The sequence below is a fragment of the Halococcus salsus genome (genome assembly GCF_009900715.1).
Taxonomy (GTDB): Archaea; Halobacteriota; Halobacteria; order Halobacteriales; family Halococcaceae; genus Halococcus; species Halococcus salsus.
In genome coordinates this window covers 1-57671 of sequence record NZ_JAAAJC010000006.1, presented here as the reverse complement: position 1 = coordinate 57671, position 57671 = coordinate 1, and the positions used below count along the sequence as shown (strand labels likewise).

The 57671-nt window shown below is 56.7% G+C and carries 47 protein-coding genes and 3 pseudogenes (1 of these 50 running past the window's edge); 28 read left to right on the top strand and 22 right to left on the bottom strand.

Annotated features, from left to right (window positions below):
- Window positions 1–35, top strand: the 3' end of a protein-coding gene (gfo6, locus tag GT355_RS13885; protein ID WP_160135175.1) for a D-xylose 1-dehydrogenase Gfo6. Its footprint begins 1030 nt before the window's first position; only the last 35 of its 1065 coding nucleotides appear in the window; the start codon falls outside the window, past its left edge; its stop codon occupies window positions 33–35.
- Window positions 36–102: 67 nt separating this feature from the next.
- Here the strand turns inward: gfo6 and GT355_RS13880 are convergent, their stop codons facing one another.
- Entirely contained in the window at window positions 103–1119 is a 1017-nt protein-coding gene (locus GT355_RS13880; RefSeq protein ID WP_240145822.1) for an alkaline phosphatase family protein, read from the bottom strand.
- 290 nt (window positions 1120–1409) lie between these two features.
- On the opposite strand from GT355_RS13880, the gene GT355_RS18090 reads away from it, so the two are divergent.
- Window positions 1410–1547, top strand: coding sequence for a DUF7503 family protein (locus GT355_RS18090; RefSeq protein WP_192928026.1), 138 nt, complete (start codon window positions 1410–1412; stop codon window positions 1545–1547).
- A 2-nt stretch (window positions 1548–1549) separates the two neighbouring features.
- On the opposite strand, the gene GT355_RS13875 is transcribed toward GT355_RS18090, so the two are convergent.
- Both GT355_RS13875 and GT355_RS13870 read right to left on the bottom strand, forming a co-directional pair.
- Window positions 1550–3670 carry a hypothetical protein gene (locus GT355_RS13875; protein ID WP_160135173.1) on the bottom strand — a complete coding sequence of 707 codons (2121 nt, stop codon included), beginning with the start codon at window positions 3668–3670 and terminating at the stop codon, window positions 1550–1552.
- Window positions 3671–3942: 272 nt separating this feature from the next.
- Window positions 3943–4494, bottom strand: coding sequence for a hypothetical protein (locus GT355_RS13870; protein ID WP_240145821.1), 552 nt, complete (start codon window positions 4492–4494; stop codon window positions 3943–3945).
- A 625-nt stretch (window positions 4495–5119) separates the two neighbouring features.
- Here GT355_RS13870 and GT355_RS13865 point away from each other — a divergent pair.
- A complete protein-coding gene (locus tag GT355_RS13865; RefSeq protein WP_160135172.1) occupies window positions 5120–6889 on the top strand; it encodes a BCCT family transporter in 1770 nt (589 codons plus the stop codon).
- Between the two features lie 15 nt (window positions 6890–6904).
- Here the strand turns inward: GT355_RS13865 and GT355_RS13860 are convergent, their stop codons facing one another.
- Window positions 6905–7363 (bottom strand): universal stress protein, encoded by a 459-nt coding sequence (locus tag GT355_RS13860; protein ID WP_160135171.1) that lies wholly within the window; start codon window positions 7361–7363, stop codon window positions 6905–6907.
- A 156-nt stretch (window positions 7364–7519) separates the two neighbouring features.
- On the opposite strand from GT355_RS13860, the gene GT355_RS13855 reads away from it, so the two are divergent.
- Window positions 7520–7774 (top strand): hypothetical protein, encoded by a 255-nt coding sequence (locus tag GT355_RS13855; RefSeq protein WP_160135170.1) that lies wholly within the window; start codon window positions 7520–7522, stop codon window positions 7772–7774.
- A gap of 258 nt (window positions 7775–8032) precedes the next feature.
- On the opposite strand, the gene GT355_RS13850 is transcribed toward GT355_RS13855, so the two are convergent.
- Window positions 8033–9268 (bottom strand): RNA-guided endonuclease InsQ/TnpB family protein, encoded by a 1236-nt coding sequence (locus GT355_RS13850; RefSeq protein WP_160135169.1) that lies wholly within the window; start codon window positions 9266–9268, stop codon window positions 8033–8035.
- A gap of 1237 nt (window positions 9269–10505) precedes the next feature.
- On the opposite strand from GT355_RS13850, the gene GT355_RS13845 reads away from it, so the two are divergent.
- The 3 genes from GT355_RS13845 (at window position 10506) to radA (ending at window position 13789) form a co-directional block, all read left to right on the top strand.
- Window positions 10506–11615 carry an ATP-binding cassette domain-containing protein gene (locus tag GT355_RS13845; RefSeq protein ID WP_240145820.1) on the top strand — a complete coding sequence of 370 codons (1110 nt, stop codon included), beginning with the start codon at window positions 10506–10508 and terminating at the stop codon, window positions 11613–11615.
- Window positions 11612–12451, top strand: coding sequence for an ABC transporter permease (locus tag GT355_RS13840; RefSeq protein ID WP_160135168.1), 840 nt, complete (start codon window positions 11612–11614; stop codon window positions 12449–12451). The genes GT355_RS13845 and GT355_RS13840 overlap by 4 nt, the downstream gene beginning before the upstream one ends.
- A gap of 303 nt (window positions 12452–12754) precedes the next feature.
- Entirely contained in the window at window positions 12755–13789 is a 1035-nt protein-coding gene (radA, locus tag GT355_RS13835) for a DNA repair and recombination protein RadA (RefSeq protein WP_160135167.1), read from the top strand.
- Between the two features lie 87 nt (window positions 13790–13876).
- On the opposite strand, the gene GT355_RS13830 is transcribed toward radA, so the two are convergent.
- Window positions 13877–14701 (bottom strand): alpha/beta fold hydrolase, encoded by an 825-nt coding sequence (locus GT355_RS13830; RefSeq protein ID WP_205250447.1) that lies wholly within the window; start codon window positions 14699–14701, stop codon window positions 13877–13879.
- A 657-nt stretch (window positions 14702–15358) separates the two neighbouring features.
- Here GT355_RS13830 and GT355_RS13825 point away from each other — a divergent pair.
- From GT355_RS13825 to GT355_RS13800, 6 genes and pseudogenes are all read left to right on the top strand, one after another.
- Window positions 15359–15508: a hypothetical protein gene (locus tag GT355_RS13825; RefSeq protein WP_160135166.1), complete on the top strand. Its 150-nt coding sequence runs from the start codon at window positions 15359–15361 to the stop codon at window positions 15506–15508.
- Window positions 15505–16785 (top strand): MFS transporter, encoded by a 1281-nt coding sequence (locus GT355_RS13820; RefSeq protein ID WP_160135165.1) that lies wholly within the window; start codon window positions 15505–15507, stop codon window positions 16783–16785. The genes GT355_RS13825 and GT355_RS13820 overlap by 4 nt, the downstream gene beginning before the upstream one ends.
- Window positions 16786–17264: 479 nt before the next feature.
- On the top strand, window positions 17265–17801 hold the full coding sequence (locus GT355_RS13815) for a DUF7342 family protein (protein ID WP_160135164.1): 537 nt from the start codon (window positions 17265–17267) through the stop codon (window positions 17799–17801).
- Window positions 17802–18242 (top strand): toxin-antitoxin system TumE family protein, encoded by a 441-nt coding sequence (locus GT355_RS13810; RefSeq protein ID WP_160135163.1) that lies wholly within the window; start codon window positions 17802–17804, stop codon window positions 18240–18242.
- A 906-nt stretch (window positions 18243–19148) separates the two neighbouring features.
- A pseudogene (locus tag GT355_RS13805) lies at window positions 19149–20431 on the top strand (RNA-guided endonuclease InsQ/TnpB family protein).
- A 387-nt stretch (window positions 20432–20818) separates the two neighbouring features.
- A complete protein-coding gene (locus tag GT355_RS13800; RefSeq protein WP_160135161.1) occupies window positions 20819–21259 on the top strand; it encodes a hypothetical protein in 441 nt (146 codons plus the stop codon).
- A gap of 31 nt (window positions 21260–21290) precedes the next feature.
- Here GT355_RS13800 and GT355_RS13795 read toward each other — a convergent pair whose 3' ends face one another.
- From GT355_RS13795 to GT355_RS13775, 5 genes are all read right to left on the bottom strand, one after another.
- Entirely contained in the window at window positions 21291–23375 is a 2085-nt protein-coding gene (locus GT355_RS13795; protein WP_160135160.1) for a dipeptide ABC transporter ATP-binding protein, read from the bottom strand.
- A complete protein-coding gene (locus GT355_RS13790; protein WP_160135159.1) occupies window positions 23372–24280 on the bottom strand; it encodes an ABC transporter permease in 909 nt (302 codons plus the stop codon). Before GT355_RS13790 ends, GT355_RS13795 begins: the two co-directional genes overlap by 4 nt.
- The gene (locus tag GT355_RS13785; protein WP_160135158.1) at window positions 24277–25269 is read right to left on the bottom strand and encodes an ABC transporter permease; all 993 of its coding nucleotides are present in this window, start codon (window positions 25267–25269) and stop codon (window positions 24277–24279) included. Before GT355_RS13785 ends, GT355_RS13790 begins: the two co-directional genes overlap by 4 nt.
- Before the next feature lie 70 nt (window positions 25270–25339).
- Entirely contained in the window at window positions 25340–27259 is a 1920-nt protein-coding gene (locus GT355_RS13780; protein WP_160135157.1) for an ABC transporter substrate-binding protein, read from the bottom strand.
- 132 nt (window positions 27260–27391) lie between these two features.
- On the bottom strand, window positions 27392–28099 hold the full coding sequence (locus GT355_RS13775) for a helix-turn-helix domain-containing protein (protein WP_205250446.1): 708 nt from the start codon (window positions 28097–28099) through the stop codon (window positions 27392–27394).
- Between the two features lie 224 nt (window positions 28100–28323).
- On the opposite strand from GT355_RS13775, the pseudogene GT355_RS18575 reads away from it, so the two are divergent.
- The 6 genes and pseudogenes from GT355_RS18575 to GT355_RS13745 form a co-directional block, all read left to right on the top strand.
- Window positions 28324–28473 (top strand): annotated as a pseudogene (locus tag GT355_RS18575) (cell division control protein Cdc6); the annotation flags it as partial.
- A gap of 99 nt (window positions 28474–28572) precedes the next feature.
- Window positions 28573–29745 carry a pyridoxal-phosphate-dependent aminotransferase family protein gene (locus GT355_RS13765; RefSeq protein ID WP_160135156.1) on the top strand — a complete coding sequence of 391 codons (1173 nt, stop codon included), beginning with the start codon at window positions 28573–28575 and terminating at the stop codon, window positions 29743–29745.
- 195 nt (window positions 29746–29940) lie between these two features.
- Window positions 29941–31410, top strand: a complete 1470-nt coding sequence (locus GT355_RS13760) for an MDR family MFS transporter (RefSeq protein ID WP_160135155.1) — start codon at window positions 29941–29943, stop codon at window positions 31408–31410.
- 493 nt (window positions 31411–31903) lie between these two features.
- A complete protein-coding gene (locus GT355_RS13755; protein ID WP_160135154.1) occupies window positions 31904–32953 on the top strand; it encodes a thiamine pyrophosphate-dependent dehydrogenase E1 component subunit alpha in 1050 nt (349 codons plus the stop codon).
- Entirely contained in the window at window positions 32953–33954 is a 1002-nt protein-coding gene (locus tag GT355_RS13750) for an alpha-ketoacid dehydrogenase subunit beta (protein WP_160135153.1), read from the top strand. The genes GT355_RS13755 and GT355_RS13750 overlap by 1 nt, the downstream gene beginning before the upstream one ends.
- Before the next feature lie 12 nt (window positions 33955–33966).
- Window positions 33967–34971, top strand: coding sequence for an NAD(+)/NADH kinase (locus tag GT355_RS13745; protein WP_160135152.1), 1005 nt, complete (start codon window positions 33967–33969; stop codon window positions 34969–34971).
- 96 nt (window positions 34972–35067) lie between these two features.
- On the opposite strand, the gene GT355_RS13740 is transcribed toward GT355_RS13745, so the two are convergent.
- Window positions 35068–36618 carry a 2-oxo acid dehydrogenase subunit E2 gene (locus GT355_RS13740; protein ID WP_160135151.1) on the bottom strand — a complete coding sequence of 517 codons (1551 nt, stop codon included), beginning with the start codon at window positions 36616–36618 and terminating at the stop codon, window positions 35068–35070.
- Window positions 36619–36784: 166 nt separating this feature from the next.
- On the opposite strand from GT355_RS13740, the gene GT355_RS18570 reads away from it, so the two are divergent.
- Both GT355_RS18570 and GT355_RS13735 read left to right on the top strand, forming a co-directional pair.
- On the top strand, window positions 36785–36943 hold the full coding sequence (locus GT355_RS18570) for a DUF7563 family protein (RefSeq protein WP_420825971.1): 159 nt from the start codon (window positions 36785–36787) through the stop codon (window positions 36941–36943).
- A gap of 405 nt (window positions 36944–37348) precedes the next feature.
- A complete protein-coding gene (locus GT355_RS13735; RefSeq protein ID WP_160135150.1) occupies window positions 37349–38524 on the top strand; it encodes an enolase C-terminal domain-like protein in 1176 nt (391 codons plus the stop codon).
- Window positions 38525–39241: 717 nt separating this feature from the next.
- Here GT355_RS13735 and GT355_RS13730 read toward each other — a convergent pair.
- A complete protein-coding gene (locus tag GT355_RS13730) occupies window positions 39242–39535 on the bottom strand; it encodes a hypothetical protein (RefSeq protein WP_160135149.1) in 294 nt (97 codons plus the stop codon).
- Between the two features lie 58 nt (window positions 39536–39593).
- Between GT355_RS13730 and GT355_RS13725 the strand changes: the two genes are divergently transcribed.
- Window positions 39594–40262 carry a thermonuclease family protein gene (locus tag GT355_RS13725; protein ID WP_240145818.1) on the top strand — a complete coding sequence of 223 codons (669 nt, stop codon included), beginning with the start codon at window positions 39594–39596 and terminating at the stop codon, window positions 40260–40262.
- Between the two features lie 391 nt (window positions 40263–40653).
- Here the strand turns inward: GT355_RS13725 and GT355_RS18285 are convergent, their stop codons facing one another.
- Window positions 40654–40788, bottom strand: a complete 135-nt coding sequence (locus GT355_RS18285) for a hydrogenase maturation nickel metallochaperone HypA (protein ID WP_240145817.1) — start codon at window positions 40786–40788, stop codon at window positions 40654–40656.
- An 891-nt stretch (window positions 40789–41679) separates the two neighbouring features.
- On the opposite strand from GT355_RS18285, the gene GT355_RS13715 reads away from it, so the two are divergent.
- A complete protein-coding gene (locus GT355_RS13715) occupies window positions 41680–42225 on the top strand; it encodes a dihydrofolate reductase family protein (protein ID WP_160135148.1) in 546 nt (181 codons plus the stop codon).
- A 618-nt stretch (window positions 42226–42843) separates the two neighbouring features.
- Here GT355_RS13715 and GT355_RS13710 read toward each other — a convergent pair.
- Together GT355_RS13710 and GT355_RS13705 are read right to left on the bottom strand one after the other, a co-directional pair.
- Window positions 42844–43728 carry an SDR family oxidoreductase gene (locus GT355_RS13710; RefSeq protein ID WP_192928025.1) on the bottom strand — a complete coding sequence of 295 codons (885 nt, stop codon included), beginning with the start codon at window positions 43726–43728 and terminating at the stop codon, window positions 42844–42846.
- A 425-nt stretch (window positions 43729–44153) separates the two neighbouring features.
- Window positions 44154–44510, bottom strand: a complete 357-nt coding sequence (locus tag GT355_RS13705) for a nuclear transport factor 2 family protein (protein WP_160135146.1) — start codon at window positions 44508–44510, stop codon at window positions 44154–44156.
- A gap of 451 nt (window positions 44511–44961) precedes the next feature.
- Between GT355_RS13705 and GT355_RS13700 the strand changes: the two genes are divergently transcribed.
- Window positions 44962–45702, top strand: a complete 741-nt coding sequence (locus GT355_RS13700) for a haloacid dehalogenase type II (protein WP_160135145.1) — start codon at window positions 44962–44964, stop codon at window positions 45700–45702.
- A gap of 28 nt (window positions 45703–45730) precedes the next feature.
- Here the strand turns inward: GT355_RS13700 and GT355_RS13695 are convergent, their stop codons facing one another.
- The 3 genes from GT355_RS13695 to GT355_RS13685 form a co-directional block, all read right to left on the bottom strand.
- Complete coding sequence (locus GT355_RS13695) at window positions 45731–46546, bottom strand: DUF6920 family protein (RefSeq protein ID WP_192928024.1); 816 nt, start codon at window positions 46544–46546, stop codon at window positions 45731–45733.
- A 299-nt stretch (window positions 46547–46845) separates the two neighbouring features.
- A complete protein-coding gene (locus GT355_RS13690) occupies window positions 46846–48231 on the bottom strand; it encodes an FAD-binding oxidoreductase (protein ID WP_160135144.1) in 1386 nt (461 codons plus the stop codon).
- Window positions 48232–48307: 76 nt separating this feature from the next.
- Entirely contained in the window at window positions 48308–49282 is a 975-nt protein-coding gene (locus GT355_RS13685; protein WP_160135143.1) for a bile acid:sodium symporter family protein, read from the bottom strand.
- A 161-nt stretch (window positions 49283–49443) separates the two neighbouring features.
- On the opposite strand from GT355_RS13685, the gene GT355_RS13680 reads away from it, so the two are divergent.
- Both GT355_RS13680 and GT355_RS13675 read left to right on the top strand, forming a co-directional pair.
- On the top strand, window positions 49444–50217 hold the full coding sequence (locus tag GT355_RS13680; protein ID WP_160135142.1) for an SDR family oxidoreductase: 774 nt from the start codon (window positions 49444–49446) through the stop codon (window positions 50215–50217).
- Between the two features lie 497 nt (window positions 50218–50714).
- Entirely contained in the window at window positions 50715–51989 is a 1275-nt protein-coding gene (locus GT355_RS13675) for a glycoside hydrolase family 26 protein (protein WP_160135141.1), read from the top strand.
- Window positions 51990–52885: 896 nt separating this feature from the next.
- Here the strand turns inward: GT355_RS13675 and GT355_RS13670 are convergent.
- The 3 genes from GT355_RS13670 to GT355_RS13660 form a co-directional block, all read right to left on the bottom strand.
- Entirely contained in the window at window positions 52886–54367 is a 1482-nt protein-coding gene (locus tag GT355_RS13670) for a response regulator (RefSeq protein ID WP_160135140.1), read from the bottom strand.
- The gene (locus GT355_RS13665) at window positions 54364–54999 is read right to left on the bottom strand and encodes a hypothetical protein (RefSeq protein ID WP_160135139.1); all 636 of its coding nucleotides are present in this window, start codon (window positions 54997–54999) and stop codon (window positions 54364–54366) included. The genes GT355_RS13670 and GT355_RS13665 overlap by 4 nt, the downstream gene beginning before the upstream one ends.
- Before the next feature lie 556 nt (window positions 55000–55555).
- Window positions 55556–56491: an NAD-dependent epimerase/dehydratase family protein gene (locus GT355_RS13660; RefSeq protein WP_160135138.1), complete on the bottom strand. Its 936-nt coding sequence runs from the start codon at window positions 56489–56491 to the stop codon at window positions 55556–55558.
- 609 nt (window positions 56492–57100) lie between these two features.
- Between GT355_RS13660 and GT355_RS13655 the strand changes: the two genes are divergently transcribed.
- Both GT355_RS13655 and GT355_RS13650 read left to right on the top strand, forming a co-directional pair.
- Window positions 57101–57409: a hypothetical protein gene (locus GT355_RS13655; RefSeq protein ID WP_160135137.1), complete on the top strand. Its 309-nt coding sequence runs from the start codon at window positions 57101–57103 to the stop codon at window positions 57407–57409.
- Window positions 57410–57429: 20 nt separating this feature from the next.
- A pseudogene (locus GT355_RS13650) lies at window positions 57430–57671 on the top strand (ISH3 family transposase); the annotation flags it as partial.

Below are 57671 nucleotides of genomic sequence, written 5' to 3'. Positions count from 1 at the left end.
AATCAGCCGAGACCGGTAACCGAATCGAGTTGTGAATCCCCCACGAGACGGCCAATCGAAGAGTATCACGGCAGGGAACGAGGGTCGTCCCTTCTCACCTTCTCACAGGTAGCCCAAGTTGGAGAGCTGGTTCTCCACGTCTTCGGCCGTCCGAGCGTGGACACCTGCTTCCCCCGAGTAGGCGGACCTGACCGGCGGTTCGGCGATGATACGGTTCGACTCCGTCGCGTTCTCGAGCACGCTCCGAACGTCAAGCACCGACTCGGCACCGTCGAGAAGGTCGTCGCTGGGGGCACCGAGGAAGGCGTTGTGTGTATGGTCGCCGTTCTGGAGCCCGTGGTCGGAGACGCAGAACACTCGGTCTTCGGGCTGGAGCATCCGTTTGACCTCCTCGGTCCAGCGGGCGGCCATCCGATAGGCCCGCTCCTGCCAGCCCGGGTCCGTCTCGGCCGCGACGGGCGCTACATGGCCGACCGTATCGAGGAAGCCCAACCAGACGAACACGAGGTCGTACTCGCGTTGGACCGCGGAACGAACCACGCCCAACTTCCCCGCGGCTTCGGCGGCGAGTCGCTCTTCGAGTCGTGAGAGGGACGCGGTCGGGGTGGACCGTTTGCTCCCGTCACTCGTTTTCTCGGACCGAAGGAACGCCTTGAGCTGTGCTCCTCGGTCGAAGAGGATGTCGAGCTCGTCGTCGGCGGGGACCCGATAGTTCGGGACCGCGATGGGGCGCGCCGTTCGACCGTCGAACACCGTTTCAATCCCCCGGTCGTGGAAGTACCCTGCGGACTTGAAATCGAGTTCGACGCCGCGATTCTGGAGTCGGAGGCCGAAGCCGGTCCGGACATCGCGCGGCACCCATCTCGAAGCGTACTGGCTGATCGTAGAGAGCACCGGATTCCGCCAGTCGACACCCGCCTCGGACTCCACTCGAATGCCGTGTTCTTCCGGTGACCGGCCGGTGATCATCGACGGCCAGACTTCGTAGGTGTGGGGCTCACCCAGATACGGATTGTCGAAGGTCTCTAGATCGGTGTGAGCAGGTCCGAACGAATCCTCCAGGTGATACTCGCCGACCAACTCGTGATCGAGCGCATCCCACCCCAGCACAACTGTCATTCCGTTCATGAGATGGATAGTGTCGTATATCGTATGAGTAAGGGGCTTGCAGACGCCGTCCCTACTCTCCGTCTCTCCCTACACCGCCGCCGTCGAAATTTACAAATTTCACACTTGTAACTCTGCCAATGGTCCTGAGGAGTGCGCTACGACGGAAAATATCCCGCTGTGCCAGGCGATCCACAGGTCTCGAACAGAAATCTCTATGATGTTATGAGAAAAACCAATTCAGTCCATGTCATATCTATTCGAAAATATTCATGTTGCGGGCGCGTCTCCGGTAAAACGCAATGTCCGATACCAACGAACTCCGGACGTACCTACAGAACCACCCGAAAACCCTCGCCGCGCTGTTCGGCCTGATGACCCTCCTGTCACAGGTGGGCAGTGCAGCAGCGGCTAATAGTGGTGCTATCGCCGGCCCATAATTCTATAGATCGTCAGCGTCGATCTGAGAAGTCCACCGTAATTTCCCGTCGATCTTAACGGGATCGTTCGATAGTGAAAGAAAGTCCATGAGTTCCTCCTTCGTGAGATCGTTCTCTCGAATTTCCCCGGTAGAGATGTGATACTCACTATCGTCGATATAGGGTACCACTAACGCTCCTATTCCGGTTCTCGATGTATGATGTGCACTGAACGTCAAATCGAATAGCCCATTGTCGCGTTCGATATGCAGTAGATTCGCGGTCAAACTTTCGGCCTGTGCGATCGAGAGAGTTCCGTCGCCCACGACGAGGTACTCCTCGCCCATGATGCTCTCCTCACGCGCGATGTCGAGCGCTGGCCGGAGCGGAAACCCGCAGTTGAGCAGGCGTGCGAGCGTCCGTCCGATCCTGACTGCTTCACAGTTCAGGACGTCGCTGAGTGTAACGATGCCACCGATAGCCCCGTGTTCGATGAGGGCCATGCCCTGACGGTAGGATTGACACGCGTTGAGCAAGAACGCGTCCACACCCACGGACTCCAACATCGTCGCGTCGAGCTTGCCGTCCGCGCACTCGAATCCCTCCGGGTCGACGTGTCCGATGTAGTGGAGGAAATCGGTCCGGGACGAGAGCACCTCCGTCAGCTCCGTGGTCGTGAGTTCGCGCTCGACGGAGATTTCGAAGGGCAACTCGTCGCGCTCGCCATAGACCTCGTTGATGAAGTCACGCTCCTCGTCCATCGTCGCGTCGTTACAGACGACCGTGATCCCGATATCACCGGCCGTCGGTGTCCGATCGAGCCGATGCCGGTAGGCTTCGATGGACGCCTTGCTCGCGTTTACGGGGATCCCCTCGCCCACCCACATCTGCTCCAGCGAATCATCCAGCTTTGGCTCCACGAACGTGTCCTCGGGCTGGGCGACGGTTTCCGAACTCGCGCTCCGCGTGAAACTATCGCGTCGAGCCGATTCAGCCACGGGCGCTCCATTACCCTCCATGACCCCTGCCGTGGCGGGATTCGGTGCGCTCGTCGTCTCGCCACACCGAACGATGGCGAGGTCGTTGACCGCGAAGGGGAGCATCTCGACGCTGGACGCCGTTGGCTCGACGTGTGTGGTGAGCTTCCACTTTGGGAGATGAGCTTCAAGTGTCTCGAATGGAACGGCGAGATAGGCCTCGAGTTGGTCGACCAAGGAACCCTCATAGAGGGCGGCGAAGTCGAGTTCGAGGTCGCCTTCGAGCGCTCTTCGCTCGTGAACCTCTACAGGATAGAGCCCTTCGGTACGCGTGAGACAGTCGAAGAAGAACACCTGTTTCAGGGTGCGCTCGACGGTCCGTTCGAATCCCAGGGGTCCATCCAGGTCGTACTGGAATCCAGAGTCGGCTCGCAGGAGCGGTTCGTCGCCGGGGACCAGACGGGCACCGAGGTAGTACGCCAGCGGCGCGGCGATGAGTATCATCCGGCGGTCGGCTGGAAGTTCGATGACGACACCCGAATCGGGTGGTTCGAGCCCCGCGAGGTCGAGTTCGTCCCCGAGCTCGACCAGCGGGGGGTGGCCCCGCAGCGTCGGGAACGACCGCTCCGGACTCATCGTCTTGAGGGCCGAACCGAACGTCGAGACCGCCCGCATCAGGTCCTCGGGATCCGACGTCGTCGTCACCGTCGCCGCCGGTTGGTCGTGGTGTGATCGCGCTCCCACCACGACCTCCGTCTCCTCGCCGAACTCGATGCGCATGGTCTCGGCGGTGGCATGCAGCGTGATCGGACTCTCGACCAGGAGATAGAGCTTGATCGGCGCACTCAGATCGACCGTGTACCGCCCGGCAGGCAACTCCTCGAAGGCGAAGTGCTCCGCTTCACACAGCGGCGCTCCCTCCTCGTCGCGGACGTGCACGGAGACGACGCTCGGGAGCGAGATGGCTTCGGTACGGACCGAGACGGCGGTATCGACCGGAAACCGGAAGTCGTCCGTCGTAGCTGGCTCCGGTCGCACCCTCTCCCGTGTCGACAGCATGTAGCGATGCCGTTCGATCGGATCGACTGCCACCAGTCCACCGCTCTGTGGAGCCTCGAAGAACGGCTCCTTCCCAGCCCCCTTGGATCGTCCATCCAACTCGCTCATCCTCTATTCTTTAGGTACGCTCGCCGAAGTAAAAGCGTAGCGGTGGTCAGACCGACACTCGGCTCTCGGAGTCTCCCTTTCGTTCCGTTTTCTCACACACGAGATATTTGTAAGCATACGCGCAAGTACCGCTATCGGCAACCACGAGAACCCATCAGTCGGTTTCTCAGCAGAGACGGACAAACAGCTCTAATACCCGGTTACAGGCGAAAGAAGCGTACTCCCTAACTTATTGGTCCGTGTTCAAGGCGACCGTACCTCTCACCTTGCGTTCACGTCAGACGGTCGATCTTGTCCGTCTGGAGCTGAGCGATCCTGGTTACCGTCTCGGTTCGCTCGTCTTGGGACGGTATCTCCGGGTTAGCACCCGAATCCGTCCCACTGAGCGGCGTATGCGTGAGGCGGAAGACGTGGTTCGCGGTGACCACCTCGATATCGGTAACGGTGTCGGTCCACCAGAGGAAGGCGGTCTCGCCGATCGAGCCATCCGCCGTTGTGACGCTCTCGTTCGCTCGCATCTGGTCCGGAAGGTTGCCCAGCGAACACGTCCCACCGAGTGCGTCGAGCGTCTCGCCCTCACAGGGCCATAAGCGGAGCCTGACGGTCTGCGGGTACGGTTCGTCGGCGTGATAGCTCGCGGTTATCGTCCCGCTCTCGGTGACTACCGGGGAGCCCCCGTCCGAATACGTCCAGGCGTCACCGATCGCGTCGGCCGTGAGCGCTCGTTCCGCCGGTCCGCTCATGCGCCCGGAGAGACAACCCGAGACGCCAGCAGCGACGAACGGGAGGCTCCCGAGCACTCGAAGATAGTTTCGTCTCCGCATCAGTTCTCAGACTCCCCACAACCCACGAGGGCCACGTGTACTACCACTTTCGGCACATATAGTATCCGTAGCGATATGAGCATGTTGGCGTTCGCACAACACCGGCTCGGGATTAGATAATTCCCTTCGGAACCCCCACGCGCCAACAGTCGGCTCTCACTGCTTGCAGTGCCCGCCACCAACCGGCATGAAATGCCGTGATTGGATGCTCAAGAGGGGTTTGAGCACTCAGTTCCGTCGATTTCGGCATTCAACATCTCTTCACCTATCCGATGCTCCGCATGCGGAGTGAAGAACAGAAGACGGAGGTCGGCAGTGGAGGCGACCGGCTCCCAGTCGTGGCAAAAAACGTCGAAACGAACGAATCGGGTTATCGGCGACAATATTTATCATCGTTCGTGTCAATAGCCACCACGGCAAAAACTCACGAACAACCGGCCCCGGTGGGGTGAGGCGGACGAAATCGCTCCGGTGGGACGCCGAAGCGCCCGAAATCGGCGCGGTTTCGATGGTGCCGACCATCACGAAGGCGAGAATCACATGACCAACCGACCCCCAATTGACGCGGCGACACAGCAACGCGAACCCTACCGAATCGACCACGGATCCGAAGCGGGGGGGCAGCATGGCTGACGCCGAGGGCGACACCACGGCGGGCGAGATGTCGGACGGGCTCCAAGTAGAGCTGTTCCACCCCGACTCCGATCGGGAACCGGGGGATACGAACTACCAGGGATACGGCTTTGACGTCCACCCAGTCGTCTTTCCCGTCGCGCTAGTCGTCATCGCGGCGTTCGTGGCGGCGACCCTCCTGCTCGGCAACGAAGCGTCGTCGATCTACACCGCCATTTTCAACGGTATCAACGACTACTTCGGCTGGTTTTACATTCTCGTGGTGAACGTCTTCATCGTCACCGTCGTCTACTTCGCGGTGGGCAAGTACGGCAAGATACGAATCGGCGGTGTCGGGGCCGAAAGGGAGTTCAGCACCTTCTCCTGGATGGCGATGTTGTTCAGCGCCGGCATGGGGATCGGGTTGATGTTCTTCAGCGTGGCCGAACCGGTCACCTACTTCGGGAGCGTGCCGCCCTTTTTCGCCGGCAACGGTATCGAAGCGGGCTCGGCCGCCGCGGCGGGCCCCGCCCTCGCACAGGCGTTCTTCCACTGGGGGCTCCACCCGTGGGCGATCTACGCGCTCGTGGGGCTCGGGCTGGCCTTCTTCTCGTTCAATCGGGGACTCCCGCTCACGTTCCGGTCGATCTTCTGGCCACTGCTCGGCGAACGGATCTACGGCTGGCCGGGCCACATCATCGACCTCGTGTCGGTGTTCGCGACCCTCTTCGGGCTCTCGACCTCGCTCGGCCTCGGGGTCACGCAGGTGAGCAGGGGCTTCAACGTCATCGCGGGTGACCTGTTCGGCGCGAGCTTCCCGACCGGGACGTTCGGCCAGGTGGCCCTCATCATCGGTATCACGCTTATCGCGACCGCGTCGGTTGCGGCGGGGCTTGAGGGAGGCGTCAAGCGCCTGAGCAACATCAACCTCTATCTCATGCTGGCGTTTCTCTCGTTCGTGATCGTCGTCGGCCCCACGCTCTACATCTTCAACGGGTTCACCAACGCGTTCGGTACGTACCTCGTGAGTCTCCCCGGTCTCAGTTTCTTCACGGGCGCGTTCGCGGGGCAACCCGCACGGGACTTCCTCGGCGGATGGACCATCTTCTACTGGGGCTGGTGGATCTCGTGGTCACCGTTCGTGGGGATGTTCATCGCGCGGATCTCGAAGGGACGGACCGTTCGTGAGTTCGTCATGGGGGTACTGTTCCTACCGTCGATCTTCTCGTTCGTCTGGATGTCGACGTTCGGCGGAAGCGCGATAAACGCCCAGATCGCCGGGGCCGGTATCCTCGCGACGCTCAACACGCAGGGACAGTCAATCGCGATGTTCTCGATGCTCTCCCAGTACCCACTGGGGGAGATCTCGACCATCGTCGCCACGCTCCTCGTGATAACCTTCTTCGTCACGTCCTCGGATTCGGGCTCGCTGGTGATCGACCACCTCACTTCCGGCGGGAAACACGACGTGCCGCGGGCCCAGCGCGTCTTCTGGGCGCTCAGCGAGGGCGGCGTCGCGGCGGTGCTGTTGGCCGGCGGGGGGCTCACGGCGTTACAGACTGCCGCCGTCTCGACCGGCCTGCCGTTCGCGTTCATCCTGCTCTTGATGTGCTATACCGTCTATCTCGGTCTCGAGAACGAGTACACGATCCTCGAATCCGAGGCGTTCAAGGAGCAGATCAGTCGGATCGACAGCATGGACGACGTCGAGGTGACCGCTTCCAGCGGGGACGTCGTCACCGGCATCTCGGATGGCGGTGAGGGCACGTCCGACGCCCGATAGGTAGCGGCGACTCCCTCACGACCCGGAGGGACGCGATTCGGCTTCGTTCATTTTCGTGGAGATCACCGGGACGGCCGAGATCCGGACGACCTTCTCGACGACGGTGCCGAGCAGCGCGCCGAACCGGCCCTGGTAGCCCGTCCCCATCACGATGGCGTCGAGGCCCATCTCGTCGGCGTACTCGACGATCTCCTCGTGGACGGTCCCGGTTCTGAGCGCGGTGACACACTTGACGTCCGCCCTGCTCGCCATGGTGCAGACCTCGCTCGTGACCCGCTCGCCGAACTCCCGGTACTCCTCGCGGACCGTCTCCTCGTCGTCCCGGACCGAGAGCGCACGCGGGACGCCCGGGAGGTCCATCACGTAGAGCGTGTGGACCGTCGCCTCGAGCGCGGCCGCGAGCTCGATGCCGTGTGCGGCGGCCTTCCGCGCTTCGTTGCTGCCGTCGGTCGGGATCAGGATCGTCTCGTACATGATCGTTCACACTGGGCTACCTCGCATATCGGCATAAATCTGGTGAGGAGATAGGTCACCCATTTATCTTGGACGTTCGACCGGGGCGATGGACGAGCTACACCGGTAGGCGACCCGTTTCACAATCGTTTATCGACTCGATGGCGTAGGGATAGTATGACGACACTCAAGAGCTCCCCCGGTCCGGCCGCCGACAGCGCGTTCCGGTCGGGGATGATAGCGGCGGCACTGCTCGGACTCGCCGGGATCGGCACACTCCATACGGTCGACGTGATCCCGTTGCACCTGGCTGGCTACGCGATCGTCCTCCTCTTCCCCATGTATCTCGTCGGCGCGGCCTCGGTGCTCAGCGTGTGGCTCGGGTACAACGCGGACGTGACCGACCTCAGACCGGTGTACAAGGACCCGTAGGGCGAGGGGTTGAGGTACGTTCGTGATCCTATCGAAGAAACTGCTCACCATCTAACGATTGCGGTCTCCTGTTGAGTTGGCTTCCGTCGCCAAACGTCGGGATAACCTCTAGCGAGTGCTTTCATCTCCGGGTCAGAGGTGCTCCTCAAACGACGTAGCGACCAGAACGGTTCGTTTCGATACTGGTCGAAACACTGCTTACAAACTTCCACATCATCTCGGCTATTTTCTGAACCCTAATTGGTGAACTACCCCACCCTACTCGCTCACGGCTGACGCCGTTCGCTCCTTGAGGGCGGGGCTTCCTGCTTCCACGACGCGCTTTGCATCCACCGAAGCGGTAGACACAGGGAGCGCAGTCTCCACAGGCGTTCTTTCGGGGTGAACCACCCCTACATCTTTGAGACCGCGTGCGAGTACGTTGTAGGCCGCGTTCTCGTCACGGTCGGCTTCAAAACCACAAGCCGGGCATGAGTGTTCGCGTACCCACAGCGGTTTCTCGGTCTTGATGCCACACCGAGAACACTCTTTGGTCGTTCCTGCCGGGTTCACCGCAACGAAGTGTGTTCCTTCGCGCTCGCACTTGTATTCGAGCATCCGTAGAAAAGTACCCCACGCGGCGGATGCTCGGTTGCGACTGTTTGACTTGAACTGCATCATGCCAGCAACGTTCAAGTCTTCCATTGCCACGAAGTCGTACTCGGTAGCGTAGTAGTTCGAGAGCCGGTGAAGAAAGTCGCGGCGCTTCCGTTTCAGGTCAGCGTGACACTCGGCTACCCGTCGGCGCTGACGTTTGTAGTTCGCCGAACCATGTTCCTTCCGCGATAGTTTTCGTTGCTCACGTTCCAAGCGTTCGCGCTCGTCGGATAGGTCAAGCGAACCAACGGCGAAACCATCGGAGTCGTGGACATACTTGAGTATCCCCACATCAATTCCAACGCACTCGTCGGGGTTCTTGGGTGGTTCGGGCGTCGGTTCGCCGTCGTCCACGACGAGAGATGCGAACCACTCGCCAGTTCGCTCTTTCTTGACATGGATTTCTTTGATCGTCGCGTCGTCGGAGAGTTCGCGGTGGTAGCGGATCGATATCTCGCCGATCTTCGAAAGTCGTAGCACAGCCGTCCGACCACTCGTATTCTTGAGTTCGAAGCCGGATTGACTGTACGTGAACGAACGGTACTCCGACGGCGCTTTCCACTTGAGTTGACCAACCTTCCGTCCCTTCTCTTTCATTTTCGCGAGGCGCGAGAGGTTGTTGTCAAGTCGTTCGGCAACGCGCTGTAGCGCCCGCGAATGGACCTCTTTGAGATCAGTCCACCACTTCTTGAGTTCGGGCAACTCGTCGCGGAGGTCACGCATCAATGTTCGTCCGTCGGCGTGATTGAGACGGTACAGGAAATGGTTGTACGCCTGCCGGTAGATGTTCCGATGCTCGTCCATGCACTCGGACTGAGCATTGGTCGGAAACATCCGATACCGACGAGCGTACCACATTCGCTATCCGCGCTCCTCGATCAACTCATCCAAAGCGTCTTGGACGAACCGGGAGAGGTTCAGGTGATTGTCCTGAATCCACTCCTCTTGGTCGTCGCGGATAGTGATGTTCTTCCGTTGCGTCACAACACAAGATATGTACTATACACACAATTCAGTTACGATATGTGCTGGCCTGTGGGCCGGCAACCGTCGCGGAACAGACGAAAGAACAGATGATGACGGACGCTGTATCCCCTCCCTGCTCGCGCCTTCGGCGCTCGCTGAGGAAGGGGGATTAGCGCCCTGCGTATTCAGCTAACAGAGGTCGTACTCGTGCTCACGAGTTCTATGGGGCTGAGTGTAGACGAGCCGACTATGTCCTGAACGGACAGCGTTGTCCCCACCGCCGGCTCCACACCGTGGTACCCAAAAACAGGGGTTGTACGCCTTCTTCATTCTTGTTCTATCAGAGTGAACGACGAATATCTGCTTCCCAGTCGGCTCCGTGTTCTGTACAAAGCGTCTGTTGGTTTCCCACCCTCTTGAAAGAAATCGACATGAGCTGGGCCCTCGTTAGAACTGGCGGATCAACGACTTCGAGCTGAACACGCTCGTCGACTCTCTTATCAAGTAGTGGTTGAGTGGAACGCCGATCGTCCCGGCCGCCGAGGGTGATTAGAAGACGAGAGGACACTGGCATGTCGTTATCTATTCCATCACTGGAAGCGGCCGTAGCGAACCTGCTAACGAAGCTCGCTGCCTGTAGGAACTGCTATCGACCAAAGACCGAGTTCCCATTTATCTCCGATTCCGAGCGACGAAGAAGAACACAGTTTCGCCGAAGAATGGCTTTCAGCGCGACTAGAAATCGGACGAGTCCGGAAGTAGAGTTGTAGGGCTATCACTTGCACTTGCGGAAGCGTAGTTCCCGACATCATCGGAGCAAGGCCACCTTACCCGGGGTTCACGTTCGAAGTGTAACTCCTCCATGCCACGAGTAAATGCCACGAAGGCCTAAGATACACGGCTCCATTCCTCAATCGATCACTTTCGCTCCGCATATAGCTCTGGTTTATCGTCTAAAAAGACCTACTCGATTCGAGGGATCTGAAGCAATGACTATCAATAAGCATGTCGAGAATCCGTTGGTCGCAATTCGCACTCGGGGTACCAGCAGAACACACTCGGATGGAACCGAAACAGCGCATCGACTCGCGAGCGCTCAACCACGAGTTGGCAATGGAGAATCAAGCACATGAACGAATCCCGATCGCCGAAACAGACTGGCAAGATTACAGAAATCTCGAGCTCAGAAGAGGTGGCTTCGGTGGAAACAGGGCCTCTCAACTCATCGCCATCGGTGACTGAAAATGGCACCCTTCCTTTCGGAAGGACCGACGACTCGACTTTCGCCATCGAGACTAATGATCTCGAAAAATCGTTCGGGGAAACGAACGCCGTGGACGGAGTTGATCTTCGAATACCTCGGGGTTCGGTGTATGGCCTCTTAGGTCCCAACGGTGCCGGGAAGACGACGATAATTCGGATACTCACCACGTTGCTCCGCCCGACCGCCGGTACGGCGACTGTCCTTGGATACGACGTCGTGGAGGACGCAGCCGAAGTCCGTGCAAAAGTAAGTCTCACAGGTCAGTACGCCTCAGTCGATGAGGATCTCAGTGGACGCGAGAACCTCGTTCTCGTGGGACGTCTGCTCGGGTTCTCTTGGCGCGCTGCGAAGGAGCGCGCCGACGAGCTGCTTACTGCCTTCGGTCTCGAGGCGGCTGCTACGCGCCAGGTACGAACGTACTCCGGTGGGATGCGGCGTCGACTCGATGTCGCCGCGAGCCTAATTGTTACGCCCGAGGTACTCTTCTTAGACGAGCCAACGACGGGGCTCGACCCACGAAGCCGAAACCAAGTCTGGGTCATCATCCGAGCCATCGCCGCCGAGGGAACCACTGTTCTTCTCACTACGCAATACCTCGATGAGGCAGATCGGCTTGCTGACCGACTTGCCGTCATCGACAACGGCCAAGTCATCGCAGAAGGAACGAGCCGCGAACTGAAGGCCGCCGTGGGTGCAAGTACTCTCACTGTTCAGCTTCAGGATCCGGAACGTCGAGGGGAGGCCGAAGCCATCCTCCGGGAACACTTCGGAGAGGCGGTCTACCATGGAACTGACCGAGATACTCTTTCCGCGAGCGTTCCACACGACGAGGAGCCAGTAGCGGTGCTGACAGCGCTCTCGGATGCTGACGTGGGCGTCGCAGAGTTGTCGCTTGGACAGGCGAGCCTCGATGAGGTTTTCCTCGCACTCACCGGTCAGCCCGTCGAGGATTCAACCGAGGAGGTGGCCGCATGAGCACTGAAACCGCTCTCTCGAACAATGTCGTTGAGGACGATCTCGACGATGTTCTCTCACAGGTCGAACGGCCATCCCGCCCGGGCCCGATCTCCGCCTCACTCACCCTTGGATGGAGAGCACTCCTGAAAATCAAGCACGTACCGTTTCAACTCCTCGATGTCACGGCATTCCCGTTGATGTTCACGTTGTTGTTTACGTTCCTCTTTGGGGGTGCTCTCGCCGGGTCACCACAGCAGTACATCCAGTTCCTGCTACCGGGGATCCTTGTTCAATCCATCGTCTTCATTACCGTCTATACGGGCGTCGGGCTCAACACGGATATCGACAAAGGCCTCTTCGATCGATTCCAATCGCTCCCAATCTGGCAGCCTGCGCCACTAGTCGGAGCCCTCCTCGGCGACGTGCTTCGCTACTCAATGGCGGCGATCATGGTCGTTGGGCTCGGTGCCGTTCTGGGTTTCCGTCCCAGAGCCGGAATCATAGGAGTCGTTCTGGCGCTCGCACTCGTCCTCGTCTTCGCATTCAGCGTTTCGTGGATCTGGGTTCTCGCGGGGTTGCTGGTCGATACGCCGGAGTCCGTCATGACGGCGAGCTTTTTCGTGCTCTTCCCGCTGACGTTCGTGAGCAATATCTTCGTCGACCCGGCAACTATGCCGTCGTGGCTCCAGACCGTGGTCAGTGTGAATCCCGTCACGCATCTCACCGACGCCTCTCGGGGGCTCATGCATGGGAATGTAGCCTTGATGGATGTGACGTGGGTGCTCATCGCTTCTGCGTTGATCGTCGCCGTGTTCGCACCGCTCTCGCTCTACATGTACCGCAGCGAGCGTTGATACACCTATCCCGCTTATTGCAAACTCAACTTTGTGGCCGGTCCGAACTCATCATCGACAGTAACTATCTCGTCCAACACGGCGGGGACCCGAGTCACGAGCGAAAGTGGACGTAGAAACGGGATATCAAAGTCGCCAACCAATCGGAATGATATCTGCCGATTCCCATGTGGTCAGCGAATGTGATATGGGAACTGAATACAAGCCTCCTATCGCCGGTTTCCACGGACATAGACAGAAGTCGGTTCACATTCACTAAGCTGTTGGCGGCGTCTTATGACCAGCTACATCGTCCTCTTCAGTATGGCAGCAACAGTCAACCTGGAGAACCTACCCGGTGTGGGCCCGGCGACCGCTGACAAGCTCGTCGAATCGGGATACGACTCCTATCAGGGCATCGCAGTCGCTAGTCCGGGAGAGCTCGCTGCAACCGCGGACATCGGTGAGAATAGCGCGGCTGGTATCATCTCTGCTGCACGTGACGTCGCGGATATTGGTGGATTCAAGAGTGGAAGTTTCGTTCTCGACCAGCGAAACGAGATCGGGAAGCTCAGCTGGCAGGTTGATGCTATCGACGACCTTCTCGGTGGCGGTGTCGAAACCCATTCGATAACAGAGGTGTACGGGGAGTTTGGCGTCGGGAAATCTCAAGCCACACATCAGCTCGCGGTCAACGTCCAGCTTCCCTTCGAGTACGGAGGTCTCGAAGGACGGGCGATATTCATCGACAGTGATGATACCTTCCGACCCGAACGTATCGAGGAGATGGTCCGGGGCCTTCCAACCGATATTCTCGCTGCAGCGATGGACCAGCGCGATATCGAAGGCGCTCCGGAGAACGAAGTCGCGATAGATTCGTTTATCGAGTCTGTCCTCGAGCGAATCCACGTCGCGAAAGCATTCAACTCCGACCACCAGATGCTCTTGGCTCAGAAAGCGCAGGAAATCATCGCCAAACACGAGGATTCGGACTGGCCAGTCCGGCTCGTCTGCGTTGATTCACTGACCGCACATTTCCGTGCAGAGTACGTCGGCCGCGGAAAGCTCGCCGAACGCCAACAGAAGCTCAATCGTCATCTCCACGATCTCTCGCGAATCACTGACCTCTACAACGCTGCCGTGTTAGTGACAAATCAAGTCCAGAGTAACCCCGATTCGTACTTCGGTGACCCAACGAAACCCATTGGCGGAAACATACTGGGCCACAAATCGACAGTTCGACTTTATCTCAGGAACTCGAAAGGGACGAAGCGAATCGTCCGGCTCGTCGATGCACCGAATCTCCCGGACGGAGAGGCAGTAATGCGAGTCGAGAACGAAGGTTTAGTCGACGAGTAGTCCTCAATCAATGAGGACGTCATCTCACGATGACCGCTTGCAACGCCACCATTCTCGGTGGTAACGATCTCAGAGGGTTTGAATCCCTCATAGAGATTTGAGGAATGCTAGTAGTATTCCATTGAAGTACTCTGGATTGTCATCGTTAGCGTTGTGGCCAGCGTTCGGAATCACTTCATAGCGACAGTTGGGTTCCCGATCGGCCCATGAAGGTGCATCGCGGGCGATTGTCCCCGTTCGATCGGCATCACCATGTGTCAATAGAAACGGCTTCTCAATCACATACCCCGGCTCTGAATGGAGAGCATCCGCGACTCCCTTCCAAGTTGTTGTGAACTCCTGCTTTGAGAGGTGGCTTGTTGCACGGTAGGCATACTGTTTCGCTCGTTCTGTTTCTGCCGTGCGCGCAGAAATCACTTTTTTGAGGTTCTGATACGGCCAGACCTTGAACAAGTATGGCGAGAGCTTTAGAGCGAGGTACTCCGTTCGTGAGGGGATACTCGTAATATCAGTTGCACCAATAATTCCGAGCGCGTCTACACGTTCCGGATAACGCATGAGGAGTTCTTGAGATACATATCCCCCAAACGATTGTCCGAGTGCTACAACGTTCTGTACGCCAAGTTCGTTGAGTATCGCTACCAAGTCGTCAACAATAAGTGGAACGGTGAAATCTGCTCCAAGGGGCTTGGAGAGGCCATGGCCTCGAATATCCCAACTCACTACTCGATATCCAGCCTGGAGTAATGGCTCAAGCTGCTGATCGAACAGATGATGGTCCATTGTTGCACCGTGGCTCAGCACAACCATGGGTGCATCTGCAGGACCAACTACCCAGTAATGAAGCAGAGACCCTTTCTTGTTAAGGACGAAGGGTTCTCCCCAATCAACGGTTTCCCCTCTCCCCGCCATTCACCGAGAAACGATCCTCACCGGCATATAATCTTTGACAGGTGGTGATTCGGGTATCGCAATTGGCATCCAGATGCGAGGACCACGCTAACCCATCAACGTGATCTGGTACCGCTCAGTAATCTCGAACTCTTCCCACAGGCACCCTCGATCTCGGAACCCTGGCGCTCGGGTGGAACGCGGCACGGTATACAAAAGGCGAATCATCGGAGCCAGTACCTGGGGGGTGGGGGGCGTGGAGGCCCTCACCCACGAGGTCGTAATCGGTTTCCTCGATGGTTTCACCGAGCGAAAAGCGTGCTATCGGCACCACGAGTGATTCGTCTCCGAGATCTTCGTTCACGACTGTGATAACCTGTCACCGCACGTTCGTCGATACCGTATGCCTTGGTGTCAGCGCGCTCGGTGAGTGTTTCGTCCGTCTCATGCTGGCGGTCCTCAAGATCGACCAGCTCATCAGGCGTGTCTTCTCGAGGAGCCGGTCCAATAGTGATATTACGATCCCGGGTAGTACCAGCCACTCACTTCGGTATTTCCCGTATTCGTTAGGAGTATCGTTCGAAATCGAAACCTTGCCATCTAGCAGAGATCTCAGCTCGCTTTCGTTCATTGCCCCCGCTCAAAACGCTTTAGCGTCGTGCAAACTAACCGGTTAGAATGAGTGATACTGCGCGCGCCGCGGTGGGCGTGCGCACCAACCGAACCGTATTCGACGATCCAGTAGCCGGCAACGGAATATGGGGGGCCCTCGCAACGTATTTCGGCGTCGTACTGGTTCGTGACGGCACGGACGGGCGCGTCGAATGAACAGGAGCGAAACCAGGCGCGATCCGGACCATGACACGGGTCGCTCGACACGGTATGTCGCGGGAGCGCTCATTGCGGGCGTGTTCTTCGGTGGGATCGGTGGCGGGGTTGCCTTCCCAACCCTTCCCACGCTCGGTGGGGTACTGGGTATCGCGCCGATTTTGGTCGGGTTGATCCTTTCCACCAATCGGATCGTTCGGCTCGTGATGAACACACCTGCAGGCCAGATTCTCGACCGGTTTGGTACCCGTCGACCGATGCTCATTGGCTTCTTCCTGCAGGGGTGTGCGCCGTTCGGCTATGTGCTCGGCATCCACTCGGACCTCGTTCCAGTATTCGATGCTGGCGGCGTGTTCTTGCTCTCACGAGCGATGTGGGGCTTCGGTTCCGCATTCGTGTTCGTGGGCGCGTTCAGCACCATCACGCGGGTGACAACCGCCGAAAACCGGGGCAAGTGGGTTGGCTACATGCGGGGTGGCCAGAGTCTCGGTTTCCCGACGGGCCTGATTGTGGGCGCCCTCATCGCCGACACGTTCGGTTACACGCCGGCCTTCCTCACCGCCGGTGGTGCGGGCCTGTTCGCCTTTCTCGTCGCGTTCGCCGTGCTTCCGAACATCCAGCCCACCACTGGTTCTCGGAGCGGGCTGACTGATATTCCGCGGATGGTCCGTGCCGATATCCGCATCTTTACCGTTGGCGCGGTGAACTTCACCGTGCGATTCCTGTTCGCAGGGGTTCTCCTCTCGACAGTCGTACTCTACGCCCAGCAGAACAGTATCGAGATCGCCTTTCTCTCTGGTGTTGGCGCGAGTGGGGTCGTGATGGCTCTCGGCGTACTCTGTGCGAGTCTAACGACGGTAATCGCGGGTTCGATTTCGGATCGACTCTCGAATCGTGCGCTCTTGACGCTGCCCGCGCTCGCCGTCTTCGGATGCGGGTTCGCGCTGCTCGCGCTCGTACCCACCCTGACGAGCACACTCGTCGGCGTCGCGCTCATCGGCGTCGGTGTCGGGGGGTCGAACCCACCACTGCTCGCATATCTAGGGGATATCAGCCCCGCCAATGATACCGGAAAGCTTGGTGGTGTCTACAACGTCTTCGGTGATCTCGGGTCCAGTGTCGGCCCACTGGTCGCGCTGCCACTCGCGGAGGTGGTAGGGTTCACGATCGAATATCTCGCCTGCGTCGGCTTCGTGGTTCTCGCCGGCGTACTCGTCGCCGCGACATTGTTCGGTGAAAACACCTCCGTCTCCGCTAGAGCCCTCCCTGACGACTGATCGCCAGCATGTCCAAAAGGTACTCCTTCTCTCACCCTAGCTGATCAGCGACTAGCTTTTCAAGGAGCAACCGTCGTTCGGTGAGTCCCCGCTCACATTACGACAACAATGACCACAAAGCGTATGCTATGTTTGAGACGCTCCACATTGGTGCAATGACCAGGTATCCCTCAGTACTGGGAGGGGCGGCCAGTGGGTCGCTCACAGACTGTAGTGGGGATGAGGGACGGGCAGGGGAAGCAACCGAGATTCATGGCTCATCAATAGGGCCAGTAATAGATGTTTCTGCAACGGACTTGCCACCGAACAATACCACGGTTACAGTCAACGATGCACCACCCACTCTCATGAGTACGGCCAATAACTCAACAGCTACTGATGATAGTCAATAGGACAAGCAGTCTCAACCTTGGCACGCCGCTTGGTCATATATCTGCGTATTCCAAATATATATTGTGGGAGAGCGTGTACAGCCATTTATGACCAAGTTCGATCCAGACCCAGGTGGTGAACCGACCAATGAGCTACGACAACGCTGGTCCGAAGACACAGACACCTTCGGACGTGTCTACGATGTCCTCGTTGGAATTACGGAACCAACGTCGTATCGCGAGATCGCCGATATTGCGGACTGCTCGCCGAACGCAGCGAAAAAACATCTCGACCGCATCGCGGAGATGGGTATCGCACGAGCCAATCGCCAGAGCCGTCCGGCCCAGTACGAACGCAACGACGGGTACTTCGAATGGCAGGACGCGAACCGTCTCGCCGAGGAACTCACTATCGAGGAGATCATCGACCGCGTCCGAGAGCTCGAGAACCGTCAGAAGCAATTCGAACAGCGCTTCGGAGCTACCGATCCGACCGCAGTCTCGGTATTCGAGCACGACGACCACGACACGATCCACGAACGAATGAACGCCATTAGCGAGTGGCAATCCATCGAGCACGACATCCGTCTCTACGAACTCGCTCGTCAGCTTTCGTCGAACGATGGGCATCTCCTGCCGGCATAGATGATCCCGGATGGTGAACTCACATCGACCGGGCCACCCGATAGGCAGACACTTCGACTCCTCGAAGGAATCCTCGCCGACGAACCACTCGTCGCGTCAACCGAGTTCGACCCCGACAGTTACGAGCCTCGAATCCTCCATATCCAGTGTGAGCAGAGTCGATATCCCTCAACAGTCGAGAGCGCTCGACTCGATATTCGGTGGTTCGCGAGCGGTGATTTCTCACTACATTACGTCGAAACCACCGATGCAGACCGCTGGGAATGCCGGTGGGATCGTCACCTGAATCCCCATAATGCACGCCTCCACTTTCATCACCCGCCAACAGGCGAGGAAATCACGGACCTCACGTGGGCCTCTCTGCACCCCATAGATGTCATCTCGACGGCTATCGGCGCGGTCGAACAACGAATCGAGCAGCAGTGGTCGACTGACGGCTAGCAAACATTGAGCGAGTGTCCGCGATTGATGGTCTCATCTCGTCAATAGAGAGCCAACCGAGAGCGTGTAACTGTGGTCATGCAAGGAAAGTAGGAAGGAGTCATCCACAACAAAACACATTGGAATCCGCCGAATCTTCCCCATCCTTTGCTCTCCAATTAGGTGTAAGTCTCGCTCAGTTCCTGTCGACATCAAAGGCACTACAAGTTGGCTCTTCTCCCGAGCCAAATGTTGGGTGGTTGGAGGAGTCCCTAGTAGGTCACTATTCTGAACCCCATCGATCACGGCCTCTGATGATGGTTTTTGCGGATGCTGTGTTTATATTAGATCTCGCTGGAAATGGCGATAGCGAAGGGAGCTATTAGCACGTGTCCTGATCACCACTCTGGATGTAACTGAGGACGAGTGCCTGTGTCACTCCTGCTCTTCCCACGTTGCAGGTCTTTCCGAGGAAGGTGGAAAGCCGTTTGGGAAATCAGCTTCCAGATCATATTGACGGTTTTCACAACTACAATAGAAGGTGACGGAGTCGGAGTTCTCGTCACCGTCGTTGTCTGATCTATCTACACTCTGTCCACACCCTTTGCAAAATAGAGCTGTGCTCACAGTACCACGGAAAGCGTCTGGAGTATAGACTGTATCACTTGCAAATGCACAGAAGGATGCGGGAAATAGTCCACGGGGTGAGCGCTCGCCAAAGTTATCTCTCAGATTCGATTGCTGACTATCCGGGATTACTTGCCAGCCATCTCTCCCAATGTGGCGGAATCAACTAATCGGTAGCGCGGAGTCCCCTTCCTCAAGGAGCGAACGCGGTGCGGAAGTGAGCGAGTAAGGAGGGGAGGAGCGCGTTCGTTTGGCTGGGCATTACCGTGTTTTATACATCATCGCGTCCACATTGAATACGTGGCAGACGACTACGTGCGTCGGACGGCGATTACCCGCCTCTCAGTGACTGGCGAGCAACGGGACGCGCTCGAAACCACTATCACCGACTGGAAGCGCGGGTGCCAAATCGCCACGAACCTCGCATGGGGGAAGTGCAATACGCGGAGTGACGTACAACCCCTCGCCTACGATACGGTGCGTGAGGACACCGACCTCAGTAGCCAACACGCGATTCTCGCCACGCATCAGGCCGCCCAAGCCATCACCGGCTGTATCGCTCGCCGCTCGAAGGGCCGGAAGGCGTCGAAGCCGGAGTTCACCGCACCGACAGTGAAGTACGACACGCGGACTATGACGTTGTTTGACGACCAAACCGTGTCGCTCACCACGACGGACAGCCGTGTTCGTGTGGACCTCGTACTGCCGGAGGACCCGGACGGCTACCAACGCCAGTATCTCGACGGCGACGGGTGGGAACCGACCGAAAGCACGCTCACCGCACGCGATGGTGATTTCTTCTTGCATATCGGCTTCCGCCGATACAGGAACGACACCGAACGGAGTACGGACACAACCGAGAACGGAACGGTTCTCGGGGTGGACCTCGGTGTCGAAAACATCGCTGTGACGAGCACCGCCCGATTCTTTCCCGGTGGTGAACTCACTCACCACTTCGACCGATTCGAGGGGGTTCGTGGTAGTCTCCAACGGACCGGGACCCGAAGCGCCCACCGCACGCTGAAAATAGCGTCGGGACGGCAGGAACGCCACTCGCGCGACGTGTTGCATCAGACAGCGAATGGGATTATCGCCGAAGCTATCAACCACGACTGTTCGACAATCGTGTTCGAGAATCTGACGAACATCCGCGAGAACATCCCCGAAGCGCGGTGGCAACACCGCTGGGCGTTCAGCCAGTTGGTCGGCTACGTCGAATACAAGGCCGAAGCGGTCGGTGTCGCGGTCGAAACGGTCCCACCGGAGAACACCTCAAAACGCTGTTCGCGTATCGGGTGTGGCTTTACGGTGGACGAGAATCGCCCTTCGCGGGAACACTTCCGTTGTCAGAAGTGTGACCACGAAGCGAACGCCGACTACAACGCGGCCCGAAACATCGGGTTGCGATACGTCCGACGTGGCCGCCAGTCGTCGCGTCGGACGGGCGACGGTCAGCTCGCCCTGAAGTCCGGGACGCTGACGCCGAAGCGCGGATTTACCGCCTACGCTACCGCATAGCGTCTGAGGCCGAGTCCACGGACAAGCCCCACCCTCAAGCGCGAGGGCGTCAGCCCGAGCGGTAGGGTAGGGTCGCTGACTGAGTAATTGAGGGGCTTATGTCGATTATGCCACTGTCGAAAAGGTGCCTCTTTCCAACCTTTGACGTTCTGCGGAATCGCTCTGAGCGTACGGCTATTCGAACACGCTCTCACAAGTGAGACACTCATAGTCCGGGTTTTCACCCGGTTCAGCGCCGACCGTCTGAACGTTGTTCGCCCCACAGTTCGGACAAGTAACATTACTGGTCGTTGGCGGCAACGGACACATATTCAGGTGTGTGCTCTCGGCTTGTTGATAACTACTCTGTTCCATTGTGTTCGAGCTAATTTAGTGTTCGTTGGTTGAATGCGGCCGCCTCAGAGTGGTAGAACTATTACCTCAGACACGCCACAATATACAGGAACACACTGATGGTAAGCATTCATGATGTGGCGATGACCGTTCACACGATCTTCGCCGCGATCTGGACAGGTGGAACATTAGTGGTCGCGGGTGCTGTTATCCCAGCAGCTCGTAACGAATTGCTGAGCACCGATGGCTTGACCCTTATCGCACGGCGATTCTGGTATCTCACCGTTGGTTCAGTTCTCCTGTTGATGTTTAGCGGGGGACATCTCGCAGGAACACTCTATACCGTCGAAACGCTCCAGTCAAGCAGCCGAGGAAATCTCGTACTACTGATGGTTGGATTATGGTTTGTCCTTGCAGTTGTACTCTTCTTCGGCTTCCGTCGACTCACCAGTAGTCAGCCGGAACAATCAGCAGGGGTGGCTGCAACGAAGGCACGCCCATGGTTTCTTGGAGGGAGTGTGGTTGCAATCGCACTGCTCGTTATCGCCGGCCTCCTGTAGTTCAGAGCAAATTCGTTAGACAGTGCCCCTTTTAGTCGTCTGCAGAGCTCTCTGATTTACTAGATGCGCTAGATTGGCCAGACGTACTTTTGCCAACTGGGAAATAACACGCGGCAGTGTGGTCACCAGATCCCGCTTCGTTTGGCGTTGGCTCGGCTTCGCGACACTCAGAGCGTGCTTTCGGACATCGCGGAGCAAAGACACACCCCGATGGAAGGTTAACTGGATCTGGCGGTTCGCCGTCAAGCGCAACCCGTTCTCGCCCAGCCGAAGGATCCTTTTCAGGTGCGGCTGAGAGCAACAGCGAAGTATACGGATGTTTCGGCGACGCAGTAAGTTCAGCAGTGGGGCCGATTTCAACGATTCGGCCGAGATACATAATCGCCAGTCGGTCCGAAACCTGGGCGAGACTAGCGAGGTCGTGCGAAATGTAAACTACTGCGATATCATCCTCGTCAGCGAGATCCCGGAGAAGATTGAGTAGATTGACCTTCAGAGATACATCAAGCATCGAGGCAGGCTCGTCACATACCAAAAATTCGGGCTCGAGCACGAGTGCCCGAGCGATCGCGACCCGCTGGCGCTGGCCACCAGAGAGTTCGTGTGGGTACTGATCGAGGAACTCACTCGCAGGTGTAAGGCCGACGCGTTCAAGAGTCGATTCGACGAACTCCTCACGGTCATCAGTGTGACGGCCGTGGATTGCGAGCGGCTCGCTCACCAACCGTCGAACCGTCTGCCGTGGATTCAGCGAGTCGAACGGGTCCTGAAAGACGATCTGAGCTTTGCGACGGAATTCCTTCATTCCGTCACGCTTGTACTCCTCAACTGAGGTTCCATCAAAGGTGATATCGCCATCAGTTGGGTCTTCAAGCAACGCGATCGTCTCACCGAGCGTGGATTTCCCACAGCCAGATTCACCAGCGATACCCAGAACTTCGGAGCGTCGTACGTCGAAGCTTACACCGTCGACGGCCTTCACGTACTGTGGCTCCTCGCCACGTAGTCGTCCAAGCATCGACTGGCCCTGAGAGTACCATGTTTGCAAATTGTCGACTGAGAGCACGACATCCTTGTTGTCGACTCGTTCGGTAGCGGCATCGTCCTCCTCAATCCCCCACGTTGCAGGATCGTCCGCCTCGCGGCGCATCCGAGCGGCCTGGTCGACGTAGTGACACGCCGACCGGTGGTTCCGATTCGGCAAGTCAACGAGTGGGGGATGGGCACGCTCGCACTCCTCATCGGCGAACGGACACCGTTCTCGGAACACACACCCTGTGGGTGGTTCATCGAGACTCGGTGGCGACCCAGGGATCGATACGGGGTCGGCGTGACCAGCTTCGAGTTCGGGAAACGAGTTCTTCAGTCCCATTGTGTAGGGATTTGTCGGGTTCAGAAGCACGTTATCGACGCTCCCTTGCTCCATGACCTTCCCACCGTAGAGGATCGAGAGCTCTTCGCAGGTTTCGGCAACTACTCCGATCTCGTGCGTTATCAGGAGCAACGAGCTGTCGATCCGCTCTTGAATATCGAGAATCGTCTCAAGGATCTTGTCTTGAACTATTACATCAAGTCCTGTCGTTGGTTCGTCGGCGACGATCAGATCTGGCTCAAGTGCGAGCGCCATCGCGATTGTAACACGCTGGCGCATTCCGCCCGAGAATTGGTGCGGATACTCGTCGATCCGGTCAGGATTGAGTCCCACAATGTCGAACAACTCACGCACGCGGTCGCGAGCGTTCGCCTGTGTGACGTTGCGATGTTTCTGAATTGCCTGGACGATCTGTGCGCCTGTTGTCATCACGGGATCGAGTGCATCCATCGCACTTTGGGGGATGTAAGCGATCTCTTCCCAGAGCACGTCACGGCGTTCGGCGGGTGAAAGCGCGAGCAAGTCACGGCCCTTGTAGGTTATCGACCCACTCTCGACGACACCATTTGGTGGGAGCAAGCCGAGCACAGCTTCGGCAGCCGTCGATTTCCCCGACCCCGACTCACCGACGAGTCCATAGTTCACGCCGGCTTCGATAGTGAACGAGATCCCGTTGACCGCATGGACTGAGCCGTTCTGCGTGCGATACGTCACGTCGAGGTCGTCAACTTCGAGTAGTGTCATTGGTCAGTTATCTCCGGGTTGATGAGTTCTTCGTACGCACGGCCGATCAGGAACACGGCAGTAGTGACGGCGGCGATCCCGATGGCGGGAGGAAGCACCCACCACCATGCGATCCGGATGGTACCGGATTCGAACACCATCCGGAGCATCCGGCCCCAACTGGTGGTATTGGGGTCGCCGAAGCCGAGGAACGCAAGGCTAGCTTGGGCGGCGATCGCCCACGCTACCCCGTAGGCGGTGTAGAGAAAACCAATAGGCAGGACATTCGGCGCAACGTGGAAGAACATCGTTCGGAGATGCCCCGCTCCGCTCGCGCGAGCGGATTTCACGAACGTCCGTTCGCGCACCGAGAGTACCTCCGAACGCACGACACGTGCCGGCATCTTCCAGAGGAAAACCACGATAATCAGCGTCAGTAGCCAGATGTTCGGAGTAACGAATGTCAACAGTAGGAGTGCCATCGGCATGAACGGCAGTGAGAAGGTGAGGTCAGTAAGCCGCATCAGGAGTTCGTCCACACGGCCACCGAAGTACCCACTAGTGAGACCAACAAGGAAGCCGAGTGCTCCGGTACCAATGCCGCCAAGCAGCCCAACGATCAGCGTTGGCTGTGCACCAGCGAGGAATTGACTCAGCACGCTCTTTCCGTACTCAGTGGTGCCGAGCGGTGCATCGAAACTTGGGGCAGCAAGCCTCGCGATCTCGCCGTTCGAGGTCCGGACATAGTCGGCGATCGGGTCGTACGGCGCTAGCAGTGGTCCGAACACTCCAAGGAAGATGAATGAAGCGAGAACCATGAGCGAAACGAGCGCGAGACGGTCACGGGCGAGAAATTTGAGATGACCGAACACGCGCTCGGTTCGAGCCCCAATTCGGGACCGTATTGTGGCTGATCCGGTGCTCATGCGCCTGCACCTCCTGCTTCGACGGTCGGGTCGAGGTAGGCGTAGAGGAGATCTGCCACGAGATTCATCACGATTACAGCAAGCGCCATGATGAACACCGACGCCTGAACCAGCGGATAATCCTGTTGTTCAATCGCGAGTACGAGCGCACGACCGATACCGTCCCATCCGAACACGACTTCGAGCAGGATGAGACCCTGGAACACCATCCCAACTCGAAGTGCGAAGTAGGTCACCACCGGAAGGATCGAGTTCCGACCGGCTCGAAGCAAGCGTTCGGTCTCGGTGAGTCCTTTCGCTTTGTGGAGCTTGAGAAACTCAGCACCACGCTTTTCGACGACTCCGTTGCGTGCGAGCAAGAGAAAGTCGCCGCTAAAGTAGAGAACAGCGACCAGAAACGGCAGAATATAGTGATGAAGGAAATCCAGCGAGAGGTATGTGTCGAGGAGACCCGTCGGCTGTGCGGTCACGCTTCGCATCCCGAACGCAGGAACGAGGCCGAGAGTGTACGAGAAGGCGATCAGGAAGAAGATAGCGGTGATGAACACCGGAGTCGACCGGAGGAAGGTGGTGACCGCAATGCTCGTGGTTTCAGTGCGCGAACCACGATTCCAACCAACGTACATCCCGAGAAGCGTGCTCAGGACTGCGGTTGTGACCAGTGCGGGGATTAACAACACGAGCGTATTAGCCAGTCGTGGTCCAAGGATCGCCCAGACTGGCCGGCTCTGGAGGATCGAATAGCCGAACTGGAAGGTGAGAAGATTGCGGAGATACAACAGGTACTGCTTCCAGAGCGGCTGGTCAAGCCCGTAGAGCGCAAATACGGCGTCGGCCTGGTCCGGGCTGAGGTTTCCGGTAGTGATCAGCGATTCGAACGGGCTTCCTGGCAGCACTCGGAGCACCACGAAGATTACAGACACCGCGATCAGCGTCAGTACGGCAGCGATGGCGAGCCGTTTAGCGAGAAAACGTCTGAAGCCGCTCATAAAACCACCCCGGCCTTAGGGGTCGGGTTCGGGAAACGGGGCTGTGCCAGTTGAGTGTAGGTGATTGTGTTCATGTCGTGGTCTCCTTGGTCGAGAAATCCGGCTGGCCAAGCGCGGCTCGTCGGCGATGGGTGTTGCCGTTCTGGATCCGTTCGACGAATGCGCCCCACGCTTCACCATTCGGGAAATGGAGTACACCGTTCTCGTCCCGACGGTAGCCTGCGCGATCGAGGACACGTCGTGCGGCCTCGGGGTTGTAGCCGTAATCCGGTGTATCAGGGTTGTACCACGCCTCGACCAACTCCGAGATGTAGTTTTCCCCATTTGGAACGGTAGCCTCGCCGAGAAGGACGCTCTCAGCGAAACCATCTTTGTCAATAGATTTCGTGAGTGCGACCCGAAACTCCTTGTCACGGATCAAGGGACACGAATGCATCAGCTTCACCGTGACTGGGGCAAAGTTCTTCGTCGAGAGCCGATCGATACCAGTATTCGAGGCGGCACGGTCGGCCTGTGCATTCGACAGGGTCGAACCAACGGCGTCAAGCTGGCCACCGGCGAGCGCACCAAGCATCGCATCAACGTTACCGACGTTTATCCAGATTACCCGTTCGATGCCCGGTCCCTGTGCGGCGGCGTCACCGAATATTTTTGCACGCCAATCATCTCTGAACATCCAGTGACCTTCGTTACGGGTCACTGAGAATCGGGTTCCCTGATCCCACCCTTCGAATTTGAACGGACCAGTTCCGATTGGATTCGAGGGGTTGTACTGGGAGGGTGCCTCGATATCCTGCCATCGATGCTTCGGAACGATCGCACTTCTGACCATCCGCTGGGTCGTGAACGACGCATCGGGATAGGCGAGTTCGAATCGGACAGCATGCTTTCCGAGACGTTCGACACTGTCTATCGGCTCGTAAAACGTGGCCTGACTCGTCGAGGTGTTCTCGATGAAATATCGCGTACTGAATACGACGTCCTCGGCGGTGAATGGCTTGCCATCGTGCCATGAGACTCCCTCTCTCAGGGTGACATCAACGGTCGTGTTGCCAGTGAACTCAGCGTTGATTGCGAGTCCCGGGACGACTTTGAGGTCAGGTGAGGCGTCGAATAACCCATCGTAAATGAATTTGAGCCGGAGTTCTTCATCACCGCCCGCGGCCCATGGCAGATTGAGCGAATTCATCGAAGTGGTTACGCCTTTGACGAACGCCCGGCTGTTCCCTTCCGGCTGAAGGTTGACTTCCGTCCATTGGAAGGCATCACCGGTCGCACCGTTTCCAGGTGTTCGCACGTAACCGCGCCAGTTGCGGGTGTTTCCCGCCGTGATCACATTCGGAAACAGTGTGATTATGTCACCGACATCATTAGCGAACAGTCGCTGAATCCGATCGACGAGTTCCTTTCTCCGTTTTGGCTCACCGGTGAGTTTGCGCTGGCGCTCAAGCAGGTCGTTTATCTTTGGGTGCCAGTAGTTAGTGTAGTTCGAGGGGTTTTCCTTGTAGAGCCGCATCAAGAAGGGGTTTGGATCGAGCCCTCGCTGTGGATCCGGGCCCTGTGAACTCGTCGAGAGTGGGTGTTCAAGACCCGGTGTATCCCAACTCTGTGCATAAAGTTGGTTCAATGGCCGGTCGACGAGCTCGGTTGGTGCGCCGAGATTGTCGAGACCCCGTTGTAACAGGAGTGCATGCTCGCGCATCCATGGGTCATCCTCGCTCGAATACTCGATCGAGACCGAATCAAGTGGTTGACCCGCACGGGCAGTGTAATCGAGTGGCGGACTCTCGGCATCGATCGTCGGCCAGTCGTGCCAGTACTTAGTTTCGACTGCAGCTGGAACCCCTGAAGGGGTGTTGGCTTCAACTTGACTCGCAGTCTTCGAGCCACACCCAGCGAGTGCTCCCGCCCCCGCAACCACTGCTGATGTTTGGAGATACTGTCGCCGGGTAAACAGAGCTGAGCCCCGGCATCTATCGTCATCTATCATGTCGTGCTTGCCTCCTCTGGGGGGTATCTCAATGGGCGTTTTCCAGAAGAGTGACGATACTCATCATTCTTTAAGTTGTTTTGCGGGTTGAACACGATCGTTTTCCCGAAGAGGATCTAGATAGAGATGCAATCAGTCGGCAGGCGGGTCACGCACGCTGGCGCCGAATACTAACCCAAGGAGTTCGTGCTCAGCGGTTCGAAGACGTTCGCTGAAGTTGGATTGACTGATTCCCATCTCATGTGCGACGGCAGCAGCTGTCACCTGTCTTGGGACTTCGAAATACCCCATGTTGTAAGCAGTTTCCAGAATGGTGAGCTGTTTGTCGCTGAGCTTCGTGACGAGAGTTTCAGAGAGCCGTCCACTGTCGAGTGGTTCACCGAGGTTCTCGATCTCGTTGAGGCTCGCGAGGTCGAATGTGCCGAATTTCCGGCTTACTTCGTCGGCGATAGCACGGAACTGTTCCCAGTCTTGGACTGTTGCGACCACCTCAAACACACCAGGCCGATAGACGATACGGTTGGGAATCGCGCCCTGCCGGAGTACGACTTCGAGCACGAACGGATAGGACTCCCGTGCCGTGAGGACTACCCGAACAACACTTGTCTTGGTCGGGTTTTCTGGCAATGTTGTATGATGAAATAGCTCGATTCCAGGCTGATTGGCTATGAGATCCGGTGGTGAAAATGCTGTCTCAGCAGTGATGGTTAGTGACTCAATCCATGTGCCGTCCTCTACGTAGAACGCGTTGTCGAGTTCGATGCTCTTGATGTCGTCCACTGCTCGCCCTAGGCGGTCGATTACTCCGGTCGAATCAGTGCGAAAGACGACTCTGAGCATCCAGACCACCGATGAAATGCAAGCTAAAGGCTAACCATTGTCGATCGAATCCAGCGTATATTTATCCCAGTTGTATTCTTCCTTATAATGGTCGTTATTCGAGTCGGCGATCCACCGCCTCAAAGAGTAGACGTACCTCCGGTGCGAGCATGAGAACGGGCGTGGCCACCGGACATATGGTTACGAGGCGTATCTCGCCGAGGTCGAACCGCAGCTCAGTTGCTCTCTCGGGGGACGTGATCCCTCTAGCTGCGGCCTTTGCGGCACAGGAGCCCGGTGACGACCGCAAAGCTATCGACATTCTTCGCCATGCTGGCGAGGTAGCTAACGGAGAAAGCGCCAACACGATTGGAGAAGAACACGTTTACCAAGCCTAGCAACACGCAGAGAAGGACCGATTTCGAGAACTCATTTTCAGGGCTAGACCCGATTCAAGTCGTTCACATTTTACCTGACCTCACCTAGACGATACTATGGAGGCACCTGATATCGACGAGCTCATTCCACCCGACCGAATTCTGATGGGGCCCGGTCCGAGCGAGGTCCACCCACGCGTACGGCGAGCGATGAGTACACCCCTGATCGGCCATCTGGATCCAGCCTTTGTCGACCTAATGGACGAAGTCCAAGAATTGCTTCGGTACACGTTCCAAACCGACAATGAATTCACGATTCCAGTGAGCGGTACAGGGTCGGCTGCGATGGAGAGCGCAATCGCGAATCTCACTGAACCCGACGATACGGTTCTGGTTCCGGACAACGGGTACTTCGGCGACCGGATGGCCTCAATGGTTCGGCGGGCTGGCGGTTCGGTTGAACGCGTCGACGCTCCCTGGGGTGCGCCGCTCGATCCGGACGACGTAGCCGCAGCGTGTGAAACCCACGACCCCGACGTAGTGGGATTCGTTCACGCTGAAACCAGCACTGGCGTCCTCCAGCCGGACGTGCCAGCACTTACTGAGATCGCCCACGACTATGACGCGCTCACGATCGCGGACACCGTAACGTCGCTCGGCGGGGTCGAACTCCGAGTTGATGACTGGGGGATCGACGCGGCGTATTCAGCGACGCAGAAATGTCTCTCCGCACCGCCTGGTGCGAGCCCGCTCACCCTCTCCGAACGTGCTGTCGAGAAAGTCACGAGTCGCGACGCCCCGGTCCGATCGTGGTATCTCGACCTCTCGCTGCTCGCCGACTACTGGGGCGAAGAGCGTGCGTACCACCATACGGCGCCGATCACCAACGTCTACGCGCTCCGCGAGGCACTTCGACTGGTGGCCGAAGAGGGGCTCGAAGCACGCTGGGAACGCCACGAACGGGTCGCGAGTGCATTGCGGGACGGCGTCGAGGCGATGGGACTCGAACTCGCGAGCGAGTCGTGGCTTCCGAGCCTGAACACAGTCGCGCTCCCCGAGGGGGTCGACGATGCGGCGATCACCGATCACCTGCTCTCCGAACACGGGATCGAAGTCGCGGGCGGGCTCGGCGACCTCGCTGGCGACGTGCTCCGGATTGGGTGTATGGGCCGATCCGCCCGACCGGCGAACGTCCTCGCGGTCGTAGCGGCACTCGGTGACGCGCTTGCGGCCCAGGGTAGTGAGGTCGACGTGGATGCCGGACTGGCGGCGACACAGAGCAAGCTGTAAACCCTCGCTTACAGGAAAGGCAGGCGCAAAGCCTCGCCCTTCAGATCCCAACTGCGGCAGGGGATCCTCGTCGTTCACGGCGGGGAGAATCTCAATGGTCACACTGCTTAAGAACACATATCGAGTAGCATCCCTGTGCACGGAACACGCAGCGTTCGACCAGATAGGGTCAACAGATCCCGAGAGGCCTAATCTGTGGAGGAGCGAGAACGGCGATTTGCAACCATCGGCGTGCTGGTCGGCATCTTCCTCGCCGCGGTCGACGGCACCGTCGTGACAACCGCGATGCCGACGGTCGTCACCGCGCTCGGTGGGCTCGAACTCTACCCGTGGGTGTTCACTTCCTATATGCTGTTTACCGCAGTGACGATGCCGTTGTTCGGTCGGCTGGCCGACGCCTACGGCCGGAAGAGGCTCTTCTACGTCGGGATCGCTACCTTCGTCGCCGGCAGCGTGCTCTCGGGAGCGGCCGGCAACATGGCCGAGCTCGTCGCCTTCCGTGCAATCCAAGGTATCGGTGGTGGGGCGATGCTCGCGCTCCCCTACACCATCCTCGGCGTGATCTACCCGCCCGAACGACGCGGCTGGGCCATCGGGCTCGGCGGTTCAGTCTGGGGCGTTGCGAGCGTGATCGGCCCACCACTTGGCTACGCGATCGTTTCGACACTCGGCTGGCGTTGGGTCTTTTACGTGAACGTCCCTGTCGGGATCATCGCCGTCGCGTTCATTGCGACCACGCTCGAGGAAACGACGGGTGCGGCTACTGGTGATATCGACTATGCGGGTGCATTCGCCATCACAGTGGGGGTCGGCACGATCTTGGTCGGCCTCGAACTACTCACGACGCGACCGCTTACTGCCGGCATCGCGGTCGCGATCGGCCTCACCGCGCTCGGTGGCTTCTATCTCGCCGAACGACGGGCCAGGGAGCCGATCATTCCGCTGTCACTGTTCGGGGATCGAACTTTCCTCGCTACCATTACCGCTGGCTTCCTCACGAGCTTCGTGGTCTTCGCCGGGCTGACGTATATCCCGCTGTTCGTCCAGAGCGTTCACGGCGGCGCGAACAGCTCGGCGATCGCGGTCGTGGCGATCTCGATCGGTTGGTCGGGCATGAGCGTGCTCGCGGGCCGTGCAACCGAACGCATCGGCGAACGCCGGCTCTCGGTCGCCGGCACAACCTGTATCGTGGCGAGTTTCGCCGCAGGAGCGTTCTGGACACCCGCAACGTCGCTCATCGTGATCGTCGCCGTTGCGTTCGTCATGGGTGTCGGCATGGGGACGGTAACGCCGCCGTTGCTCACTGTCATCCAGAATCATCTTGGAACTGAACAGATGGGACTCGCGACCTCCTCCCAGCAGTTTTTTCGCCAGCTTGGCGGCGCAATGGGCGTATCCATACTCGGTGTCGTGATCACGACGCTCGCACGCGAACAACTCGCTGCCGTCCCTGGCGTGTCGACGCTCGGTGACCTCCAGCGCGTCCTATTCGAGACGAACACGCCACCGGCGGGGGCGGCCGCTGCACTAGCCAGCGGGCTCTCGTCGGCATTCGTCATATCGGCGGTCATCGGGGTCGGTGCGCTCGTGGCCGTCTTCGGGCTCCCGCGAGGGGAGAGTGGGCGTAGTGCAGACTCCGAGCAAGCCGACCCCGCTACGGACTGATGAGTTAAGCGGGTCGATGTCCGATAGTGTTCGACATCGGCGTTCATCAAACACGTCTAACCATATGAGTCGAAATAGTCGATAAGCATCAGGAGGTAGAATAGGTGTGATGTGTCCGGCATGGAGTTCGCAGCGCTCGTTCGTAGTGAATGTTCAAGAATCGGGTATCTAAGCAGCTTCTGGTAGACCGTTTCGAAGCAATCGAGCCTACCGACGCGCTGAACAACCAACGAGGAGTCGTCTGCTCTATGGCCTCGCAGAATTATCCGTCCACGGACACTCAGGTTCAGAGAGTTCCCGGAGTTAACTCGTCAAAGGTGCTCAATTATAGAAATCATCCACCCTACGTTCCCGTCGTTTTTCTCCCGGGGATGACCAGTCCTTCAGATGAGAGCCTTTATTCTCGATTCAAACAGCCAAACACCGTCTCTTCATGATACGTGATAGCCTGCCACAACAACTATGGTCTTTCATTACGTTTGTCTTCGCGCAAATGCCAGCAATCGATATCGAAACGGAAGACGGACGAAAGGAAGCACTGGAAAGAATGCTCAGGATCCGCGAGTTCGACACCAAAGTTGGGGAGTACTTTGCGGACGGGGATATTCCGGGGTTTGTACACCTCTACGTCGGTGAAGAGGCAGTTGGTGTCGGAGCATGTGCCGCCTTAGAAGAGGATGATTACATTACCAGCACACATCGAGGACATGGCCACTGTATCGCGAAGGGTCTCGATCCGAAGTTGATGATGGCAGAAGTATTTGGGAAACGCGAAGGATACTGTAACGGCAAGGGCGGGTCGATGCACATCGCTGATGTAGATTCGCACATGCTCGGAGCGAACGGGATCGTTGGTGCAGGCCCACCGCTTGGAACCGGCGCGGCCCTGAGCATCACTCAGAAAGACGAGGACCGGGTTGCACTCTCGTTTTGCGGAGATGGCGCTGTCGCACAAGGACAGGTGCACGAAGCAGTAAATCTGGCTTCTGCGTGGAATCTCCCCGTGATTTTCCTCGTCGAGAACAACCAGTACGGCGAAGGCACACCGGTTAGCGACCAACACAACGTCGAGAACCTCAGTGACACAGCTGCGGCATACGATATTCCGGGTATCAATGTCGACGGGATGGATATTACGGCCGTAAACGAAGCTGTCGAAGAAGCACGGAAACGGGCTCGGGACGGTGCTGGTCCGACGTTCATCGAAGCAGATACCTATCGCTTCCATGGTCACTTCGAAGGCGATCAGGAGCTCTATCGCGACGAAGAGGAGGTCGAAGAGTGGCGAAAGCGCGACCCGATCGATGCATTTTCCGAACGCCTCATCGACCGCGATGAGCTCACCGATGATGAGCTAGAGGAGATGCGAACGGACATCGAGACGGAGATCGAGGAGGCTCTCGAGTACGCTATGGATGCGGATGATCCATCCCCAGAAGAAGCGTACGAAGATATGTTTGGAGAACGAGTGCCGGACATCGACTTGTTCGTAGAGCAAGCGAACGCACGTGCCGATGGCGGCACCAGGGGAGGTGGGTTCTGATGGCGAGCGCACAGCTCGAAGCTCAGGAGACGGAAACGATGACGATCCGGGAGGCCATCAGGGAGACCATGCGTGAGGAGATGAATCGGGACGATGATGTCTTCCTTATTGGCGAAGATATCGGAGTGATGGAAGGGGTCCTCGATGTGACTGGAGACCTCTACAATCAGTTCGGACCCGAGCGAGTACGTGATACACCGATTTCGGAGGCAGGAATCATCGGTGCAGCGACGGGTGCAGCAGCGACCGGGTCGCGACCTGTTGCTGAACTCATGTTCTCGGATTTCATTGGCGTCGCGATGGAGCAGATAATGAATCAGATGGCGAAGATGCGTTATATGTTTGGCGGCAAGATCGAGATGCCAGTGACGGTGCGTGCCACCGAGGGGGGTGGCATGGGCGCCGCGAGCCAACACTCCGGAACCGTTCACACGATGATCGCTCACTTCCCGGGACTGATGGCCGTCACACCTGGAACGCCTGCAGCCGCGAAAGGCTTGCTCCGGACGGCAATCCGATCGGACGACCCAGTGTTCTTCTTCGAGAACAAGATGATCTACGAGCAAGAAGGGGAGGTACCGGTCGATGAAGACTTCACCATCCCACTCGGCGAAGCAAACGTCGAGCGAGAAGGAGAAGATGTCACTGTCGTCGCGACTCAGCGCCTCGTTGGCGAGTCGTTATCAGTCGCCGACGAACTCGACGGCGAGACTGATGTAGAGGTGATCGACCTTCGATCACTCTACCCCCTCGATACGGATACTATCGTTGAGAGTCTGAACAAAACGGGACGAATGGTTGTTGCTGGAGAGAGCCCGCTCTCCTATGGGGCACAGGCGGAAGTGGTCTCACGGGCCGTCGAAAACGCCTTCTACAGTCTCGATGCCCCGATCCAGCGTGTAGGGGTTCCGGATACCCACATGCCGTTCAGTCCATCGCTCGAAAACGAGGTGCTTCCGGATTCGGACGACGTTCGCAACGCTATCGAACGAATAGCTTGAGGCTAGCGATTCGTGTCTCATCTTGGAGTTATCGTCAATCCTGCTGCGGGTCGCGACATCCGTCGGCTAACCGGCGGAGCGACCGTCGTTGACAATCACGCGAAGCGCCGTGTTGCAGAGTGTGTTCTTGCGGGACTCACCGTCGTCTCGGATCCACCAGAAGTAACACTAATGCCCGACAAATCAGGAATCGCAGCGAGCGTTATCGAGAACGCACCAGAGAACGTTTCTGCAGATCTACTCGACATGTCTCCCACTGGAAGAGCGGCAGATACCCGCAGAGCTGCCGAGCGTTTTCAGGCACATGCGGATGCACTCATCGTCCTCGGAGGTGACGGGACGACTGGTGATGCAGCGCTTGGGTGTGATGATCTTCCACTCCTTTCGGTATCCACTGGCACGAACAATGTCGTTCCATCCGCTATCGACGGAACCGTGGCTGGAGCCGCAGCAGCACTCGTTGCGACCGATGCTGTCGACAAAGAATCGGTCACCTATTGCCATCAGATGGTTGAAGCACGTACCGAATCGGATGATTCGGTGACTGGACTCGCAGCGGTCGAACTCTCCGATCGCTCGTTCGTTGGAACGCGGGCGTTACTCGATCCGGATGAGCTACTCGGCGGAATCGTTTCCCGAGCGAATCCATCGGCTATCGGTTTGAGTGGTGTTGCAGGGGCTTTCGGTTCGCTCGCCCCGGACGAACCTGATTCGATCGGGCTCCGTCTTGCTGATGTCGAGATGTGTGACCGTACAGCGAGAGCGATCGTCGCACCTGGTATCGCAACCGAATTCGGTGTTGCGGAGTTTCAGCGCATCTCTGATGGGAGCTCAATGACTGTCGAGGTGGATGATGCCGTAATCGGTGCCGACGGCGAACGTGAACTCGAGGTCACCAACGAAACTGTCGAGTTTTACCCGGTGCCCGATGGTCCACGACTCATCTCGTACGAAGCAGTGCTCGACCGTGCAGCGGAAAACGAGGTTTTAGCCCCGAACTCATTTGGGAATCGGTAAATCCGGCGTTCGGCGTCCCGCTCCAGACTCTATTGGAGCTGAGTTCGCTATTGGTGTCAAGGAACTGAAAAGGACGCCCCTAATGGAGCCTCCGAACTATACCGATTTGAAGAGCAACGCCATCGGATTCTCGATGTAGTTCGTGAGTGTCTCAAGAAAGCGTGCTGCGTCTGCCCCATCAACGACTCGGTGGTCGAAAGAGAGATCGAGTGGCAGATGCTTTCTGAACGCAACTTCGTCTCCATCAGGAACTGGACGCTGTTGTATCGCGTTGACACCGAGGATCGCGACTTGGGGTGGGTTGATTATCGGATCGAACGATTCGACGCCCAACACCCCAAGGTTCGTCACGGTGAACGTTCCGCCTTGAAGGTCGTCCATCGTGTACTCACCAGAGAGTGCTTTCTCCGTCAGTTCTCGGCGCTGAATCGCGATCTCATCGACGGTTTTGTTGTTCACACCGGGGACGACCGGCGTGATTAGGCCTGCTTCGACGTCAACCGCGACTGAGATGTTGTGCTCTTCGTAGAGACGATGCATATCGTCCTCGAAAGTCGCGTTGAATCCAGGATGTTCGGAGAGGCTGGCAGAGAGAGCGAGCAAGAGGAGGTCGGGCATCGAAATCTCTGTATCGAACGCGTCTTCAGCCGCCTCTACAGCATCGAGGAAGGCTTCGACCTCCACCTCCCGGTGTTCGGTGACGTGGACCGCATTCTGATAGCTCTGGCTGAGTCGGCCAGCAATCGTTCGGCGCATGCCATCAAACGCCTTCTCCTCCCGAAGAGTACGTTCCGCGGGTCCGGCCTGAGCTTCAGCCGAGGGTTTGGATGCTTCATCTCTGGATGGACTGGTGCCGCTCTCGTCAGCCGCTAGCTGTACATCAGATTCAGTAATTCGTCCGTTCGTGCCAGACCCATCGAGAGTCTCGATGTCGATCCCATGCTCCCGTGCGAGCTGACGAACACGCGGTGCAGCGAAAGTACGGCCGGCTGCTGGTTCCGATTCACTCACAGCCTCAACGTCGTCGGCTGTGATCGCTCCCTGCGGTCCCGAACCATCTACCTCACTAAGGTCGACACCGAGGTCGTCGGCACGCTGCTTTGCCCGAGGTGAAGCCCTCACTTGGTCTGCACTCTGTTCATCATCGGTGCTTTCGACGTCATCAGCAGTGATTGCCCCTTGCGGCCCTGAACCATTCACAGCAGCGAGGTCCACACCGAGCTCCTCAGCACGCCGCTCCGCCCTCGGTGAGGCCCTTACGTCCTGCTCTCCATCATCTATACTCGCCGCTTGTCCATCGTCTGAGGCCGTTGATTGTTCGGTAGTATCACTTTCGTCAGCTTCGGGCTCTGCAGACTCTGAAGACCCCTCTCTTTCGAATTCGGCCTCGAGGTCGGCGATATCCTCATCTTCACCTGCGATGATAGCGATAGGAGTACCTGGAGAAACGGTTGCACCCTCTTCGACCTCGATCATCCGGAGAATACCTCCCTCACGGGCATCGACATCAGCAACACTCTTCTCAGATTCGATCTCGGCGACCGGTTCGTCCTCTTCGATCGGATCCCCCTCATCGAAGTACCAGTCGAGAATCGTCCCTTGGTCCATCTCCAAACCCAGCTTCGGCATCTTGACAACGTATCCCATGACACTCTATGTGCATCCAAGATACTAAACATTCATTACAATCAAACTATATCATTGGATGTTAGTCGGGTGACATCCTCTCCGCCCTACCGCTTGCCTTGCGGCTCGCGCTTGAGGGAGGGGCCTTAGCGCCTGAATTTAGGTAAAAGAAGCAAAGCATGAAGCTATGCCAAAATGCGACAATTGTGGCGCGTTCGTGACTCAGCAGTATGTTCGTGTATTCGCTCCGACTGGATTTAATACCGTCCGAGTATGTCCTGACTGTCCCGACATGTTACGCGACGGTGGCGACATCCGCGAAGCGAAGAGCAACCGGCGACAGTAACTGCGTGTATACGGGTCAAGAGCCGAATTGAGTCATCACTCGAGCTAGGGTCAACCAATATGTGGAGGCCCCAAAGCGATAGCAGGTTCATCAGCTAGGTCTCTTCACCTCCAGACGATTTCTCAGAGAACATCCGAGCAGAACCATAGAGAGAAATAGATACACCTGGAATCTCACCGCCCATCGTTCGGAGCTATCTATTGCTGATACAGTACCGGTTGGTGATCTTTTGGATATTTGATTTTTCACTCGGTTCTCTCAGCTACATCCTATCTAAGTGTGAGTTCTGAATTGGGAGGAGAAGAGGCATCTCTTGAAGGAAAGGCACTTTCAGCCGACAGCTATGCCTGCCTCAAAAATCGCCCGCCGCAAAACCTATCCGGCGACTCTCTGTTGGTCCCGGGGATGGGATTAGAGATAACGCGAATAGTTAGTACGGAATTCGCCTACACCGTTCCGGACGTCGGGACGGATGAATATGGGTTCAACCTCCGATATGACCCGGGTAACGAGCTTGAACGGAAGAGTTTCGCGCTTCAGGTCGAGACCGATGGGGACGTAACCGGTGAGTTCGTTGGCGGGACGTCACCGGGGGCAGCCCAGGTCAACATGATTGCGGACTATTTGATCGGCAAGAACCCCCTCGAGCGCGAGAAACACTGGAGTGAGCTCAAACGTGCTCTTCGAAAGTTCGATGGGATGGGGATTGGACCATTGGATATCGCCTTGTGGGATCTCGCAGGCAAACGGGATGAAACTCCGATCCACGAGTTACTCGGAACGTACCGGACGGAAATCCCAGCGTATGCTTCAACCTATAGCGCCGACGACGCGGGAGGGCTCGACTCGCCCGATGCCTTCGCCGATTTTGCCGAAGAGTGCTACGAAATGGGGTACTCCGGGTTCAAAATCCATCCATGGAGTGGAAGCGACGCTGCCCGTGATATCAACCGTGAAATCGAATTAGTGACTGCCGTTGGTGAACGTGTTGGCGATCGAATGGCGTTGATGATCGACCCTGCGTGTGAGTACGAGACCTTCATGGACGCACTCCGGGTCGGGAGAGCATGTGACGAACAGAACTTCTTCTGGTACGAGGACCCCTACAGAGATACTGGCATCAGCCAGCATTCCCATCGAAAACTACGGCAGATGCTCGATACACCTCTCCTCCAAACCGAACACATCCGTGGCTTAGAGCCAAAGACGGACTTCGTCGCAAATGAAGGCACTGACCTCGTCCGAGTCGACCCGGTGTACGATGGCGGAATCACAGGTGCGATGAAAGTCGTACGAATGGCTGAGGGGTTTGGACTCGATACGGAGTTCCACGCCCCTGGCCCTGCACAGCGCCATTGCATCGCCGCGACTCGAAACACCAATTTTTACGAGCTCGCGTTGGTTCACCCCGACTGCTCCAACTCGACGCCACCAGTCTATCTCGGCGACTACGCCGATGAACTCGATAGCATTACTGGTGAAGGCTGCGTTAGTGTTCCAAACGGGCCCGGACTGGGAGTCGACTACGATTGGGATTTCATCCTCGAGAACAAGACCGGCAGTGTACACGAATACACCTAATTAGCAAAGTCTTTGCAGACCAACTCTTCACAATCAATACGGAGTCATCAATTCTGCCGTCGAACCATCGCTCGCGAACGCAGATTGTCGCTGGCAATACCCGCTCACCAGGTAGACGACCCGGCCATGAGGGTGGAGCTGCTGAACTCAGCTATACAAGCTTGTCAGCCAACAAATCGAGGTGTAAAGGGATATCCTGGTATCCCCTTTGAGATGACGCGGTCATGCCTGAAGCGGCGAGGTGGGAGATAGGGAAAACCACCTCACTTTGGGAAATGCTGATGAGCCTTCTCCCGTGCTTCAGTGGTGCCTATAGTTCTCGAGGCACCAAAGTACAGTATCGGAGCAATGAACAAATCGGGCCGGCTTGCACCGGCAGGCGGCGGTCTAGAGCGACCCCACGCTTCGCCCAGCTGCTTCGAAGTGGCCGCTCCGACTCCCGCCTCAGGAGATCACCCCAACGCAAACCCCATCGACGGCTAACGCCACCCAAACATTTTTTCTCGGCTCTTTCGTTATTTTAATTCAGATGAACCGAACGCTACTCTCGATCGTTTTCGTCGTCGTTCTTGCATTCGCGGGCTGCAGTGGTACCGACCCGGGTTCAGGAGGCACCGCCGTACCCACTGATGAAGCCAGCGGAGAGCGAACAGAGGTACCGGACACCGAAACTACGATGAGTGCCTCGACGACTACCGGAGCAACTGCAACCCCTACTCAGACCGCGACTTCAAGCGCGACTCGAACGTCGACGAGTACACAAACACCGCCACAGACTCGGACTTCAACGTCAACTGTGACGGTGACCGACACCGCGACTCCAACCCCGACACCGACTGCGACGCCGACGCCAACACCGACTCCGACCCCAACACCGACTCCGACCCCAACACCGACTCCGACCCCAACACCGACTGCAACACCTACCCCTACGCCGACACCAACTGCAACACCAACACCGACCGCGACCCCGACGCCGACTCCGACCGCAACACCAACGGCGACACCCACTCCGGAGCCCGAGGCCTCAGTACCGGATGGAATCTCGGGTGACGCTCGCCAGGCGACAGTGACGCGCGTGATCGACGGCGACACCGTCGAGGTTGAGTTCGCGGGTGGCGAGACCGACACCGTCCGATTCATCGGTGTCGACACCCCCGAGACCTCACTCGGCGATGTCTCGCCCGACGAATACGAGGGCATCCCGAACACCCAGACCGCACGCGATCACCTCTACAACTGGGGCCAGCAGGCCAGCGAGTACGCCACCAACCAACTAGAGGGTGAGACCGTGCGCGTGGTGACCGACGACGAGAGCGATCGCCGCGGAAGCTTCGGTCGCCTGCTCGCATACATCTACGTGGGTGACTCCAATTTCAACCAGCAGCTGCTCGAGGATGGCTATGCGCGGGTCTACGACTCGTCGTTCTCGCTTCGTGAGGACTTCGATAGCACCGAAGAGGAGGCCCGCTCGAACGACGTTGGAGTGTGGGATTTCGAGGTTGAGGAGACCGCGACTCCCACCCCGACACCGACGCCTGAATCCGGATCCGGCGACGGCGAGAGCGATGGTGGTAGCGGTGTCGAAACACCGACGCCGAGCGGCGACGCGAGCGATCCCTACGACTGTTCGGACTTCGACTCCCAGGAGGCCGCTCAGCAAGTCCTCGATAGCGATCCCAGCGATCCGTCGGGTCTCGACGCTGACGACGATGACGTAGCCTGCGAATCGCTCTAATCCGGGTTGGCCCCGATCACGCTTCGTCAACCTGCCCAACGAGCGCTTCTATTGAGAGGTCTACCCCTGCGAGCAGTAGCTCGGCGAGCTTCTATGCGCGGTGCTCTCGCGGGGAACCCTTAGAGATATGGATGCATCACTCCGTGGCATCACTTCGGACTGGTGCATCCAACCTCTCGACGATCTACACGACGAGTTAGTGCCGCCGATCGAGAACCCCATCCTCATTGTCGATCTGACATGTCGTCCAAACGCGAGGCTTATGCTCTCAGAGCGCTTATTATACGACTTGAGGTGGGGGATGTCCCAGTTCTTACAGGCATCACCCACGTAGCTCCTGCCTCGATATTTCAGCGCACTGCCCTACCAACATTGGACTGCGGTCTCGTTACTAGACAGCGGTGAATCCCTGTTCTCCACCGCAGTGAGGGCAGCTGAACGGTGGGTTGTTGTCCTCGGTAGCGACGGTCTCGCCGCAGTCATCGCACTCGAACTCTGTCTGGAGTCTCTCGTTGTCTTCGTCCATATAGGGGATCTTTTGCTCCACGGGCTTGAGGGATCTGCACGCGAACTCGATGCTGCCCGCCCACGACCTCCTCTCTAACCCATAGTTTTGAGAAAAAAGGCAGTTCTTGAGGTACCCGTAGTCGGACTCAGCACTATCGGGCGATGGGGTCGTCAGGTGAGCAGTATCCGAGTCGACTGGGAACGGAGCCAAGAAATGGACTGGTTGAGTCGGAGTGAGAGCGCTGAATCTACGAGACAGAGATGACACGATTACACACCGAACAGGGAGGGTGTATTACTCTGGCCGCCGCCAGGTCCGTTCGTGATACCCTGTCTCTGCGCCACACCCCGGGCAGATCGTGATTGGCATACGATGGCGTTTCATCGGGGATTGGTTGTCAACCTCCCATGTGGCTCACATAGTACGTGATCTTGGACCGAACGTCGTAATCGACTTACACCAAATCTGAGAATGCTCGTACCCAGTTTCACGCCGCGTTGTTGGGCATCGGAGTGGGAGGTTCGAGGTGTTTATCTACGGCAGTGGTAGCAGACCCCGCCTCCGATGAATGGTCTCCCCATTCCTTTCTTACATTTCCTACAGGTTTCTGTCCCGGTACTTTGACCGACTCCGTTGTTCCCTGGCATGGCACCAGGTGTGGATGACAGTCACCCACGTATAACGATGATGAATCACTGTGGACCACTTGTGAACGCTTATCCGGTCAAATCACGGGACTTTCTCCTTGCACGATGTGGATCCGAATAGGGTCGTAACCGATGAATCCAAGCCGTACTGTCTCGGATATGTGTGATCGGGTACTGGGAGCGACGGTCGCAAAACAATGCAGGGTGTGTGGTTTGCAACCTTTATCCCGGTAGAACGCTTCCCCGATCGGCGACGAAACCGATGAAGACACAGTACTACACAGCAACGAGCATCGACGGGTATCTCGCCGATAACGAGAACTCACTCGACTGGCTCTTCCAGTTCGGTGAGATCGAGGGTATGGAGGACGACTATCCCCAGTTCGTAGACCAGGTGGGTGCTTTGGCCATGGGTTCGACGACCTACGAGTGGATCATAGAGCACGAAAACTTGCTGGAGGACCCTGAACAGTGGCCGTATGAGATTCCGGCGTGGGTATTTACTACTCGGGAATTACCGATAGTCGATGGTGTGGACATTCGCTTCGTACAAGGGGATGTTGCACCTGTTCACGAAGAGATGGCAAAGGCCGCCGACGGCAAGAACGTCTGGCTCGTTGGAGGCGGTGATCTCGTCGGCCAATTCCACGATCGTGGTCTCCTTGACGAGATCGTTCTCACCGTCGCGCCCGTCACGCTCGGTTCGGGTGCGCCACTCCTGCCGCGCAGGATCACTGAACCGCCCCTGAAATTGACCAACGTCCGAAGATATGACGATGTCTTTGCAGTTTTGACGTACGAGGTGTAACGTGTCGGAGTGAGAAGTCGATCCGCGGTACGTGACGGATCAACGAAATAGTTGAGAGCGTCCGCACTACCTCGAACGAACACAACCGGATGGATCATGAGCGAAAGGCGACTCGGGGAATACCGCACTTTCCAAGCGCCAGCCGAACTCGATTGGTCCCTCGTCACCGGAAGAGACGAAGAGAACGCTCACTGATGGCCAGAGCCAGAACAACCAGAACAGCATCAATACCCGCAATGGGTCGAGCGATTCGGAGACAGATCCCGGCAACCCAATGAGACCGGAATACCACAACGTACTCCACGGCACTCCCACAAAAGCGCTCAAGAAGGCGACGATGCCCACTCCGGCCGAAACCTTTGTGGCCTGAGGAGTTCAGTGCTCAATAAGAGGGGTGCATGCTGCCAAAGCCGGTGACGAACCACCGGCTGAGGCGGCAGTCAGCGTCAGAGTTCGATTCCGTGAGGTATCTCCGGCTTCAAAGTCATCCGAGCGTCTCGCCATCATAGCTATTTGTGAGTCCGCCAAGGANTTTCCATATAACTCACAGAAAGGGTGTGTTCATTGAGTGGGTCTCGATACCCCACGAGGCCTTTGGAAGGAAATACGGTTCCAGACCTATCCATTGAGGATAGTTCCGCCGTTGAGGTGGAGGGTTTGACCACTCATGTACGACGAATCTTGGGAAGCAAGGTATACGTAGGCCGGGCCGAGCTCGGAAGGTTGGCCGGCACGGCCCATTGGGACGTCCTCTCCGAACTGTTCGACGACTTCGGGGTCGTACTGACCCATTGTGGCTGGAATCAAGGGCGTCCAGATCGGACCCGGTGCAACCTGATTGACCCGGATCCCCTGCCCAACCACTTGTTGGGACAACGACCGGGTGAATCCGGCGATCGCACCCTTGGTCGAGGAGTAGTCGACTAGCATATCGTTACCGACGAAAGCGTTGATCGACGTCGTATTGATCACTGTATCGCCATCGTCCAGATGAGGAAGGACAGCTCGCGTGAGATAGAAGTAGCCGTGGATATTGATGTTGAAGGTCTCTTCCCACTGTTCGTCAGTGATCTCGGTGAGATCGGTCTTGACGACTTGCTGAGCGGCGTTGTTGACCAAAATGTTGATCCCACCGAGTGTGTCGAGTACTTTTTCGACGGCGGCTTGGCAGAAGGCGCTATCGCGCACATCTCCGTCGATCAACAGGCATTCTTGACCCTCGTCTTCGACCATCTCCTTGGTAGTCTGAGCGTCTTCATGCTCGTCGAGATAGAGAGCGGCGACGTCCGCTCCTTCCCTGGCGAAATGAGCGGCGACGGCACGCCCGATACCGCTATCACCACCAGTCACTACTGCAACTTTTCCCGCAAGCTTGTCGCTTCCGTTGTAGCTGTTGCGGATGAAATCCGCGGGTGGTTGCATCTCGTCCTCGGTACCCGGTTGGCGATCCTGCTTCTGTGGACCGATCTGTTCCGCTTTCTCCGCGACTCTTTTTTCTTCCATAATCGAGATCGACTCGAGGATGGGAACCTCTAGAGGGAAAGAGGATAGCCTGCAAGTGCCAGACACACCGTAGAAGCGACAGGAATGGGAACTTCTCAACGGAACATACTATGGTGTCTTCTGGACACTATGAAGGCGGTATTGGAAGTAACAACATAGGACCTCATTTGTTGGTCGCTATGCGTCGATGACCGTTTTCACGGTTTCTAACCCACCATCAGCAGCACCGCTGTGCTTCGACCGGCAGTTCGTATCTTCCGAAACAGAAACGCGAGTCTTCGTTATGTGTGAGGTGAAATATGGAGAAGACACAGGCTACTTTCCAGTAAGACGGACTTCGTGGGTCTTTGCGTGGTCGAGTGCAGCGAACAGCGTTTCACCCGCCCATTCACACTCGGTACATTCGTAACGTGGCATACCAGAGGCTATACTTCGTCGCGGTCGGTGTACGTATAGCGGCGTGTGATTACCTCGTCCTCGAATTCATGGAAATCAGCGAATCCGAACCGGACCTGCTCGCCATATCGATTCCCTGTGAATGAACCCCGGACTGCCGCGGTGGGCCCCTCAACTACTATACTGTGAATCTCGTGAGTGCCATCTTCAAGCGGGCGACCCGATTCGTAGAACTCCCTGAGCGCACCCCGTCCTTCGATAGTAGGCTGTCCCGGTCGCTCGTAGTAGACATCTTCAGCGAACAACTCCACGAGGTCGTCATAGCGGTCCGCGTCCACGAACTCGTAATACCGCCGTACTACTGACTCCGGGCCAGTCGTAGCCATGCCTCGAAATATTGACTGGAGCTGTTTAAACTGCCGTGGAGGGTGTCGACCACGGTCTCGATAGCACGATCGCATTGTCGGGAGAGACAGGAGTGGTCACCTCCGCTGAGTTGCCCGCTGGGAAGCGTCTCGATCGAGACCTCCCCTACAATTTCTACTACATCACCGAACGGGTATGCGACCTCTTTGATCGAAGCACTATCCTCGATAAGGGAGTCTGGCGAGATACGTACACTCAAGTGAAGAAATCGGAGGATATCGAACGGTACGAAGAAGTCACTCGTCTATAGCATCGATGACAACCATTGACTTATGACTGAAACTCTTCGCGGTCTCGTGCGGTCAGAACCCATCCATCGGATAGCCTATCATTGATCGCGCTCGTGAGTCCAGACATGAGTGCCACTGTCGAGCCTCATATTCTCCCGATGGACAGCACCAGCCACGCCAAATGTATCTGGAGAAGGCCCTGATGACACCACCAGATATCGATGCACTCGTCTTCGATGTCTTTGGAACGGTCGTAGACTGGCGAAGCGGTGTGATCCGCGACGGGGAGAAACTCGGCGCAGAGCGGGACGTCGATGTGGACTGGGCAGCCTTTGCGGACGCCTGGCGCGATGAGTACCAACCATCGATGGACCGGGTTCGTGAGGGCGACATCCCCTGGCGAAACCTCGATGCCCTCCATCGTGATTCACTGGAAACGCTCCTCGATCGGTTCGGTATCGAGGCGTTCACCGAGGCCGACAAGGAATGGCTCACAGGCGTGTGGCATCGCCTCGACCCATGGCCGGATTCGATACCGGGTCTTCGCCGACTTCGTGCCGAGTATCTCGTTGCGACCCTCTCGAACGGGCACGTCCGATTGCTTGCGAATATGGCTAAACGTGCGGGAATTCCCTGGGACCTCATTCTCTCCGCTGAGCTCTCGGGTCACTACAAACCCGCCGAGGAGGCTTACCTGAGAGCGGTCGAACTGCTGGACGTGACGCCCGACGAAGTCATAATGGTGGCTGCTCACGAGACGGACCTCGAGGCCGCAAGCGAAGCGGGTCTCCGAACAGCGTACGTCCACCGACCACTGGAATGGGGGTCAAGCGAGTCTAGGTCGACGAACGAGCCCTCCAATTCAACGGCTGAGATAGTTGCCGATGACCTCGAGGATCTCGCCGTCGCTCTTGATGTGTGAAATAGCGAACCTGATTGGTCACTATCGGTCAATGAAAGGAGATGTCTCGAAGCTCTGCCCGGAAGAATGGCTCGTACGCATCGGTTCCGAACCCCCAGCCCACCTCTAATCGGGAGGGGATCGTGAGATCGTCGACGGTTCGCTCACGCTCGATGGCTGCTCCGAACGGACGCATTTCGCCGGTATCCACATCAAGACGGAGTGTTTCGACGGATTCGACCGCCCCCTTCTCGTCAATCGTTATGGTGAGCGATTCCTCAACGGCCGGAAGCGTCACGCGCGCCCGTCGGTGGTCGATCCCCTCCCACTCGGCTCCCATTGCCGGAAGAAGGCTCGTGGGGAGCCAAACTGACTCGGCGAGAAACCGACCGGCCGACGAATGGTCGATGGCTGCCCCGCCAGAACGAACGATGGGAACGAGACCAGCCAGGGCAAATCGCTGCCCACCGGTGCCATCAACGTGGAAATCGGCTCCCGAAAACTCGAGACTGGGACCGAACTGAACGTTCGGTCGCCAAACGAACCCACGCTGTGCAGCCAGTGTCTCCTCGGCGTCGAATGCCAGCCAGCGCTCGCCGAGACGGAGCTGGCCCTCCATCGTCAACTCGACCCGACGGGCGAGTGGTGTATCAGGTGCAATGGCATGACGAAAATAGCGCTGAGCTGCCTCCGGAAGGCTTTCGATCAAGGAAGGATCGAACATATCGTCAGCTGTCCGTTCGCTCCTGAGTGCTCGTCGATGGTTTCTGAGCTTCCATCGGTCGCGGATCTGAACAGCGCCTAAGACACCACCAATTCCAGCAAGAGCGAGCATGACGCGACGTGAGGTGGTCAACTCAGGCATACACTGACAGTTCGGTTTCTACCGGGAATATCTTCGGGCCGAAATAAGAGATGACTTCTCAACCGAATGGTTGGCTGCTCCGTCTTGATTTTCGGTACCGGTGCTTCGAACACTGACCTCTCATAGATCGGATGACCGAGACGAACGACAGACCAAGACAGACGGCTGACACCCTCTCGGAGCGTGTGTTCGTCGTGTGGTCAACTATTCGTCCATAAGGTCACTCGGAAGCCCGGTGGCCCGTGTCGCCGAACTCGACTGGACCGACCGGAGGAATCGAATCAGGAGGGTGAAACCATTCAGTGGTCGGGTAGTAGTTTTCCCGGATTCAAGATTCCGTTAGGGTCAACTGCTGCTTTTATCTCCTGCATCAAATCTACTCCTGCAGCGTGTTCTTCTCGCATGAACTTTCGCTTCCCGATGCCCACTCCATGCTCACCCGTCGAAGTTCCGCCCATCGAGATAGCCGCACGCACCATCCGATCGTTGAGTTCGGTCGCACGTTCGAATTCCTGCTCATCGTCGAGGTCCGCGATCGGAAGGAAGTGGAGGTTGCCATCGCCTGCGTGGCCGACACATGGTACAGTGAGATCGAGTTCTTCCGACAATTCGGCAGCCTTACGCACAATATCTGGATATTTCGAAACGGGAACAACTACATCACCGATAAACGCAACGGTTGCATCCGAGCGGTACTCACAGGCTGCCGGGTAGACGTTCCGTCGCGCTGACCATAGTCGAGCCATCTCTGCCTCGCCAGCGGTTTCAAATGCGACACAGTCAGCAGCTTCACAGGATGCCTTCACAGTGTCGAGGTCTGCAGTTACGCCATTGTTCGTCCCATGGAGTTCGATCAGAAGCTGGGGCGATATTGGCAGGTCCGCATCGTCAGTCTCGTTCAAAAGACCAGCTGCACCGCTGTCAAGATACTCGATAGCACCGGGTGTGAGTGGGCTGGCCATGATATTTGCGACGGCTTTGCCCGCAGCGCCTCGGGTGGGGAAGGTGGCGAGTGCAGCCCGGCGTTCAGCAGGAAGCGGCTCGAGCGCAAGCGCAACCTCAGTTACGATACCGAGTGTTCCTTCGCTCCCCACAAACAAGTCTTTGAGTTGGTAGCCGGACGATGACTTCGCAACGTCTCGACCACACTGAACTGTCTCGCCATCCGCCAGCGCGACTGTGAGACGACGGATGTGATCACCAGTCACACCGTATTTGACGGCGTTCAGTCCACTAGCGTTGTTCGCTACCATCCCACCGACAGTCGCGAGATCACCGGCAGCGATTCCGGGGGCGAAACGGAGTCCGTGTAACTCCAACTTGCTGTTCAACTCATCGTAAATAACACCAGGTCCGACAACAGCGAGTCGATCCGCCGGCCGAATCTCCACGCTGTCCATTGGGAGTGTGTCGAGGACGACACCACCCTCAACCGGTATTGGGTTCCCCTCGATGCTCGACCCACCACTTCGCGGTGTGACAGCTACCCCACGAGCATGACATGCCTCGAGCACGGTCGAAACGTCACCTGCAGACATCGCACGAACAACCCCATCCGGATAGTGGGCCGTATGGGGTCCCTCATCGTGACTGTATGCCTCTAGAGTCGCTCTATCAGTTACGACACTGCCCTCAACGCTGAGATCATCGAGAAAGCTGACATCGTATTCCCCATCAGGCGTCATTGGTACTCTGTTCAGTAGCAGAAGGAAAAGCGTTGTTCACACAGTACACTCTCTATTGTGGTTCTTTCACTGCTTTTCAGGTTGGTACCGCTGACTCCTCCGCGTCGTCGCTTTTGCGAGCGAAGTATGTTGCCAATAGCGGACCCACGATGAGCATCCAGACGCTGAATAGTGCAGGAAGGAGTGACGAAAGCGGCGTAAAGAACGTAACAGCTAGGGCAGTTGCTAACCCGGAATTCTGGAGTCCAACCTCGAAGGTACACGCCCGGACCCGGTCGGTGGGCATGTTTGCTGCGCGACCAACGGCGTATCCAGACGCGAGGCCGATGGTATTGTGTATGACCATTGCTGCGAGTGCAAGCAGACTCACGCCGAATATGGTCTCTGCATTGAGGCCAACTACGGCTGAGACGATAACGACGATAGCTGCAACACTGATCGACGGAAACACGGTAAGGCTCGCTTCAGCCACGTTGGGTGCTCGTCGGTCCAGGAGTTGGCGAATGACGATTCCAGAGATAACTGGGAGCAGAACGATGAGCAGAATTTCTTCGGACAATTGAGCGAACGTAACCTGGATCTCCGACCCAGCCAGGAAAAGTACCCATGCTGGCATGATGATGGGTGCCGCAATGGTCGTTAACGAGGTGATCGCAATTGAAAGTGCGACATCACCTTTAGAGAGGTATGTCATCACGTTCGAAGACGTTCCGCCGGGTGATGCACCAAGCAGAATGATGCCAATTCCTATCTCCGGTGGCAGACTGAAGGCCTGCACCAACAGATATGCGGCCAGTGGCATGACTAACCACTGGGCAAGAGCACCGATGAAAACGTCTCGGGGACGCTCGATGATACGTTTGAGATCTGGAGGGGTGAGTGTCAAACCCATCCCAAGCATCACGATGCCCAGTAGGAGTGAGATATACTCTCCAAGCCAGCTGAATGCCCCTGGTTGGTACAACGCAAGCACCGACGCTGCGATCACCCATACAACGAAATATTTGTTTATAAATGACGTGACCTGTTCCAACCTATTTTGCCAAGACATTTGTTACCAAGAAAACCCACATATCTATTGAGAATATAACTACTGGTTCTTGCCCGAGAAACGGAGTAGCGATAGTAACAATCGAGTAGTAGTTTGGAAGAACTGCTCCCTCCCCTTATACAGTCATAAGGAATACATGAGTTGGGTTGGCAATAAGGTACATGGAGAAGATGTTGAGCGGCAAAACCGCTGTCGTCACAGGTGGGGCAAGTGGAAACGGTCGTGCGATCTCGTCGCTGTTCGCAGAAGAGGGCGCAGACATCGTTATCGCCGATATCCAGAAAGATCCCCGTGAGGGCGGTGAACCGACTCACGACCGGATCGAAGCAAATACTAATGCGAACGCGACGTTTGTTGAGTGCGATGTTACCGATTACGAAGCACTGAAGGATGCAGTAGCGGCCGCCGACGAATTCGGCGGCATCGACACGATGGTGAACAATGCGGGCGTTTTCCGCGCTGAAGAGTTCCTCGAGGAGGGTGACGACATCTTCGATATGATCATGGACATCAACGTCCGTGGAACCTACTACGGCTCGCGTGCGGCCGCCAATGCCATGGTGGATAACGGCGGGGGCAGTATTATCAACCTCTCAAGCGTTGCTGGCCTCGAAGGGTCAGGAGAGTTCATCAGTTACTGTGCTTCAAAAGGCGCAGTTCGCCTGATGACGTACTCGCTCGCTTCACTGCTTGGACCCGAGGGCGTTCGAGTCAATGCTATCCACCCAGGACTGATCGAGACATCAATGACCACCGAGGACGTACCGATCTTCGGGACTGACAAAGAGGCAGGATTCGTCGGGCAGATTCCGAGTGGACGCGGCGGTACGGCAGAGGACGTTGCAAAGGGAGCGCTCTTCCTCGCCTCGGATCTCAGTGATTCCGTCAACTCCGAGTCACTCGTCATCGACGGGGGGATGACGAACTCCCAGTAGCGAAATCACCATTTGTATATACAGTTGAGCAAACCAACGAACTCCGCGGAATGGATGGTGCAGAGTAGGGTACTGACCACCAATGGAGAGCTGAATATGATGTCGAGTTGGCTCTCAGGAATACACCACGACCACGTCTTAACAACCGGCGAATCGGATTTTCCTTCTCGGTCCCAGAGGTCTGAGCAAGGGGAGAAACACTATTATCTTTGATGTACTATCGACGGTTATGAGCACTCGATCCGCATCACGTCAATCGCGATGCTTGAAATGTGGGTTCGAAGCGGATTCCGGTAGTGAGAAATGGAAACGAGTTGACGCGCCGCCGTTCGGCAGTCTTACACAGTGTCCGGAATGCGGCAGCACCAATATACTCAGTCGGTCACGAGACTAGCAGCTGTTCTGCAGCTTCCGAGAAGCTTGAGAACGGAAATGAGCAGAGATCTGACATTCAGGATCACCCAATGCTTAATCGAATTGCCAGTGAGTACCAATAGATGAACCGCCGGAAGTTCCTCCGAGCAGCAGGGTTGGTCGGTATTGCCGGCGCGAGCGGCTGTTCGACACCGTTCGACCCGCTCTCGGAACCGAATCGAAGCAATGCTAGCGGGTCGGGTGGAACATCGACACCTGAGCTGACACCAACCCCCGAACCTCCAGAGACTCGTTCGGGGACAGCATTGACGGGTGTCTATGCCGGCGGCGACGACATCGTGGGGAGTCTGGAAAGCTACAGTAGTTGGCTCGGCCAGAAGCCGGCAGTCGCAGTCGTTTTCCTCGATGCGTTTGGGCCAGCGAGCGCAAAGCAGGGATTCGTCGAAGGTGCGCTAACGAACGTCTGGAAAGCGGGTCACGTGCCACTGATATCCTGGCAACCGTTCGGGCAACAGAGCAACGAAACTAGTGAGACGATCGAACGTGCGATCGCAAACGGAGAGTACGACGACCAGATCGATGAATGGGCAAGCCTGCTCGAGAGCTGGGCACGACCACGTGGTGGCGACATCCGCGGGCGGCGATTCTACTTTCGGCCGGCCCACGAAATGAACGGGAACTGGTTCCCATGGAGTGCAGTCGATTCAACACGTATTGAAGCAACCGCATCTCCCGAATCGGGTAATGAGGGAGGAGAGGATCCAACTGCCGGCACTCCCGAAGACTACATCGGAATGTGGCGTCAGCTTCACGGACGATTCTCCGAGACCGCACTCGCGGCATCGAATATCCAATGGATATGGTCGCCGAATGCGGATGAAATCGGCGGTATTCGTGCTGAACGCTATTACCCCGGCGATCAGTTCGTCGATTGGGTCGGTCTTGATGGGTTCAATTTCGGTGGGAGTCAGCGATACTCGAGCGGGCAGTCAGACTGGCGCTCTCCTGAGGAGTTGTTTGGCTCGATGTTGGGCCGGATTCGCGAGTTGACCAGTAAACCGGTGGCTTTCACTGAGTTTGCTTCCTCGTCAGTTCCTGACTCGGGCGATGGACACGAACCTCAACAGAAAGCCCAGTGGATCGAAGACGCTTTCAGCTACGTTTCAGAGAACGATATCAAGATGACCTGCTGGTTCAACGTCGACAAGACAGGCCAAGATGAGACCGACTGGGCGGTCTTCGGTGGTGCGCGAGGTACATCTCAGGTCACAGTCGATGGGGAACAGTATCCAGCGTACGAGAGCTACAAAGAAGCCATCACAGCCAGTGAGTATCTCAATTCGTTACCGGATTATCCACCACTTTTGACCGACGACGAGTTCGCCGGCCAGTTCTGAATTCTCCGGAAGACCTCATTATTGGTTATTGAATCACCCATTTTTTGGCTCCCTCCTTTTCTCCAGAGCTGTCCAATGACAATTCGCCAGAGGGGAGGACAGTCGCTCAGCGGTGGAGTATTAGGAGCGATTGTCACGCCAGATATGGAACCATGCTTTTGTCCGCCACGGGGGACTCTACGACTTCGGCGGGCGGTCGTTCTCAAGCTGGGATACTGATTGAAGCCTCGTCACCCACAGCGGCGCAAGGTTCGAAATCCTCACTGCGGCACCACCCCGAATACTTCAAGGCCGGTACCGACGAACGTCAGAAACCCAGCGGGGATAGAGAGTATAGAGAGACAAGACGCTAATATCGATTATGGAGGAGCTTCGTACTATTCCAACCCATCTATGGGTTTAGTGTTGAAGTGGTTTAACTACCAGGGAATGTGTTTAAGATGACTAAAGTGTTGAATAATAGAAGGAAGGAGTATGAACTGTCCCATCTGCGATGTTTCGCTTACAGATGACCGCCCGAGATATCACATTACACTTGGTATCGTAGATAGCAGTCGTTCGTCGACAGCACTTCCCACTCGAGGTTCTACTACGGTTCAAGTTTGTAAGGACTGCTGGAATGACTTCAGAACAAAACTCTCCTGACGATACGCATAAATTTCGCTATCTACGAGAAATTCTATACAACTCACTGCCCCCCTTCGAAGTCATTGAGTCGGCCTCTCTGTAAGGAATCGCTCCCGGAAGAACAGCCCCATTATTTTATTATTCTTGAATCGGAGAGGGAAAGAGTCGGTAAGTTGTTCAATAGAGAGGGAAGTCTGCGCACACTGCTTCAAGCAGTACCAAGGCGATCTCCACAATCCACATTAGGTGTTGTCTCCAAAGTGGGGATGTCAGCTGCTCTCATTGTGAACGAGTGATTCGAAATTCACATCTGTCACCTCGAATCGTGCCCCTCCGGCCTGACTCTCAGTGGCCGTGATAGTCCATCCATGTCCTAGAGCGATTTGTTTCACAATCGTGAGACCGAGTCCGTTCCTATTGGGTTCGGTTGTCGATCCCGACTCAAATATTTCCTCTCGATCGGATGGTGGGATCCCTGGCCCCGTATCCTCGAAGTAGAGAGACGATTCAGTTGTTCCAACATGAATCACCACATCATCATCCGTGTGATCGACTGCGTTTCGGAGCAGGTTTTCGACCAACTGCTGGAAGAGTTCTGGATCGGCTTCCAGCACCCGAGAGTTGTCGATATGGAGTTTTGCTTGATTTGCGTCGATGGTTTGCCAAGCCTGACGCACGACCTCCTCGAAGGGGAGAGGCTGAGTCGCACCGATCTGAGCATCGTTTTCCACAAGGGTGACTATCTGCCCAAGGAGGACATCCATCTGATCAAGCGAACTGGACACTTTGTCTATATACGACTCCTCGTGGTCTTCGTGATAGAGATCGATGAAGCCTTTCGCCGCACTAAGGGGCTCACGGAGGTCGCGCGTTATCATTGTTTGAATATCGCTGAGCTGTCCGTTTCGCTGCCGTAGTTCTTGCTCGCGCTTTTTCAGGTCCGAGATGTCGCGAGCGGTAACGACGTAGCCTTGAATGAATCCATCATCAAAGAGGTTCTTGCCCCGTGCTTCAACGACGCTCCAGCCACCTTCCGGGTCCTCGAAACGGAATTCGATGACCGGCTCGTAGGAGGGATTTTCAATACCCTCGAAAAAGCTCTCCATAGCATCCATCCGGTCGTTTGGTGGCATGTAATCGAAGGCGCACTCCCCGATGAGTTCCTCTTGCTCATAGCCAAGCGTCCTTTTGCAGGCCGGAGAGATGTACTTGAATCGAGCACTCTCATCAACAACGCTGATGACGTCAGTGGAGTTGGTGACCAACTTGCTGAACTTTTCCTCGGAGCGTTTGAGTGATTCCGAGGCTCGATACCGCTCAACAGCATTGAGAAGGCGATTCGCTAAGACAGAGTATTGGCTGGCATTGGTCTCCTTTTGCAGATAGTCCGTAACTCCTTTCGATATCGCTTCACTTGCGATCTCTTCGCTCCCTTTTCCAGTGAACAGGACAAATGGGGTGTCAGGGTGATCCTGACGGACATTCTCGAGAAAGTCCAATCCGTTCATTTTCGGCATATCATAGTCACTAACAATTGCGTCTACGCGCTCTCGTTCGAGGCGTTCGAGCGCTTCATCACCGAACGACTCGGAGATTACGGTGAACTCATCACGTTCACGCTCGAGAAACGTTGCAGTGAGATCAAGCATGCTAGGATCGTCATCGACAAGCAGGACGACGATCTCGGAACATTCGTTCGTATCATAGAGCAGCTCCGAGAGGCCCCCGTCAGTACGATCTCCATTGCTCATTTTCCCATCTGATTCGTGAGGATGGTCTCGTAATACGGTATCATCACTTCAATGCCCTGTTGCCAGTGACGCTTCGTATGCATGTCATGCAGTTCAAAGGCGAGGACGTATCTGAGGGGCTCTGGCCCCAATCCTGACTTGCCGGCTCGAGGCTTCGAAGGATAATCCGGGTTTTGTAGAGCCGCTCGAAGCTCATGAACTTGCGACCACCCAAATGGGGTCCAGTAGTTGCCACCGGCCTTGTGCTTTCGCCATGCCTCGGCCTTTTTCACGGCGTAGTTCGAATCGGCTCCGATTATCGAGGCTCGCTGACGGAGCTTATTCCTGACCGGAGAGTAGTCAGCATCCATGATGGCTTCCTGCTGGATATCACCGTGTTGCAGACATTGGAATTCGACTTCGTCTTTTGCTTCGAGAGCATCAACAAACGCTGTTGCAGCCAGGCGTAGCTTGTCGTCTCCAAGATTCTCGAACTGATACTTGTCGATCATATAAAAATGTTCAATGGCATCGCTATAGGATCCCCGGTCGTGAGCTTGGAATCCGGCCGCTAATTGTTCCGATAGATATCGGGCGGTGGATCTGTTATCGTTTGCTTCCATTCGTTGTTTTTCCGCCGAACGTTGACTCATTGGGCCACCATTCACTGTTTGATGTCTTGGCCAAAAACAGAAATGTTTTGTTCTTATATTGACGTATTGAACCGGCTCGAGCAAGAGTAGGAGTTGATATAGAACTAACTGTATAAATACGGCAGGAGACCCTTTGTCGTCGTTGGATAGACAATAGCGGAATAGTGGCCGAAGCACGGTAGATGGCATCAGGGATGATCTTATAGAGAGATAACTATTATCATCATTGATGTAGTACTATCTGTTATGGGCATTCGATCCTCATCGCGTCAACCGCAGTGTCTGCAATGTGGGTTCGAAGCGGATTCCGGTAGTGACGAGTGGGAACGAGTCAATGCACCGCCGTTCCGCAGCCTCACGCAGTGTCCGGAGTGTGGAAGCACCAATATTCTCAGTCGTTCACGATAGCGGTTTTCTGTGGCTTCCAGTGTTTTGTTTGATTAGATCTCCCCTCCTGTTTGTTGTACTTCGACGGGCAACGAGCTATGTTCGATGACGCAATGTTGATCGCTTTATATTACCGACATTGACGTCTGACGTTCCCACTACCTCCCTATCACGTTCCTAGTGATTCGGGCTGGTATTCGTCGGTCACCAGGCGGATCCCCTCCTCAAAGTCGATTTGAGGCTCCCAGTCGGTCCCAGTGGTCATCTTGGTGATATCGGCCATGGTATCGTGAACGTACACATCCTCGGGAATTGGATTCTCAGTATACTCGGGTTCGATATCGGTCCCCAATTCGTTGTTCAATAACTCAACGATGGTATTGAACGAGTAGCTCTCTCCGGTACCGAGATTGTAGATTCCGTCGAGGTGTTCGTCGGCCGCGATCTCCAGCCCGCGGACGATATCTCGAACGTGGATACAGTCACGGGTCTGCGTTCCGTCACCGTAGAGAATCGGGGCCTCACCGTTGGCAAGGCTGTCGGCGAACTGGGCAACGACATTCGCGTACTCGCCTTTGTGCGCCTCACTCCCACCGTAGCCTTGATAGACGGAGAAAAAGCGCATCCCAGCACAGGTAATGTCGTGGAAGTTCGAATAGTACTCGGCATAGCGTTCACGGGCCAACTTGGAAGCTTCATAGCCAGTGTTTGCCTGGACGTCCATATTCTCGGGTGAGGGCTCGGTCCGGTTTCCGTAGACCGAAGACGTGGATGCATATACCACGGTTTCACACCCCTGCTTGCGTGCTTGCTCGACGACATTGACGAACCCCTTGACGTTGATATGGGTGCCTTGTTGGGGGTTTGCTTCGTGCATCACGTACGAGGAGAGCGCAGCGAGGTGGAACACGACATCCACATCTACGGGCAGGTCCTCATCGAGGACACTCACATCGACGAACTCTACCTCATTGTTCAGATTCTCCTCGGTACCGAGATAGCCGTTGTCAAGAGCTATCACGTCATTCGACTCGGTGAGGTGGTTGGCGAGATTCGAGCCGATGAAGCCCGCACCGCCGGTTACGAGCACTCGTTTCCCGTTCATATGTACCGTTGGTGATCTCTCTGTCTTAGCTATTCAGTCAATGAGGTCTCTCACTCTCCTGGTTCGGTTCTCTGAGTGAGGGCTTTTCGCTTTGTCCCGTTGCATATTCGATGCTCAGTTACGTGCCAATGGTTCTGCAGGAGATCTGTCTCACATGTTCCATATCGGGCGAAATACCTATCCGATTCTCGGGCATACATACACGTAGTTCCGGTGGAGCAAGACCCAACGTCAGCGGAAGGACTCATGCGTCAGATGAGTATTCTCGGTCGCGCACACAGCTATAGTTTTCACTCAGAGAGGTAGAGAGGGGCATCCCACTCACAATATCCTGTGTACATCTCCGTGGAGAGATGCATCAAAAACCACGATAGATCTTGTCCCTGTAGCAAACACAACACTAGTACCCCGGGGTGAGAAAGCCCTTTCACGTTCTTAATTTCTGGTATGTCATCTTACCAACTGATTGCTTGGCTATCGTATCGCTCTCTACATTCTCCCTGAATGTCTTTTAACACTACAGTCGGCGCGTTCCTCACATTGTATCAGTAGACACATCAAAGACGCTTAGTACGTCGGTGTAGTTAATTTAGCAGCTACTGACAACCCATGGATGTAAAGCGTGTAATTGCAGCGACGGGGCTCCTTGTAATCGGTGTCGGGATCTTCGTTACTGATTTTCCCGTCATAGGCCGGCCCGCGTCGATCCTCCTCAATCACCCGATCATCGCTTTCCTCCTGCTCGGGTGGTATCTCGGGCGGCCTGCGATCGCGATGGGGGCCCAATGGTTTCACTACCGGTGGCGCGATTCGTTGGATGAGGACGTTGAACCTCCCTCTCTTTCCGTGCTCATTCCGGCGTACAACGAAGAGAACCAAGTAACCGAGACTCAGTACCTCACAAAGCGGGTTAGGTGAACGGGCTGCTTGGTCGGTTGATGCGACCGGACCAAGCAGCCAACGAACTCACCGAAGAGCAGGTCCTTAACTTTCTCGTCAACACTCTCGACGAGGAGATCGATATCGAACTCGGCGAGAACGCCGATATCGACTCCGAGGACATCTGGGACGTCCTCGTCGGCGCGACAGCCGACGAGGACTCGGTCAGTCATCTCTGTGAGATCTCAGAGGACTCACCCCACGGTAATACGATTCTCCACCACCTCCGGACGAAGTTCGA

Coding starts and splice junctions, on each gene's coding strand:
- GT355_RS13685 (WP_160135143.1), bottom strand. CDS start 49,282: ATGTCTTGGCAAAATAGGTTGGAACAGGTCACGTCATTTATAAACAAA.
- GT355_RS13690 (WP_160135144.1), bottom strand. CDS start 48,231: ATGACGCCTGATGGGGAATACGATGTCAGCTTTCTCGATGATCTCAGC.
- radA (WP_160135167.1), top strand. CDS start 12,755: ATGGCAGCAACAGTCAACCTGGAGAACCTACCCGGTGTGGGCCCGGCG.
- GT355_RS13705 (WP_160135146.1), bottom strand. CDS start 44,510: ATGGCTACGACTGGCCCGGAGTCAGTAGTACGGCGGTATTACGAGTTC.
- GT355_RS13870 (WP_240145821.1), bottom strand. CDS start 4,494: ATGCGGAGACGAAACTATCTTCGAGTGCTCGGGAGCCTCCCGTTCGTC.
- GT355_RS13735 (WP_160135150.1), top strand. CDS start 37,349: ATGGGATTAGAGATAACGCGAATAGTTAGTACGGAATTCGCCTACACC.
- GT355_RS13675 (WP_160135141.1), top strand. CDS start 50,715: ATGAACCGCCGGAAGTTCCTCCGAGCAGCAGGGTTGGTCGGTATTGCC.
- GT355_RS13830 (WP_205250447.1), bottom strand. CDS start 14,701: ATGGCGGGGAGAGGGGAAACCGTTGATTGGGGAGAACCCTTCGTCCTT.
- GT355_RS13865 (WP_160135172.1), top strand. CDS start 5,120: ATGGCTGACGCCGAGGGCGACACCACGGCGGGCGAGATGTCGGACGGG.
- GT355_RS13790 (WP_160135159.1), bottom strand. CDS start 24,280: ATGAGCACCGGATCAGCCACAATACGGTCCCGAATTGGGGCTCGAACC.
- GT355_RS13810 (WP_160135163.1), top strand. CDS start 17,802: ATGATCCCGGATGGTGAACTCACATCGACCGGGCCACCCGATAGGCAG.
- GT355_RS13880 (WP_240145822.1), bottom strand. CDS start 1,119: ATGACAGTTGTGCTGGGGTGGGATGCGCTCGATCACGAGTTGGTCGGC.
- GT355_RS13695 (WP_192928024.1), bottom strand. CDS start 46,546: ATGCCTGAGTTGACCACCTCACGTCGCGTCATGCTCGCTCTTGCTGGA.
- GT355_RS13700 (WP_160135145.1), top strand. CDS start 44,962: ATGTATCTGGAGAAGGCCCTGATGACACCACCAGATATCGATGCACTC.
- GT355_RS13825 (WP_160135166.1), top strand. CDS start 15,359: ATGAGTGATACTGCGCGCGCCGCGGTGGGCGTGCGCACCAACCGAACC.
- GT355_RS13740 (WP_160135151.1), bottom strand. CDS start 36,618: ATGGGATACGTTGTCAAGATGCCGAAGCTGGGTTTGGAGATGGACCAA.
- GT355_RS13670 (WP_160135140.1), bottom strand. CDS start 54,367: ATGAGCAATGGAGATCGTACTGACGGGGGCCTCTCGGAGCTGCTCTAT.
- GT355_RS13755 (WP_160135154.1), top strand. CDS start 31,904: ATGCCAGCAATCGATATCGAAACGGAAGACGGACGAAAGGAAGCACTG.
- GT355_RS13800 (WP_160135161.1), top strand. CDS start 20,819: ATGGTAAGCATTCATGATGTGGCGATGACCGTTCACACGATCTTCGCC.
- GT355_RS13845 (WP_240145820.1), top strand. CDS start 10,506: ATGAACGAATCCCGATCGCCGAAACAGACTGGCAAGATTACAGAAATC.
- GT355_RS13665 (WP_160135139.1), bottom strand. CDS start 54,999: ATGAGTCAACGTTCGGCGGAAAAACAACGAATGGAAGCAAACGATAAC.
- GT355_RS13660 (WP_160135138.1), bottom strand. CDS start 56,491: ATGAACGGGAAACGAGTGCTCGTAACCGGCGGTGCGGGCTTCATCGGC.
- GT355_RS13840 (WP_160135168.1), top strand. CDS start 11,612: ATGAGCACTGAAACCGCTCTCTCGAACAATGTCGTTGAGGACGATCTC.
- GT355_RS13680 (WP_160135142.1), top strand. CDS start 49,444: ATGGAGAAGATGTTGAGCGGCAAAACCGCTGTCGTCACAGGTGGGGCA.
- GT355_RS13780 (WP_160135157.1), bottom strand. CDS start 27,259: ATGATAGATGACGATAGATGCCGGGGCTCAGCTCTGTTTACCCGGCGA.
- GT355_RS13785 (WP_160135158.1), bottom strand. CDS start 25,269: ATGAGCGGCTTCAGACGTTTTCTCGCTAAACGGCTCGCCATCGCTGCC.
- GT355_RS13655 (WP_160135137.1), top strand. CDS start 57,101: ATGGATGTAAAGCGTGTAATTGCAGCGACGGGGCTCCTTGTAATCGGT.
- GT355_RS13820 (WP_160135165.1), top strand. CDS start 15,505: ATGAACAGGAGCGAAACCAGGCGCGATCCGGACCATGACACGGGTCGC.
- GT355_RS13815 (WP_160135164.1), top strand. CDS start 17,265: ATGACCAAGTTCGATCCAGACCCAGGTGGTGAACCGACCAATGAGCTA.
- GT355_RS18570 (WP_420825971.1), top strand. CDS start 36,785: ATGCCAAAATGCGACAATTGTGGCGCGTTCGTGACTCAGCAGTATGTT.
- GT355_RS13750 (WP_160135153.1), top strand. CDS start 32,953: ATGGCGAGCGCACAGCTCGAAGCTCAGGAGACGGAAACGATGACGATC.
- GT355_RS13715 (WP_160135148.1), top strand. CDS start 41,680: ATGAAGACACAGTACTACACAGCAACGAGCATCGACGGGTATCTCGCC.
- GT355_RS13855 (WP_160135170.1), top strand. CDS start 7,520: ATGACGACACTCAAGAGCTCCCCCGGTCCGGCCGCCGACAGCGCGTTC.
- GT355_RS13875 (WP_160135173.1), bottom strand. CDS start 3,670: ATGAGCGAGTTGGATGGACGATCCAAGGGGGCTGGGAAGGAGCCGTTC.
- GT355_RS18285 (WP_240145817.1), bottom strand. CDS start 40,788: ATGGACGAAGACAACGAGAGACTCCAGACAGAGTTCGAGTGCGATGAC.
- GT355_RS13765 (WP_160135156.1), top strand. CDS start 28,573: ATGGAGGCACCTGATATCGACGAGCTCATTCCACCCGACCGAATTCTG.
- GT355_RS13850 (WP_160135169.1), bottom strand. CDS start 9,268: ATGTGGTACGCTCGTCGGTATCGGATGTTTCCGACCAATGCTCAGTCC.
- GT355_RS13710 (WP_192928025.1), bottom strand. CDS start 43,728: ATGGAAGAAAAAAGAGTCGCGGAGAAAGCGGAACAGATCGGTCCACAG.
- GT355_RS13795 (WP_160135160.1), bottom strand. CDS start 23,375: ATGACACTACTCGAAGTTGACGACCTCGACGTGACGTATCGCACGCAG.
- GT355_RS13860 (WP_160135171.1), bottom strand. CDS start 7,363: ATGTACGAGACGATCCTGATCCCGACCGACGGCAGCAACGAAGCGCGG.
- GT355_RS13775 (WP_205250446.1), bottom strand. CDS start 28,099: ATGCTCAGAGTCGTCTTTCGCACTGATTCGACCGGAGTAATCGACCGC.
- GT355_RS18090 (WP_192928026.1), top strand. CDS start 1,410: ATGTCCGATACCAACGAACTCCGGACGTACCTACAGAACCACCCGAAA.